58 protein-coding genes and 1 tRNA gene are annotated in these 55,147 nt (G+C 63.0%); 8 read left to right on the forward strand and 51 right to left on the reverse strand.

The features are described from left to right. The coding region (locus tag ACQRCJ_RS00595; RefSeq protein WP_427799171.1) for a hypothetical protein at nucleotides 1-264 on the forward strand (264 nt) is incomplete at its 5' end. Between the two features lie 275 nt (nucleotides 265-539). Here ACQRCJ_RS00595 and ACQRCJ_RS00600 read toward each other — a convergent pair. From ACQRCJ_RS00600 to moaA, 5 genes are all read right to left on the reverse strand, one after another. After that, complete coding sequence (locus ACQRCJ_RS00600; RefSeq protein ID WP_239463855.1) at nucleotides 540-1,256, reverse strand: YczE/YyaS/YitT family protein; 717 nt, start codon at nucleotides 1,254-1,256, stop codon at nucleotides 540-542. Between the two features lie 307 nt (nucleotides 1,257-1,563). Continuing rightward, nucleotides 1,564-2,640, reverse strand: a complete 1,077-nt coding sequence (gene ruvB / locus ACQRCJ_RS00605; protein ID WP_239463854.1) for a Holliday junction branch migration DNA helicase RuvB — start codon at nucleotides 2,638-2,640, stop codon at nucleotides 1,564-1,566. Between the two features lie 79 nt (nucleotides 2,641-2,719). Continuing rightward, the gene (gene ruvA / locus ACQRCJ_RS00610) at nucleotides 2,720-3,331 is read right to left on the reverse strand and encodes a Holliday junction branch migration protein RuvA (protein WP_006008508.1); all 612 of its coding nucleotides are present in this window, start codon (nucleotides 3,329-3,331) and stop codon (nucleotides 2,720-2,722) included. A gap of 48 nt (nucleotides 3,332-3,379) precedes the next feature. Continuing rightward, entirely contained in the window at nucleotides 3,380-3,793 is a 414-nt protein-coding gene (locus ACQRCJ_RS00615; protein WP_303956033.1) for an EamA family transporter, read from the reverse strand. Between the two features lie 352 nt (nucleotides 3,794-4,145). Beyond that, on the reverse strand, nucleotides 4,146-5,153 hold the full coding sequence (moaA, locus tag ACQRCJ_RS00620; protein ID WP_300646439.1) for a GTP 3',8-cyclase MoaA: 1,008 nt from the start codon (nucleotides 5,151-5,153) through the stop codon (nucleotides 4,146-4,148). Nucleotides 5,154-5,209: 56 nt separating this feature from the next. Here moaA and ACQRCJ_RS00625 point away from each other — a divergent pair, with 56 nt between their 5' ends. Continuing rightward, nucleotides 5,210-5,515: a DUF5334 domain-containing protein gene (locus ACQRCJ_RS00625; RefSeq protein WP_006008500.1), complete on the forward strand. Its 306-nt coding sequence runs from the start codon at nucleotides 5,210-5,212 to the stop codon at nucleotides 5,513-5,515. Between the two features lie 54 nt (nucleotides 5,516-5,569). On the opposite strand, the gene ACQRCJ_RS00630 is transcribed toward ACQRCJ_RS00625, so the two are convergent. After that, a complete protein-coding gene (locus ACQRCJ_RS00630; protein ID WP_204674304.1) occupies nucleotides 5,570-6,133 on the reverse strand; it encodes a hypothetical protein in 564 nt (187 codons plus the stop codon). A gap of 166 nt (nucleotides 6,134-6,299) precedes the next feature. Here ACQRCJ_RS00630 and ACQRCJ_RS00635 point away from each other — a divergent pair, with 166 nt between their 5' ends. The 3 genes from ACQRCJ_RS00635 to ACQRCJ_RS00645 are packed head-to-tail and all read left to right on the forward strand — an operon-like array spanning nucleotide 6,300 to nucleotide 8,640. Then, nucleotides 6,300-6,683, forward strand: coding sequence for a hypothetical protein (locus ACQRCJ_RS00635; RefSeq protein WP_006008497.1), 384 nt, complete (start codon nucleotides 6,300-6,302; stop codon nucleotides 6,681-6,683). 5 nt (nucleotides 6,684-6,688) lie between these two features. After that, nucleotides 6,689-8,035 carry a tRNA (N6-isopentenyl adenosine(37)-C2)-methylthiotransferase MiaB gene (gene miaB, locus ACQRCJ_RS00640; RefSeq protein WP_300706070.1) on the forward strand — a complete coding sequence of 449 codons (1,347 nt, stop codon included), beginning with the start codon at nucleotides 6,689-6,691 and terminating at the stop codon, nucleotides 8,033-8,035. Next, nucleotides 8,029-8,640 (forward strand): bifunctional nuclease family protein, encoded by a 612-nt coding sequence (locus ACQRCJ_RS00645; RefSeq protein ID WP_297137717.1) that lies wholly within the window; start codon nucleotides 8,029-8,031, stop codon nucleotides 8,638-8,640. The genes miaB and ACQRCJ_RS00645 overlap by 7 nt, the downstream gene beginning before the upstream one ends. A gap of 160 nt (nucleotides 8,641-8,800) precedes the next feature. Here ACQRCJ_RS00645 and ACQRCJ_RS00650 read toward each other — a convergent pair whose 3' ends face one another. The 5 genes from ACQRCJ_RS00650 to ACQRCJ_RS00670 form a co-directional block, all read right to left on the reverse strand. Continuing rightward, nucleotides 8,801-13,045 (reverse strand): acyl-CoA dehydratase activase-related protein, encoded by a 4,245-nt coding sequence (locus ACQRCJ_RS00650; RefSeq protein ID WP_427799172.1) that lies wholly within the window; start codon nucleotides 13,043-13,045, stop codon nucleotides 8,801-8,803. Between the two features lie 36 nt (nucleotides 13,046-13,081). Continuing rightward, complete coding sequence (locus ACQRCJ_RS00655) at nucleotides 13,082-13,786, reverse strand: TetR/AcrR family transcriptional regulator (protein WP_168935235.1); 705 nt, start codon at nucleotides 13,784-13,786, stop codon at nucleotides 13,082-13,084. Between the two features lie 184 nt (nucleotides 13,787-13,970). Next, nucleotides 13,971-15,449, reverse strand: a complete 1,479-nt coding sequence (locus ACQRCJ_RS00660; RefSeq protein ID WP_303955984.1) for an MATE family efflux transporter — start codon at nucleotides 15,447-15,449, stop codon at nucleotides 13,971-13,973. Between the two features lie 356 nt (nucleotides 15,450-15,805). Beyond that, entirely contained in the window at nucleotides 15,806-17,227 is a 1,422-nt protein-coding gene (locus ACQRCJ_RS00665; RefSeq protein ID WP_427799173.1) for an MATE family efflux transporter, read from the reverse strand. Nucleotides 17,228-17,348: 121 nt separating this feature from the next. Continuing rightward, nucleotides 17,349-18,179 (reverse strand): 1,4-dihydroxy-6-naphthoate synthase, encoded by an 831-nt coding sequence (locus ACQRCJ_RS00670; protein WP_204625408.1) that lies wholly within the window; start codon nucleotides 18,177-18,179, stop codon nucleotides 17,349-17,351. 110 nt (nucleotides 18,180-18,289) lie between these two features. On the opposite strand from ACQRCJ_RS00670, the gene mqnE reads away from it, so the two are divergent. Next, nucleotides 18,290-19,423, forward strand: coding sequence for an aminofutalosine synthase MqnE (mqnE, locus tag ACQRCJ_RS00675; protein WP_006008480.1), 1,134 nt, complete (start codon nucleotides 18,290-18,292; stop codon nucleotides 19,421-19,423). Beyond that, entirely contained in the window at nucleotides 19,420-20,547 is a 1,128-nt protein-coding gene (mqnC, locus tag ACQRCJ_RS00680) for a cyclic dehypoxanthinyl futalosine synthase (protein WP_168935238.1), read from the forward strand. Before mqnE ends, mqnC begins: the two co-directional genes overlap by 4 nt. Nucleotides 20,548-21,154: 607 nt before the next feature. Here the strand turns inward: mqnC and ACQRCJ_RS00685 are convergent. Then, nucleotides 21,155-22,612, reverse strand: a complete 1,458-nt coding sequence (locus ACQRCJ_RS00685; protein WP_168935239.1) for a catalase — start codon at nucleotides 22,610-22,612, stop codon at nucleotides 21,155-21,157. A 218-nt stretch (nucleotides 22,613-22,830) separates the two neighbouring features. Beyond that, the gene (locus tag ACQRCJ_RS00690) at nucleotides 22,831-23,280 is read right to left on the reverse strand and encodes a GlcG/HbpS family heme-binding protein (protein WP_239463851.1); all 450 of its coding nucleotides are present in this window, start codon (nucleotides 23,278-23,280) and stop codon (nucleotides 22,831-22,833) included. A gap of 248 nt (nucleotides 23,281-23,528) precedes the next feature. On the opposite strand from ACQRCJ_RS00690, the gene ACQRCJ_RS00695 reads away from it, so the two are divergent. Further along, nucleotides 23,529-24,383, forward strand: a complete 855-nt coding sequence (locus ACQRCJ_RS00695; protein WP_006008470.1) for a menaquinone biosynthetic enzyme MqnA/MqnD family protein — start codon at nucleotides 23,529-23,531, stop codon at nucleotides 24,381-24,383. 555 nt (nucleotides 24,384-24,938) lie between these two features. Here the strand turns inward: ACQRCJ_RS00695 and lon are convergent. The 38 genes from lon to murJ form a co-directional block, all read right to left on the reverse strand. Then, nucleotides 24,939-27,380, reverse strand: coding sequence for an endopeptidase La (gene lon, locus ACQRCJ_RS00700; protein WP_427799174.1), 2,442 nt, complete (start codon nucleotides 27,378-27,380; stop codon nucleotides 24,939-24,941). A gap of 234 nt (nucleotides 27,381-27,614) precedes the next feature. Continuing rightward, nucleotides 27,615-28,892 (reverse strand): ATP-dependent Clp protease ATP-binding subunit ClpX, encoded by a 1,278-nt coding sequence (gene clpX / locus ACQRCJ_RS00705; RefSeq protein WP_168935242.1) that lies wholly within the window; start codon nucleotides 28,890-28,892, stop codon nucleotides 27,615-27,617. Nucleotides 28,893-28,895: 3 nt separating this feature from the next. Continuing rightward, the gene (clpP, locus tag ACQRCJ_RS00710) at nucleotides 28,896-29,498 is read right to left on the reverse strand and encodes an ATP-dependent Clp endopeptidase proteolytic subunit ClpP (RefSeq protein ID WP_006008466.1); all 603 of its coding nucleotides are present in this window, start codon (nucleotides 29,496-29,498) and stop codon (nucleotides 28,896-28,898) included. Between the two features lie 143 nt (nucleotides 29,499-29,641). After that, nucleotides 29,642-30,964: a trigger factor gene (tig, locus tag ACQRCJ_RS00715; protein ID WP_168935243.1), complete on the reverse strand. Its 1,323-nt coding sequence runs from the start codon at nucleotides 30,962-30,964 to the stop codon at nucleotides 29,642-29,644. A gap of 601 nt (nucleotides 30,965-31,565) precedes the next feature. Next, nucleotides 31,566-31,649, reverse strand: a tRNA-Leu gene (locus ACQRCJ_RS00720). Nucleotides 31,650-31,913: 264 nt separating this feature from the next. Further along, nucleotides 31,914-32,972: a selenide, water dikinase SelD gene (selD, locus tag ACQRCJ_RS00725; RefSeq protein WP_300645450.1), complete on the reverse strand. Its 1,059-nt coding sequence runs from the start codon at nucleotides 32,970-32,972 to the stop codon at nucleotides 31,914-31,916. Nucleotides 32,973-33,662: 690 nt separating this feature from the next. Then, nucleotides 33,663-34,067, reverse strand: coding sequence for a 50S ribosomal protein L17 (rplQ, locus tag ACQRCJ_RS00730; protein WP_006008455.1), 405 nt, complete (start codon nucleotides 34,065-34,067; stop codon nucleotides 33,663-33,665). Continuing rightward, nucleotides 34,057-35,100, reverse strand: a complete 1,044-nt coding sequence (locus tag ACQRCJ_RS00735) for a DNA-directed RNA polymerase subunit alpha (protein ID WP_006008453.1) — start codon at nucleotides 35,098-35,100, stop codon at nucleotides 34,057-34,059. The genes rplQ and ACQRCJ_RS00735 overlap by 11 nt, the downstream gene beginning before the upstream one ends. 11 nt (nucleotides 35,101-35,111) lie before the next feature. After that, nucleotides 35,112-35,738, reverse strand: coding sequence for a 30S ribosomal protein S4 (gene rpsD / locus ACQRCJ_RS00740; RefSeq protein WP_006008451.1), 627 nt, complete (start codon nucleotides 35,736-35,738; stop codon nucleotides 35,112-35,114). A gap of 47 nt (nucleotides 35,739-35,785) precedes the next feature. Next, the gene (gene rpsK / locus ACQRCJ_RS00745; protein ID WP_006008449.1) at nucleotides 35,786-36,175 is read right to left on the reverse strand and encodes a 30S ribosomal protein S11; all 390 of its coding nucleotides are present in this window, start codon (nucleotides 36,173-36,175) and stop codon (nucleotides 35,786-35,788) included. A 45-nt stretch (nucleotides 36,176-36,220) separates the two neighbouring features. Then, complete coding sequence (gene rpsM / locus ACQRCJ_RS00750; protein WP_040369828.1) at nucleotides 36,221-36,589, reverse strand: 30S ribosomal protein S13; 369 nt, start codon at nucleotides 36,587-36,589, stop codon at nucleotides 36,221-36,223. 15 nt (nucleotides 36,590-36,604) lie between these two features. After that, the gene (rpmJ, locus tag ACQRCJ_RS00755; RefSeq protein WP_005027799.1) at nucleotides 36,605-36,718 is read right to left on the reverse strand and encodes a 50S ribosomal protein L36; all 114 of its coding nucleotides are present in this window, start codon (nucleotides 36,716-36,718) and stop codon (nucleotides 36,605-36,607) included. A 149-nt stretch (nucleotides 36,719-36,867) separates the two neighbouring features. Beyond that, a complete protein-coding gene (gene map / locus ACQRCJ_RS00760; RefSeq protein WP_006008446.1) occupies nucleotides 36,868-37,662 on the reverse strand; it encodes a type I methionyl aminopeptidase in 795 nt (264 codons plus the stop codon). A 25-nt stretch (nucleotides 37,663-37,687) separates the two neighbouring features. After that, nucleotides 37,688-39,001 carry a preprotein translocase subunit SecY gene (gene secY / locus ACQRCJ_RS00765; protein ID WP_168935246.1) on the reverse strand — a complete coding sequence of 438 codons (1,314 nt, stop codon included), beginning with the start codon at nucleotides 38,999-39,001 and terminating at the stop codon, nucleotides 37,688-37,690. Between the two features lie 119 nt (nucleotides 39,002-39,120). Further along, nucleotides 39,121-39,585, reverse strand: coding sequence for a 50S ribosomal protein L15 (rplO, locus tag ACQRCJ_RS00770; protein ID WP_006008442.1), 465 nt, complete (start codon nucleotides 39,583-39,585; stop codon nucleotides 39,121-39,123). A 27-nt stretch (nucleotides 39,586-39,612) separates the two neighbouring features. Further along, a complete protein-coding gene (gene rpmD / locus ACQRCJ_RS00775; protein WP_072337311.1) occupies nucleotides 39,613-39,789 on the reverse strand; it encodes a 50S ribosomal protein L30 in 177 nt (58 codons plus the stop codon). 3 nt (nucleotides 39,790-39,792) lie between these two features. Further along, nucleotides 39,793-40,305 (reverse strand): 30S ribosomal protein S5, encoded by a 513-nt coding sequence (gene rpsE / locus ACQRCJ_RS00780; RefSeq protein WP_072337310.1) that lies wholly within the window; start codon nucleotides 40,303-40,305, stop codon nucleotides 39,793-39,795. A 1-nt stretch (nucleotide 40,306) separates the two neighbouring features. Further along, on the reverse strand, nucleotides 40,307-40,666 hold the full coding sequence (gene rplR, locus ACQRCJ_RS00785; RefSeq protein WP_006008437.1) for a 50S ribosomal protein L18: 360 nt from the start codon (nucleotides 40,664-40,666) through the stop codon (nucleotides 40,307-40,309). A gap of 14 nt (nucleotides 40,667-40,680) precedes the next feature. Next, nucleotides 40,681-41,220 (reverse strand): 50S ribosomal protein L6, encoded by a 540-nt coding sequence (rplF, locus tag ACQRCJ_RS00790; RefSeq protein ID WP_168935247.1) that lies wholly within the window; start codon nucleotides 41,218-41,220, stop codon nucleotides 40,681-40,683. 9 nt (nucleotides 41,221-41,229) lie between these two features. Beyond that, complete coding sequence (gene rpsH, locus ACQRCJ_RS00795; protein ID WP_006008433.1) at nucleotides 41,230-41,610, reverse strand: 30S ribosomal protein S8; 381 nt, start codon at nucleotides 41,608-41,610, stop codon at nucleotides 41,230-41,232. Between the two features lie 622 nt (nucleotides 41,611-42,232). Beyond that, complete coding sequence (locus ACQRCJ_RS00800) at nucleotides 42,233-42,418, reverse strand: type Z 30S ribosomal protein S14 (protein ID WP_006008429.1); 186 nt, start codon at nucleotides 42,416-42,418, stop codon at nucleotides 42,233-42,235. Between the two features lie 10 nt (nucleotides 42,419-42,428). Then, entirely contained in the window at nucleotides 42,429-42,968 is a 540-nt protein-coding gene (gene rplE, locus ACQRCJ_RS00805) for a 50S ribosomal protein L5 (RefSeq protein WP_006008426.1), read from the reverse strand. 9 nt (nucleotides 42,969-42,977) lie between these two features. Next, nucleotides 42,978-43,310: a 50S ribosomal protein L24 gene (gene rplX / locus ACQRCJ_RS00810; RefSeq protein WP_040369827.1), complete on the reverse strand. Its 333-nt coding sequence runs from the start codon at nucleotides 43,308-43,310 to the stop codon at nucleotides 42,978-42,980. A gap of 9 nt (nucleotides 43,311-43,319) precedes the next feature. Next, nucleotides 43,320-43,688: a 50S ribosomal protein L14 gene (rplN, locus tag ACQRCJ_RS00815; RefSeq protein WP_006008423.1), complete on the reverse strand. Its 369-nt coding sequence runs from the start codon at nucleotides 43,686-43,688 to the stop codon at nucleotides 43,320-43,322. 9 nt (nucleotides 43,689-43,697) lie between these two features. Further along, nucleotides 43,698-43,961: a 30S ribosomal protein S17 gene (rpsQ, locus tag ACQRCJ_RS00820; RefSeq protein ID WP_006008421.1), complete on the reverse strand. Its 264-nt coding sequence runs from the start codon at nucleotides 43,959-43,961 to the stop codon at nucleotides 43,698-43,700. Between the two features lie 12 nt (nucleotides 43,962-43,973). Further along, nucleotides 43,974-44,162 carry a 50S ribosomal protein L29 gene (rpmC, locus tag ACQRCJ_RS00825; protein ID WP_040369967.1) on the reverse strand — a complete coding sequence of 63 codons (189 nt, stop codon included), beginning with the start codon at nucleotides 44,160-44,162 and terminating at the stop codon, nucleotides 43,974-43,976. 31 nt (nucleotides 44,163-44,193) lie between these two features. Then, nucleotides 44,194-44,607: a 50S ribosomal protein L16 gene (gene rplP / locus ACQRCJ_RS00830; RefSeq protein WP_006008417.1), complete on the reverse strand. Its 414-nt coding sequence runs from the start codon at nucleotides 44,605-44,607 to the stop codon at nucleotides 44,194-44,196. Continuing rightward, a complete protein-coding gene (gene rpsC, locus ACQRCJ_RS00835; protein ID WP_006008414.1) occupies nucleotides 44,607-45,248 on the reverse strand; it encodes a 30S ribosomal protein S3 in 642 nt (213 codons plus the stop codon). The genes rplP and rpsC overlap by 1 nt, the downstream gene beginning before the upstream one ends. 3 nt (nucleotides 45,249-45,251) lie before the next feature. Next, nucleotides 45,252-45,590: a 50S ribosomal protein L22 gene (gene rplV / locus ACQRCJ_RS00840; RefSeq protein WP_006008412.1), complete on the reverse strand. Its 339-nt coding sequence runs from the start codon at nucleotides 45,588-45,590 to the stop codon at nucleotides 45,252-45,254. Nucleotides 45,591-45,599: 9 nt separating this feature from the next. After that, a complete protein-coding gene (rpsS, locus tag ACQRCJ_RS00845) occupies nucleotides 45,600-45,884 on the reverse strand; it encodes a 30S ribosomal protein S19 (RefSeq protein WP_006008410.1) in 285 nt (94 codons plus the stop codon). A gap of 9 nt (nucleotides 45,885-45,893) precedes the next feature. Continuing rightward, nucleotides 45,894-46,724 (reverse strand): 50S ribosomal protein L2, encoded by an 831-nt coding sequence (rplB, locus tag ACQRCJ_RS00850; protein WP_006008408.1) that lies wholly within the window; start codon nucleotides 46,722-46,724, stop codon nucleotides 45,894-45,896. Nucleotide 46,725: 1 nt separating this feature from the next. Continuing rightward, nucleotides 46,726-47,016, reverse strand: coding sequence for a 50S ribosomal protein L23 (gene rplW / locus ACQRCJ_RS00855; protein ID WP_006008406.1), 291 nt, complete (start codon nucleotides 47,014-47,016; stop codon nucleotides 46,726-46,728). 12 nt (nucleotides 47,017-47,028) lie between these two features. Then, complete coding sequence (rplD, locus tag ACQRCJ_RS00860) at nucleotides 47,029-47,652, reverse strand: 50S ribosomal protein L4 (protein WP_006008404.1); 624 nt, start codon at nucleotides 47,650-47,652, stop codon at nucleotides 47,029-47,031. 13 nt (nucleotides 47,653-47,665) lie between these two features. Beyond that, on the reverse strand, nucleotides 47,666-48,295 hold the full coding sequence (gene rplC, locus ACQRCJ_RS00865) for a 50S ribosomal protein L3 (protein ID WP_168935248.1): 630 nt from the start codon (nucleotides 48,293-48,295) through the stop codon (nucleotides 47,666-47,668). 12 nt (nucleotides 48,296-48,307) lie between these two features. Next, nucleotides 48,308-48,625 (reverse strand): 30S ribosomal protein S10, encoded by a 318-nt coding sequence (gene rpsJ, locus ACQRCJ_RS00870; protein ID WP_006008400.1) that lies wholly within the window; start codon nucleotides 48,623-48,625, stop codon nucleotides 48,308-48,310. Nucleotides 48,626-49,626: 1,001 nt separating this feature from the next. Then, the gene (gene ftsY, locus ACQRCJ_RS00875) at nucleotides 49,627-51,189 is read right to left on the reverse strand and encodes a signal recognition particle-docking protein FtsY (RefSeq protein WP_427799183.1); all 1,563 of its coding nucleotides are present in this window, start codon (nucleotides 51,187-51,189) and stop codon (nucleotides 49,627-49,629) included. A 1,113-nt stretch (nucleotides 51,190-52,302) separates the two neighbouring features. After that, entirely contained in the window at nucleotides 52,303-53,307 is a 1,005-nt protein-coding gene (locus tag ACQRCJ_RS00880) for a hypothetical protein (RefSeq protein WP_427799175.1), read from the reverse strand. After that, entirely contained in the window at nucleotides 53,304-55,034 is a 1,731-nt protein-coding gene (gene murJ, locus ACQRCJ_RS00885; RefSeq protein WP_427799176.1) for a murein biosynthesis integral membrane protein MurJ, read from the reverse strand. Before murJ ends, ACQRCJ_RS00880 begins: the two co-directional genes overlap by 4 nt. Nucleotides 55,035-55,147: the final 113 nt, after the last annotated feature.

A 55,147-nucleotide genomic window follows, 5' to 3' on the forward strand; every position in this document is an offset into this window, starting at 1 on the left:
ACTTCGTTTTCGCTGTCAATAAGTTTTTTTATTTTCGCGAAAGTTTTTTTCGCGGCCCCGTCGGGGCAACTCGTTGGCGCGAGGGAGACTTATGTCTCATTTTCAAACCCGCGTCAAGAACTTTTTTGCCATCCGGGAAAATTTCTTTTTCCGTCGCCCTTTCGGACGTGGCCGGCTCGTTGGCGCGAACGGCTTTATGCGCCTTTTCAACTCCACCGTCAAGCATTTTTCCGCAAAAAAATTTATGGTTTTGCTCCCTGCTGACTGATTATTCAATCAACATACCGAAAAGACGCAGAAAATTCTTGATAAATTTCTTTGTCTTTTCCTTTTTGCCCTTCTCCTTTTTCCGCCAATCGAGGCCCTCCCCTCTCCCCTCCGGCCGGAAAGTGCGCCCATTTTCTTCAGAAGCACCGGATTCCTCCAGACCTTAAAGACCGTTCCGCAGCCATGATCTTTTGCTGTCCTCTTTTCGGCAGCGACACAAAACAAAAAAGGGAGCCCGAAGGCTCCCCTCTCATACATATCTATGGCAATACCTAGGCGGCATAGCTTTCCTGCAGCACCAGGCGACGACGGCGGGCTTTCTCCAGCTTTTCCTTTTCCCAGAAGAGCGGAGCCAGACGACGCGTCCAGCGGGAGAAGAAGCGGACGCTCATGCCCACCAGCACGGCCGAGATGATGGTGCCCTCGCGCAGGCCCACGATGGTATGCAGGACGGCCAGGCTGAGCAGCACCGCGGCCAGCACCATGGAGGAGTCCACCAGGACCTTGATGTTGCCGAAATTCTTGTGCGTGCGGAAGACGATGGCCACGACCATGCCCTCACCGGGCAGCACGGTGGCGTTGCTGATGATCTCCAGGCTCACGCCCAGGCCCAGGACCATGGAGCCCACCAGGCACATGAGCATCTGCTGCCAGTAGACATCAGTCACCAGATAGGAGGTGGCCCACATCCAGCCGTCGATGAACAGGCCGAACAGGAAGACCGCGGGGATCTGCATCAGATGCCCCACCGTAAAGTAACGACCCAGCAGGGCCTTTTGTACCACGAGAAAACAGATATTGGACAGAAAAGTCACGGTCCCCAGACTCAGGGGGAAGATGGCGCTCAGGGCGTACGGCAGGCTGGTGATGGGCGAGGTGCCCAGACAGGCATTGGTCACCAGCGCTACCCCCAGGGCACAGACCAGCAGTGCCACGGTGAAGCCCGCATAACGTTTGCACAACACAGATTTGTCAACAGTCACTTTCATTCTGAAAACTCCGACCACGTCCATACACAACGCGGTACTCCGGCGATGAAACCAAGGGGGGCGCCGTCTCCGCCCACGTGCCGCTCCTTCCGGCGCCGGTCGGGAAGGCAGGGCAAGGGGACGTTATCGAAACGACGTCCGCCGCGGGCAACGTCCCGCCGCCTTTTAGAAGAGAACAGAAAAGCGACGGCGCCGTTACCGGCGCGGCACAAATTGGAGCCGGGCTCCGGGAAGAACAGAAAAAAACGTTGCTGTCGCAACTATGCGGATGCGACAAAAAGCAGCGCAGCTGTTCTTCGTACGCCTCTCAGCGCAGTAAAAGGTTGAGGTGGCGGTAGGCTTTGGCGGTCACCATGCGACCACGGGGGGTACGCTTGAGCAGACCGCACTGGATGAGGTAGGGTTCGTAGATCTCTTCGATGGTACGCACTTCTTCGGAGCAGGCCACGGCCAGCGTCTTGAGCCCCACGGGTCCGCCGTCGTAGTGGGTGATCATGACTTCCAGCAGGCGTCTGTCCATGCGGTCCAGACCTATCTCGTCGACGTCCATGCGCCGCAGGGCCTCGGCAGCCTGTTCCGCGGTGATGACGTCGTGGCCGCCCATCATGGCAAAATCCCGCACGCGACGCAAGAGGCGGTTGGCGATGCGCGGTGTGCCGCGGGAGCGGCGGCCTATCTCTTCCGCACCGTCAGGAGTGACGGCGATGCCGAGGATGTGCGCCGTGCGCAGCACCACCCGGGCCAGTTCGGCGGGCGTGTAGAACTCCAGCTGCGAAAGGATGCCGAAGCGCCCGCGCAAGGGCGCGGAGATCAGGCCCATACGCGTGGTGGCCCCTACCAGGGTGAACGGCTCCAGGTCGATCTTGACCGTGCGGGCCGCCGGGCCCTGCCCGATGACCAGATCCAGCTTGAAGTCTTCCATGGCCGGATACAGCACTTCCTCCACAGCGATGGGCATGCGGTGGATCTCGTCCACGAAGAGGATGTCGTTGCGGGACAGGTTGGTCAGGATGGCGGCCAGATCACCGCTGCGCTCCAGCACCGGGCCCGAGGTGCAGACCAGGTTGACGCCCAGCTCGGCAGCCATGATCTGGGCCAGGGTCGTCTTGCCCAGACCGGGGTTGCCGTAAAAGAGCGTATGGTCCAGCGCGCAGCCGCGTTCACGGGCAGCGCCCAGATACACGCGCAGATTGGCACGCAGTTCTTCCTGACCGATGAAATCATCCAAGCTGCGGGGCCGCACGCTCTCTTCCAGCGCGGCGGTGCTCAGACCGGGGTCTTCCGTGCCGGCTGCGGGTGCGGGCGTGTGCTGTTCCGCAGGGGCATCCCAGTCATCATTGCCGAAAAAACGGGCTGCGGGGGAAGGGGAGGATTTCTGTGCCATGATGTCCAGTCGGTCAGGATTTGCCCCCTGCACAGGCCGGGCCTGCACGGGGAACACTCAAGAAAAAGAAAGCGCCGGTCTACAGACGACCGCGCGCCAGTGCCTTGAGCGCCGCCCGCAGAGCGCCGGTGACGTCAAGGTCGGGCTCCTGCAACAGGATGTTTTTGACCACAGGAGCGCATTCGTCTTCAGAATAGCCAAGATTGGACAAACCATCAAGCACGTCCCGGAACACGGAGCCCGGGCGGCCGTTGGGCGCCAGCACCGCCGCCTGCGGCACGTCCTCCACCTTGAGCTTGTATTTGAGCTCCAGAAAAACATGCTGGGCCGTCTTCTTGCCGATGCCGCTCACCCGGGTGAGGGCATCCACGTCCTCTTCCAGCACGATGCGGCGCAGGTCGTCGGGCCGGTACAGGGAAAGGATGGCCAGCGCCGTGCGCGCGCCCACCTTGGAGATGGTCAGCAGCACCTCGAAGACCTGCCGCTCCTCAAAGGTGGCAAAGCCGAACAGCTGCTGGGCATCCTCGCGCACCACCAGGCTGGTGTACAGGGCCACGCTTTCCCCGCGTCCGGGCAGGGATGCCATGGTGTGGGCGGGCAGATCCAGCTCGTAGCCCACGCCACCGCGCGTGACCACGATGCAGGAGGTGCCCCAGGTCTCGGCCAGCAGGCCTTCAAGATAGGCGATCATGGATGCTCCTTGATGTCATCGAAAAACAGGGATGCGGAGGCAGCGGCCTCACAACACCAGCAAAAGGGCCCCGGCCGTGATCAAGATGCCCCCGGCCACGGTCTTGGGATCACAGGGCTCGCCCAGGATGAGCACCCCCAGCAGCATGGCCAGAGGCACGCTGAGCTTGTCCAGCGGCGCGACCCTGGAGACGTCCCCCAGCTGCAGGGCCTTGAAGTAGCACAGCCACGACAGGCCCGTGGCCACGGCGGAAAGGAACAGGAAGAGCCAGGTATGCCCGCCGATCTGGCGCACCTCGCGCCAGGTGCCGGCATACAGGCTCATGCCCCAGGTGAGGAGCAGGATGAAGCCCACCCGGATGGCCGTGGCCAGCCCGGAATCCACGTCCCGGACGCCCAGTTTGGAAAAAATGGCTGTCAGGGCCGCAAACACGGCCGCCAGCAAGGCATAGACCTGCCACATGACGCTTTCCTCCCCTCTGTTGCCGGTCTCTCCCGCCGGGCCCTGGGGAACAGTCTCTGAGAGCTGTCATGCCGTGGAGACGCTGCCCGGGCCCCCTGCTCCCCTCGTGGGCAGGACGCCCCCCTGACCGGAGGATGCCGGCGGTGTCCGCGAGGCAGCGCTGCTCCGGGACGGTGCGGCGCGTCATTCGGAACCATGCAGGCAGGGACCGGGCTGCCTTTCCGGGGCATGGCAACAGACACGGCTGCCCCGAACAGGGAGGCAGCCCGTATCATTTTGTATCAATATATATGGCAAGGCCTGTTTTGCCTGCCCCCGCAAGGCCCTTGCCGTGCGGCAGGAGCGCCCTGCTCTAGCCGCCGATGGAGACCATCTTGCTGCTGGCCACAGCGCCCCCCTGCCGGGCCGCCAGCAGATCCGCGCCCACGGGCTTGCTCTTGCAGGCCTGGGCGATGACCCGGGCGATATGCTCATCCGTGACCTTGGGATGACGCAGCAGGGGCCGCAACGGATACTCCCTGTCGGCAAACAGACAGGTGCGCAGATGCCCGTCGCTGGTCAGACGCAGGCGGTTGCAGGACAGACAGAAATGGTTGGTCAGCGGCGTGATGAAGCCCATGCGCCCCTTGCCGCCTTCCAGGGCGAACATGCGGGCCGGGCCGCGCTGGCCCTCGTTGGCATCGCCCAGCGGCACCAGGCGGACGTGCTGCTCCACGGCGGCGCGGATGTCGCTGGCGGGCCAGAAATTCTCGGGGCTCCACAGGGTATCGCTGCCCATGGGCATGAATTCGATGAAGCGCACGTCCACGGGCAGGGTCATGGCCGCATGGACGAAGTCGGCCAGCTGGCCGTCATTGATGCCGCGCAGGCCCACGGCATTGATCTTGACCCGGATGCCCGCGGCCAGCATGGCGTCCAGGGCCCGCAGCACTTCGGGCAGCATGTCGCGCCCGGTCACACGGGCAAAGGTCTCGCGGTCGAAGCTGTCCAGCGACAGGTTCACGGCGCTGATGCGGATACGCTGCAGCAGGGGGATGTGCTCCTCCAGCAGCGTGCCGTTGGTGGTGATGCGGATGTCCAGATCGTCGAAGCGCTGCCGCAACCGCAGGAGGAAGTCGTCACAGCCCTTGCGCGCAAAGGGTTCCCCGCCGGTCAGACGCACCTTTCCCACGCCCATGCCGCGCACGATCTGCACCAGACGGATCATCTCCTCATAGCGCAGCACCTTTTCGTGCGGGATGCACTGGTGCCGGGCATTGCTGTGACAATACAGACAGCGCAGGTTGCAGCGGTCCGTCAATGACAGGCGCAGGTAACGTACCGTGCGGCCGTGGTCGTCGTGCAGGGCATGGATGCTCATCGTCCCTCCGGGGCCTCCTGTTGCCAAGAAGCAAAAATGGTTTTACACATGCAGCCATGAAGACACTCTTACGCAATCAGCGTGTCCGGCGTCTGCCGGCCGTCATCGCCCTGTGTGCCTCTCTGGCCCTGCCGCTGCCCGCGCTAGCCTGGGACGGCTTTGATGCGGATTCCGCCGACCTGGTGGAGATCATCCCCGATGCCCTGCCCAACAAGGGCGACACCGTGGACGTGCGCAACTACAGCAATGACGAGACGACCACCTGCCTGGTGGTCTCCGTCACCCGCAACAGCCGCACCGTGGAGATCGTGGTCCGCACGCCCGACGGCGAAGCGCACACCCTCGTGATGGAAGGCCGCTAGCCGTCGCGGACGGTCGCGCCGGAACCCTGGGGCCCCGGCGCGACCGGGTCATGCCTATTCGTCGGCGCCCTGCTCGTAGCCGGGCAGCACCACACTGGCAGCCTCGCTTTTGCCCTGTCCCTTGGGGCAGTTGGACTGCAGATGGCAGATCTCGCAGCCGCCCTTGAAGGGATAATGGGTCACCAGAGCAAAACGGCGGTTCAGGGTGGGGGCATCTTCACGATATTCCAGGCCCAGGCCGGACAGGGCCTCACGCAGGGCCTCGGTGGGACGCGGTGCGGGCGCACAGCCGGCATCTTCCACCTGGGGCAGCACTTCCTGCACGGCGGCCATGCACATGTACTGGGCCAGGTTGTTGTCCTGCCAGCCGTCCGAAGGGGATTTTTCCCAGGCGGCGTCCACCTGCTGCTCCACGCTCTCGGGCAGCCAGACGGCCAGATAGGAGATCTTGGCTGTCTTGATCTCGCAGACCTTGAGTTGCGGCATCCACTCTTCCCACAGCTTGCACAGCCGTTCCAGCGTCGCGCCGCCCAGGCGCGATTCCTGGCTCAGGGTCATGAAGCCTTCCATATCGAAATAGGGACGGATCTCGTGTTCCGTAACGGTAATCTCGCTCACAGTCTCTCCTTGCGGGCATCAGGATGAGCCCTTCTTTACCGTGCTATTGTAACCAAGGACAGGCGACCGTCAAGCCTGCACATCCTTTCACATGCGCCGGGCCCGCCGGGCTTTACTATTGCGGCCGTCTTCTTTACCATCCCCCATATTTTTTCAAGGAGCCTGCATGAGCAACCAACCCGAGCTTCCCAAGAAGATCCGCTACAAGTACGTCATGGACGACAGCGTGCGCATGAGCACCGCCCACGGCGTCTGGGGCGGCATCAATCCCCAGGGAGAGATCGAACTCAATTTCTATGAGGAAAGCGATTCCCTGCCCCAGTGGTCCGAATGCCTGGTGGCCCCGGACGGTTCGCTGGGCCCCGAGATGATGGACGAGGAGAACCTGGAAGTGCGCGAGGTGGTGCGCCGCATCAACACCCGCGTGCTGCTCAACTACAACACGGCCCGCGCCGTGCTGGAATGGCTGGAAGACCGCGTCGCCGCCCTGGAGATGGACGAAAGCGGCATGGCCGTCTACCCCCGCAACATCACCGGCCCCGAACAGTAGAAGACATGATCGACAACAGCTTCCACATCATCACCTTCGGCTGCCAGATGAACGTGCACGACTCGCAGTGGCTGGCCCGCGCCCTCGAAGCGCGCGGCTTTTGCGAGGCGCCCCTGGAAGAGGCCCGCGTGGTGGTGGTCAATACCTGTTCCGTGCGCGAAAAGCCCGAACAGAAAGTCATGAGCACCCTGGGCCGCATCCGCCAGGTCACCGGCAACTCGCCGCGTGTGCTGGTGGCCGTCACCGGCTGCGTGGCCCAGCAGCTGGGCGAAAAACTCTTCAGCCGCCAGGTGCGTCTGGTGGCGGGCAGCGACGGCATCAGCGGCGCGCCCCAGGCCATCGAACGCCTGCTGGACGAGCCCGCCCTGCGTCTTTCCCTGCTGGACTTCACCAGCCATTACGTGGAGCGCGAACCCGGCGCCGATACGCCGTCCGCGCCCGTGGGCTTCGTGAACATCATGCAGGGCTGCGACAATTTCTGCGCCTACTGCATCGTGCCCTATACCCGCGGCCGCCAGAAGTCCCGTCTGACCCCGGCCATCCTCGACGAATGCCGTCACCTGCTGGACCGCGGCGCCCGCGAGATCACCCTGCTGGGGCAGAACGTCAACGCCTTCGGCCGCGATACGCACGGCGACGGCGTCAGCTTTGCCGCCCTGCTGGAAAAAGTGGCCGCCCTGCCCGGCCTGAAGCGCCTGCGCTACGTGACGCCCCATCCCAAGGATATGGGCCCCGAAGACGTGGCGGCCTTCGCGAACATCCCGCAGCTCTGCCCGCGCCTGCACCTGCCCCTCCAGGCCGGTTCCGACGTCGTGCTCAAGCGCATGGGCCGCAAGTACGACAGCGCCCGCTATCTGGAGCTGGTGGCCAGCCTGCGTGACGCCCGCCCGGACATCGCCCTGTCCACGGACCTCATCGTGGGCTTCCCCGGCGAGACCGAGGAAGATTTCGCCGCCACGCTGGAGCTGATGCGCGCCAGCGACTTCATGTCCAGCTTCTCCTTCTGCTATTCGGACCGTCCCGGCACCCGGGCCAGCCGTTTCCTGGACAAGATCGCCCCCGACGTGCAGCAGGATCGTCTGCTGCGCCTGCAGGCCCTGCAGGAGGAGCTTTCCCAGCGCTGGCTCGACGCCCGCGTGGGCCAGGAATGCGAAGTGCTGCTGGAGAACGCCAGCCGCCGCGAGGCCACCGACGACGACAGCCTGCAAAGCTGGCAGGGCCGCGACATCTACGGAGCCCTGGTGCATGTGCCCCTGCCCGCCGGCGACCATACTGGCCGCCTGGTCAACGCCCGCATCGTGGAAGCCAAGAAGCACAGCCTGGTGGCCGAAGCCACGGGACAGCCATGGTAGAGATGCACGTGGAGGGCCTGAGCCTCGACCCGCAGACACGAAAACCCATCGTCATCCTGCGGCAGAACGACGGCAAGGGCCTGCTCCCGCTCTGGATCGGCGCCATGGAGGCCATGACCATCTCGCTGGTCCTCAACGGCGAGGAGCTGCCCCGCCCCCTGGCCCACGACCTGCTGCTCATGGTGGCCAAGGCCCTCAACGGCACGCTCACCGGCGTGGACATCGTGGACTACAGGGACGACATCTACTACGCGGTGCTCCTGCTGCGCGGCCCCTCGGGCCTCATCAGCGTGGACTGCCGCCCCTCGGACGGCATCGCCCTGGCCCTGCGCGCCTCGGTGCCCATCCGCGTCAAGACCGAAGTCTTTGAAAAGGCCGCCCGCGAGCAGGAGCCCGGCAGCATCCATCCCGCCACCCGGCACCAGGCCGGTTCCGATGCCGCCACCGACATGGCCCGCACCGCCGACGCCCGTAAGGAGGCCGACACCCTGGCCGCCCTGCTGGCCAAAGGCGCCGTGCCCGAAGATCTGGGCGAGGCCGCCGGGCCGGAACGGCTGCGCGACCTTTTGCGGGCCCTGGAGCCCGTATCGCGGAACAAGATGTAGAAAATATCGTTCCGGGAGGTCTCTGTTGCAATACATTCAGGGATCTCAACGAATCAAGATGACAACCGGTCATCATCCACTGAAATGCAAAACAGCCCGAAACCTTCCGGTTTCGGGCTGTTTTTTCAGACAGATCCAGTGATGCCTGTGCTCCCTGTCATCAGGCCTGCTGCAATTTGGCGTGGGCCATGGACATGAAGAGCTTGATGCGGTTGAGCTGGTTGGCCTCGCTGCTGCCGGGGTCATAGTCCACGGCCATGAGGTTGGCCGCAGGACGCAGGCGCTTGAGTTCCTTCATGACGCCCTTGCCGGTGATATGGTTGGGCAGGCAGCCGAAGGGTTGCAGGCAAAGCACGTTGGTGGCGCCGTTGTCGATGAGCTCCAGCATCTCGGCGGTCAGCAGCCAGCCTTCACCGGCCTGGTTGCCGCGCGAGATGATGCCCTTGACGCTGTGCGACAAGTGCCGGATGCGGGACACGGGCATGAAGATGCTGCCCTCCAGGGCCTTGCGCATGGAGGCGCGCAGCATCTCCACCCGCATGATGAACAGCCAGCTGCCCAGCGCGGGCAGGATGCGTCCGCCCAGCCGCTTCCAGCGGTACATGGGATCCATGAAGCAGTACAGGAAGAAGTCCATGATGTCGGTGAGCACGGGCTCGCCGCCTTCGTCCATGATGTGCCGGGCCACATGGTTGTTGGCATCGGGGTGGTACTTGAGCAGGATCTCGCCCACGATGCCCACCTTGGGCCGGACCACGCCGTCACGCGGGATCTTCGTGAAGTCTTCCACGATGCGGCGCATGTCCTTGCGGAAGGCACGGGTATCGCCCTTGCCCGCCACTTCGCGGGCGCGCTGCGTCCAGCGTTCCAGCAGGGCGTCGGTATCGCCCTTGTGCAGCTCGTTGGCCCGGCAGGACATGGAGACACGCTGCAGCATGTCGCCGTACAGGCAACTCAGGATCATGCGGTGCAGCAAGCAGCCCGACATCTTGAAGCCCGGCTGCTTGTTGAGGGAACCGCTGCTCAGGGTCAGGATGGGCACCTGCGGGAAGCCCGCTTCCTGCAGGGCCTTGCGCAGAAGGGCCGGATAATTGCTGGCGCGGCAGGGGCCGCAGGTCTGGGCCAGCATCAGGGCCGTGCGCTGCGGGTTGCACCGGCCGTTGAACAGGGCGTCCAGCATCTGGCCGATGACCACGATGGCCGGGTAGCAGGCGTCGTTATGGACGTAGTTCAGGCCCAGCTCGATGGCCCGGCGGCTGACCACGGGCAGCACCTGCAAGCGGTAGCCCGCGCTGTTGACCGCCGCCTCCATGATGGAGAAATGCAGCGGCGCCATCTGCGGGGCCACGATGGTGTGGGTCTCGCGCATGTCTTCGGTGAAGTACGGGCTTTCCGGACGCGGGGACTGCCGGAACTCCGGCGCCCTGCTCTCGCGGCGTTCCCGCACCGCGGCCAGCAGCGAACGGATGCGGATGCGGGCCGCCCCCAGCGACGCGCCTTCGTCGATCTTGATGAGCGTATGCAGGCGACCGTGATGGGTCAGCAGTTCCGCCACCTGGTCGCTGGTCACGGCATCGAGGCCGCAGCCGAAGGACGTGAGCTGCACCAGCTCCAGCAGGGGACGCTCGCAGACCAGGGCCGCGGCCCGGTACAGACGGGAGTGGTAGCTCCACTGGTCCACCACGCGCAAAGGATCGCGCAGCACGCCCAGATGGGCCACGCTGTCCTCGCTGAGCACGGCCGCGCCCAGCGACGCGATGTAATCCGGCAGGCCATGATGCACGGCAGGGTCCGCATGGTAGGGACGGCCGCACAGCACGATGCCCAGCCCCCGTTCACGTTCCACCTGGGCCAGGATGCGTTCGCCCTCGGCCCGCAGTTCGGCACGATAGGCCTCCTGCTCGGCACGGGCCGCATGGGCCGCCTCCCACAATTCCAGCTTGGGCAGGCCCAGCACTTCGTGCAGGCGGTCCACCAGGGTGTTCAGATGCTCCAGCGAGACGAAGGGCGTGTACAGATGCGCGCCCAGCTCCCGCACCTCGTCGGTGTTCAGGCGGATGACCTCGGGATAGCCGGAGACCACGGGGCAGTTGTAGCCCCGCACCGAGGTATCCTGCCCTTCACGCGGCAGACAGGGGAAGAAGATCTCCCGCACGCCCTGGCGCAGCAGGGCCGTCACATGGCCGTGGGCCAGCTTGGCGGGATAGCAGACCGTCTGGGACGGCATGGACGAAAGCCCCAGATCGTACAGCTCCTTGCCCGATGCCGGGGAAAGCTCCACCCTGTAGCCCAAGCGGGTGAAAAAGGTGAACCAGAAGGGATAGTGCTCGTAGATGTTGAGCACACGGGGGATGCCCATGCGGCCGCGGGGGGCCTGCTCCGGCTCCAGCGGCTGGTAGCGGAACAGGCGCCGGGCCTTCCAGGCGTAGATGTTGGGCATGACCGGGACATCGTCCTGCGAATCCCCCATGCCGCCGCGTTCGCAGCGGTTGCCGGACACGAAGCGGTGCCCGTTGGAGAAACGATGCACCTTGAGCAGACAATGGTTGCCGCAGCCACGGCAGCGCACGGACTTGGTCGTGATCTCCAGCGAGCGCAGCCCGGCGGAACTCAGGGGCGTGCGCTCCTCCTGTCCGGCACAGCGGCGCAGGGCCAGCAGGGCCGCGCCGTACGCGCCCATGAGCCCGGCGATGTCGGGACGGCTGACCTCGCGTTGCAGCAGGTTTTCCATGACGCGCAGCAGGGCGTCGTTCATGAAGGAACCGCCCTGCACCAGCACGCGTTCGCCCAGCTCGTCGGGCGTGCGCAGGCGCAGCACCTTGTACAGGGCATTGCGGATGACGGCATAACAGAGCCCGGCCGCGATGTCGCCAATGGAGGCGCCTTCCTTCTGGGCCTGCTTGACCTTGGAGTTCATGAACACCGTGCAGCGCGAGCCCAGATCCACGGGATGGCGGGCAAAGAGCGCGGCCTGCACGAATTCTTCCATGCTCAGGTTCAGGCTTTGGGCAAAGGTCTCCAGAAAGGCCCCGCAACCGGCGGAACAGGCTTCATTGAGGGTCACGCCCGCGATGCAGCCCTGCCGGACCTTGAGGCATTTCATGTCCTGGCCGCCGATGTCGATGACATAGGTGGCGTCCGGTACCAGACGGCAGGCCGCCTTGAGGTGGGCCACGGTCTCCACTTCGGAGATGACGGAGCCCAGGGCAGCCCGGGCGTAGTCGGCGCCGTAGCCCGTGGCCGCACTGGCCTGTATCCAGGCACCGGCGGGCAGACGGTCCACCAGATCGGCCGCATAGGGCAGCAGCCCGGCCAGCGGATCGCCCTGGTTGCGCTGGTACCAGGTGTCCAGCACGGCACCGTTGATGTCCACCAGCACGGCCTTGACCGTGGTGGAGCCCAGGTCAACGCCCAGATAGAGCGGGCCCGAGGCCTCGGCCAGCCGGCCGCGCGGCGCGGCGTCCTGACGGTGACGGTCGAGGAAATCGTGGTATTCGGCTTCGGAATCGAACAGGGGCGGCAGGCTGGCGCTGGTCTCGCCCTCAAACGTACGGGTGCGGGCGCGTTCGGCCAGTTCGGCCACGCTCACGGGCGCGGAAGCCACGGGCCGCCCCATGCCGGGGATGTCCACCAGGCTCAGGGCCGTACCGCGCGCCACCACGTACTGGGCGTCCGGCACATCCACCACGTCTTCGGGAGCCATGTGCAGGGTCTCCACAAAGCGGGCCTTGAGCTGGGGCAGGAAATGCAGGGGCCCGCCCAAAAAGGCGACCTTGCCGCGGATGGGGTGGCCGCAGGCCAGGCCGCCGATGGTCTGTTCCACCACGGCCTGGAAGATGGAGGCCGCCAGATCCTCGCGGGGCGCGCCTTCGTTGAGCAGGGGCACCACGTCGGTCTTGGCGAAGACGCCGCAGCGGGACGCGATGGGATAGATGGTGGTGTGGCGCGCGGCCAGGGCATCGAGACCGGCCGCATCGGTATCCAGCAGGCTGGCCATCTGGTCGATGAAGGCCCCGGTACCGCCGGCACAGGCCTCGTTCATGCGCAGATTGTCCGAACCGTCGGAAAAATAAAGGATCTTGGCGTCCTCGCCCCCCAGTTCCACAGCCACGTCGGTCTGCGGCGCCAGGACGGCGATGGCCCGCGACGTGGCCAGTACCTCCTGCACGAAAGGCAGCTCCAGGGCCTGCGCCAGCCGCAGGGCCGCAGAGCCCGTCATGGCCGGACGCACCACCAGACCGGGCCGCCGTTCGGCCAGATCCTCCAGCAATATGCGCAAGGTCGCGCGCACCGCCGCGCCATGACGTTCATAACGGGCTTCCAGCAGCGTGCCCCGCGCATCCACCAGGGCCAGCTTGACCGTGGTGGAGCCTGCATCGAGCCCGAGATACAAAGCTTCTTCCATTACCTGATTCCCCCGCTTCTGCCGGATAAATCTCGTCTATCGTCTTTCGTCGTATCCGGTCCCGCACCCGGCCCCTGCCGAGCGGGCGCGCCACTTGGCCGCGGCATCGTCCAGCCCGGCAAAGATGAAGTCCTTGACCATCTGGTCAAGGGACGCGCTTTTTTCTGCCAGGTTCGGGAACAGACTGTTGGCAAAGGCCGGATCCAGCATGATGAGCATCATGCAGGTCCCCATGGAACTGGCGATGCAGCAGTCCAGCTGGGAGGCCTCCTGCGGGATGCCGGTGATCTCGCTCAGCAGGCCGCGCAACAACCGGGCTTTGGGATGCACCTTTTCCTGCAGGAAAGGATCCACAAAGCCCGCCGGCGAAAAAAACTCCCGTGCCAGCACCCGCACATGCCAGCTGCGCGGCCCGTGCAGATGGGCCAGCAGCTCGTCCAGCGTACGCGAAAGCTTTTCGCGCGCCGTGCCCTCCGCCAGGATCTGGCGCAGGCGCTCCAGCGTGAAGAGACGGTCATGGGCCTCGGCCAGCACGGCCGCATACAGCCCTTCGCGGCTGCCGAAATGATAATTGACCGCCGCCATATTCACATGGGCCCGTTCACAGACCTGTTTGCTGGTCATGTTGGCATAGCCGCACTCGGCCGCCAGCTGCCCTGCCGATTCCAGTATCCGGGCCCGGGTCAGATCCCCGTCACCGCGCTTGCCGCGCTCGTGCCCCCCGTGGGAAATACTGCCCATTACCGCCTCATAGTGCTAAAGTTCCATTATCCAATCAAGAATATTTCCTGCCATGTTCAAAAAACGTTAACGAATTAAAATTCAAATTTCAATTATTTTTCTTGCCGCCGGGATCAGCATCGCGGCGTGGCAAACGGATAAAAAGAAGGCCCCGCGGCATGGTGCCGCAGGGCCTTCCAGAACGTCAGCGCTGGATGCGCCGCCGTACGGCTTCGGCATCCAGACCATGCAGATGGTGCACGCGTATCAGGTAACACAGGGCCCCGAAGCCCAGGGCCACGATATAGGAGATCCAGAAGCCCGCAGGCCCCATGGCCGGGACGATCCAGTCCGTACGGGCCAGCGTGAAGCCCAGGGGCAGGCCGATGATCCAGTAGGAGGTGAAGCAGACCAGCGAGATGATGCGGGTATCGTTGTAGGCACGCAGGATGCCGATACTGATGGTCTGCAGGGCGTCCACCAGCTGGTAGCAGGAACCGAGCAGCAGCAGGCTCATGGCCAGGGCCGTCACGGCGGGATCGTCGTTATAGATGTGCACGATCTGCTCGCGGAACAGGGCCGTGCAGGCCGCGATGATCAGCGAGGAGACCGCGCCCATGCACAGGGCCGTGCGGGCCGAAAGACGGGCCCGGCCCAGACGCCCGGCCCCCACGCTCTGCCCCACCCGGATGGCCGCCGTGATGTTCAGCGACAGGGGCAGCATGAAGACCATCCCGGCAAAGTTCATGGCGATCTGGTGCCCGGCCACGATGACCTTGCCCAGCGGTGCCAGCAGCAGTGCGGAAAGTGCGAACAGCGAGACCTCGAAGAACACGGCCAGCGCACCGGGCAGGCCGATGCGCAGGATGCGCCAGATCAGGGGAAAGTCGAAACGGCACGGCACCGGCTCGGGCGTATAGGGAGCGGCCAGGGGGCTGGCGTCATCACGGGCGCGGGCCTCGCAGCCGCAGGCAGGGGCCGTGCGCGGCAGCAGCAGGGGCAGGAACAGGGGATGCAGATCCCGGTACTGGGCATCCCGGCGCACGTAGTAGATCATGCAGGCGGCCATGAACCAGTAGCACAGGGCGGTGGCCACGCCGCAGCCCACGGCCCCCAGCTGGGGCAGGCCCAGCTTGCCGTAGATGAGCACATAGTTGCAGGGCACGTTGAGCGCCAGCCCCAGGATGCCGATGATCATGGCCGGGCGCGTGCGGGCATAGCCTTCCAGAAAGCTGCGCACATTGACGAACAGCATGAAGCCCGGCAGGCCCCAGAGCATGGCGCGCAAGTAACCGCCGCCCAGGCGGGAAAGCTCCTCATCCAGCCCGAAGGACTGCAAATGCCAGGAGATGACGTAAAAGGCGGTCATCAGGATGGCGCTGATGACCAGCGTGAGCCAGATGCCCTGCCGCAGCAGGTGCGGGGTGCGCGAACGCTGCCCGCCGCCCACCAGATGGGCGCTCATGGCCGGCAGGGAAAGCAGGCAGCCGATGCCCAGCAGGGAAAGAGGGTTCCAGATGGAACCGGCCACCGCCACGGCAGCCATGTCCGCCGTGCTGGCCTGACCGGTCATGGCCGTGTCTACGAAGTTCATGCCCATCTGTGACATCTGGGCCACAAATACAGGGAGGCCCAGAGCAACAAAGCGCCGGGCCTCGGACAACGAAAAGAACTGGTTCTGCATGGTCTCCCATCCGCAGCCGGAAATATCCGGTTACAAGACAAGCCCTTATGCCGGGCCGGAGGCAGGCGGGGCATCCTGCCGGCACAGCCGTGGCAGGGTACGGTCCGCGCCCCTCCTATACCTGCTCCCCCCTTGAATGACAAGCCCGCGCCATACCGGGAAATACCTTCCCGAAAAGCCGACCGCTTTTTCTTTGCCGGCACGGCCCGCAATGCCCCTGTCCTGCCGTGGCGGCACATGTTCCGTCATGGCAGGCACGTCCGTGAAGATGGGCCTTCAGCCACGCAAAAAAGGAGAGGCCTTGCCATGCCTCCCCTTCCCCGCGTGCGTATCCGGCTAAAATCCATCGCTCCCGCTCAGCGGCGGATGCGCTGGCGCACGGCCTCCGCATCCAGCCGGTGCAAGCGGCCCATGCGCAAACGGTACAGGCTGAAGCTCACCCACAGGGCCAGGCCGTAACCTATCCAGAAGCCGGTGGCGCCCATGGCGGGCACCAGCCAGTCCGTCCGGGCCAGGGTCCAGCCCGTGCCCAGCCCCACGATCCAGTAGGAGAACAGGCAGACGCCCAGGATGTAGCGGGTATCGTTGTAGGCGCGCAGCACACCGATGCTCACCGTCTGCAACGATTCCGGGATCTGGTTGACGGCGGCGAAGACCAGCAGGCCCACGGCCAGCCCCAGCACGGCGGGGTCCGAGTTGTAGATCTGGGCGATCTGCGGCCGCAGGCACAGGGTGGCCGTCATGGTCAGCAGGGCCAGGCCCAGCCCCAGGCACAGGGCCGTGCGGGCCGAAAGGCGGGCCCGTTCCAGACGCCCGGCCCCCAGGTTCTGCCCCACCCGGATGGCCACGGTGATGTTCAGCGACAGGGGCAGCATGTAGACGATGCTGGAAAAGTTCATGGCGATCTGGTGCCCGGCCACCACCACCTTGCCCAGCGGTGCCAGCAGCAGGGCCGTGACCGCGAACAGCGATGCCTCGAAACAGGCGGCCAGCGCACCGGGCAGGCCGATGCGGAAGATGCGCCAGACCAGCGGCCAGTCCACCCGCCGGACCTCGCCGCCCTCCCCTGCCGTACGCGGCAGCAGCAGGGGCAGGAACAGCGGCCCCAGCTTGCGGCAGCGTGCCTCGCGCCGGGCATACAGGGCCAGGGTCAGGCCCATGAACCAGTAGCACAGGGCGGTGGCAACGCCGCAGCCCACAGCCCCCAGCTGGGGCAGGCCCAGCTTGCCGTAGATGAGCACATAGTTGCAGGGCACGTTGAGCGCCAGCCCCAGCAGGCCCACGAGCATGGCCGGACGCGTGCGGGCATAGCCTTCCAGAAAGCCGCGTACGTTCACGAACAGCATCATGCCCGGCAGGCCGAAGAGCATGGCCCGCAGATACCCGGCCGCCAGCGGCGCCAGCTCGGCATCCAGGCCGAACAGCTCCAGATGGAGGGAAAGGAAGGCGAACACGCCCATAAGCACCAGCGACAGCAGGCTCGAAAGCCAGAGGCCCTGCCGCAGCAGATGCGGGGTGCGCTGCTGTTCGCCGCCGCCCACCAGATGGGCCATCATGGCGGGCAGGGACAAAAGGCAGCCCATGCCCAGCAGGGAAACCGGCACCCAGATGGAGCCCGAGACGGCCACGGCGGCTATGTCCGCCGTACTGGCCTGGCCGGTCATGGCCGTGTCCACGAAATTCATGCCCATCTGGGCGATCTGCGTCACCAGCACGGGCAGGCCCAGCGCCAGGAAGCGGCGGGCCTCATTGAGGGAAAAGAATCTGTTCTTGGTCATCATGTTCTGTGTTGGAGGCAAAAACAGGGCCGTTCCCTGCGGAACGGCCCTGAAAAGGCCCCGGCGGCATGACCGCACGAGGCCCCCGGATACGTACGAACAGGCCTGATGCGGCCCTGCTTTACAGGAAGAGCCCCGCCTCGGGCAGGCGCAGGCCCTGCATCTTCGCCGCGGTCTCCACCAGACGGGCGATGGCCTGACGGCCCGTTTCGCCCAGGTCACGGCTGTACTCGGTGACGAAGGTCTTGATGTGGGCCGAGGTCACGCTCTCGGCCAGCTCCTGCGCGTGTTCGCGGATGAATTCCGCCGAGGCGCGCGGGTTGGCATTGGCATAGTCCACGCTGGCCGTGATGGCCGCTTCGATGGCGCGGGCCAGCTCCACGGGCACGTCGCGGCGCACGGCGATGGCGCCCAGCGGCAGGGGCGCATGATAGGTGGCTTCCCACCACTGCCCCAGGTCCAGCAGCTTCACCAGGCCGCGGTCGGCATAGGTGAAACGGCCTTCATGGATGATGACGCCCATGTCCGCCTCGCCGGTGAGCACCGCATCCATGACATCGCTGAAGAGCATCTCTTCGCGCGGGCCCTGGAAGCCGCCGTGCAGGGTCAGCAGCAGGTTGGCCGTGGTCATGAGGCCCGGCACGGCCACGCGGGCCGTTTTCCATTTTTCTTCGGGCAGGTCCTCGCGGGCCACCACCAGCGGGCCGCAGCCCCAGCCCAGGGCGGCGCCCGAGGCCATGATGGCATAATCGTCCATGATGTAGGGCACCACGCCCAGCGAAAGTTTGGTCACCGGCAGCTTCTTCTGCCGGGCAAGGGCATTGAGCTCCTCCACGTCGGCCATGTGCGGCGTGAAGTGCGCCGGGGACGGCACCAGATGGTGCAGCAGGGCATGGAAGATATAGGTATCATTGGGACAGGGCGAAAGGCCCAGCGTCATGTTCTCCGCCACGGGACACCTCTCTTTGTTTGATCCGGCGTAACAGTTTGACAGGCAGCGAGACTGGAACATATACTGCGCTGTTCCGGCCTTCGGCCAATCATCATTTGAGGATAACCATTATGCTGGATGCTTCCTATTACGCAAGCCTCGGGCTTGCCGACGTTCTGGACAAGGTCCTTGCCGGCCAGCGCCTGAGCGCCGAAGACGGCATGGCGCTTTTCGCCTGCCCCGATATCACCGCCGTGGGCGCTCTGGCCCACCACGCGCGTTGCCGCATGCACGGGGACAAGACCTCGTATGTGGTCAACCGCCAAATAAATTATACCAATGTCTGCGTCAACGGCTGCGTGTTCTGCGCCTTCCGCCGCGACCGCGAAGAAGACCAGGGGGCCTTCTGCCTGAGCACCGAGGAAGTGCTGGAGCGTCTGCGCGCCGCTGACGCCACGCCCCTGCATCTGGACGAGCTGCACATCGTGGGCGGCTGCCATCCCACCCGTCCTTTCCAGTGGTTCCTGGACACCCTGCGCGCCGCGCGCGAGCTCAATCCCGACCTGCTCATCAAGGCCTTCACCCCGGTGGAGATCGCCCACTTCGCCAAGATGGAAGGCTGCTCCACCCTCGAAGTGCTGCAGCGCCTCAAGGAAGCCGGCCTGGTCATGATGCCCGGCGGCGGCGCCGAGATCTTCGACGAGGGCCTGCGCGCCCAGATCTGCCCCCACAAGGCCGGTTCCGCCGAGTGGCTGCGCATCTCCGGCGAGGCCCACAGCCTGGGCATCAAGACCAACTGCACCATGCTCTACGGTCATCTGGAGACCTACGCCATGCGCGTGGACCATCTCTGCCGCCTGCGCGAACAGCAGGACAAGAGCGGCGGTTTCACCTGCTTCATCCCCCTGCCCTTCCTGACCGAGAACAGCAAGCTCAAGCTGCCTGAAGAAAAGCTCGGCCCCGTGCGCGGTCTCGACCAGCTGCGCACCGTGGCCGTCTCGCGCCTGATGCTGGACAACATCCCCCACATCAAGGCCTACTGGATCATGATGGGCACCAAGCTGGCCCAGACGGCCCTCTGGTACGGCGCCGACGACCTGGACGGCACCGTGGTGGAAGAGCATATCGGCCATATGGCCGGTGCCGGTTCCGCCCAGGGCCTGACCCTCAAGGAACTGGAATTCATGATCCGTGAAGCGGGCTTCACGCCCGTGCGGCGCAACGCCATCTTCAATACCGTCCAGACCGAGGAGGCCCGCGCATGAGCGACCAGCAGTTCCGTCCGGCGCACAGCGCCTTTGACGAAAGCCCCGAAGTGAAGGAGGCCGCGGCCCTTTCCCTAGCCGGGAAGCGCCTGGACCGCGCCGCCGCCGAAGCCCTGTATTACGGCGCCTCTCTGCACACGCTGGCCCAGCTGGCCCACGCCATGCGCCTGCGCCTGCATCCCGAGCCCATCGTCACCTATGTGGGCGACCGCAACATCAACTATTCCAACGTCTGCGTCTGCGCCTGCCGCTTCTGCGCCTTCTTCCGCGCGCCCGAATCCGGCGAAGGCTACGTCATCACCCGCGAGGAGATGGCCCGGAAGATCGACGAGACCCTGCGCCTGGGCGGCACCCAGATCCTGCTGCAGGGCGGGCACCATCCCGACCTGCCCCTGGAATGGTACGAAGACCTGCTGCGCTGGATGCGTGCCACCTGGCCCAGCCTGCACATCCATGCCTTCTCCCCGCCGGAGATCTTCTTCTGGTCGCAGAAGTTCGGTCTGAGCGTGGACGAGGTCATCTCCCGCCTCAAGGCCGCCGGTCTGGACTCCATCCCCGGCGGCGGCGCCGAGATCCTCCAGAACGATGTCCGCGCCCAGGTCTCGCCCAACAAGTGCAGCGCGGACCAGTGGCTCTACGTCATGGAACGCGCCCACAACCTGGGCATGCGCACCACCGCCACCATGATGTTCGGCCATGAGGAAGAGCCCCGCCACCGTCTGGACCACCTCTTCGCCGTGCGCGAGGTACAGGACAGGACCCACGGCTTCACCGCCTTCATCCCCTGGACCTTCCAGCCCGCCCATACCCGCATCAACGTGACGGCCCCCCTGCCCGCGCCCGCCTATCTGCGCCTGCTGGCCGTGTCGCGCCTGGTGCTGGACAATATCCCCAACATCCAGTCCTCCTGGGTGACCATGGGGCCCGAAGTGGCCCAGCTGGCCCTCTTCTACGGTGCCAACGACTTCGGCTCGCTCATGATCGAGGAGAACGTGGTGGCCGCCGCCGGCGTGTCCTACCACCTGACCCGTCATGAGATCCACAAGATCATCCGTGCCGCCGGCTTCACCCCCGTGCAGCGCACCATGAACTACACCCCTGTGGATCCTCAGCTCGAAGACTAGCTGACCATAAAAAGATGATGCGAGGGGGAGGCCCCCCTTTTGTGAACAAAAGGTGCGGCCTCCCCCTCGCGCTCCCCCTCCACGCCAAAAAACTTTGCCCGGATCTGTCCTTTTCCCGCAGGCTCGGACATCGTGTATTGGTGTGAAAAACGGGAAAAAAGCCCAGCAGGTTCTGCCGGTCCACCAGTGCGGCGGGCGTAGGATATGCCCTCAGGTACCGGGAGATCCCCGCAGACAAAAAGATACGGAAAAGCGGACATGGCCGTGATGGTCATGTCCGCTTTTTTTGCCGGCAGCATTCCGTCAGCGGAAGCTCTGCCGCGACACGGCGTGTCTTCCGCGCCTGCAACGACGAAGCGCTGCCGGGGCACTGGGAAGGACTCCTTTTCCGGACCGGCTGAAAGGACATGCTGCCGCTTTCAGCCGGAACCCAGCCTTGCGTGGGCCTTTTGGGGAAAAGGAGACCAGGGAGAGCCATCGGCCCGCAGGGTGCCACCGGATACCGGCCCTCAGGACGTATGCCGCGACGGGGAGGAGGATCCGTCGCTGCGCAGGAGACTCCGGTACCGGCAGCAGGGACAATGGCCCCCTGTCTCACATTGTTTCTTTAGATCTCGCTTTCCGGGATACCGCAGGCCCGGGCCACGCCCGCACCGTAGGCGGGGTCGGCCTTGGCGCAATGACGGATATGGCGCAGCTTGATCTCGCGGGGCGCGTCGCCCAGGGCGCGGGCCGTATTGCCGAACAGCTCTTCCTGCTGTTCCGGCGTCATCACGCGGAACAGCTTGCCGGGCTGCTCGAAGTAGTCGGCATCATCGCAGGGATAGTCCCAGCGGTCCGCATCGCCGCTGATCTTCAGGGGCGGCTCGCTGAAGTCGGGCTGTTCCTGCCAGGCACCCGTGCTGTTGGGCTCATAGCTGGTATAACTGCCGTAGTTGCCGTCCACCCGCATGGCGCCGTCCCGGTGGAAGCTGTGGTAGGGACAGCGGGGACGGTTCACCGGGATCATGTTGTGGTTGACCCCCAGGCGGTAACGCTGGGCATCTCCATAGGAGAACAGACGGCCCTGCAGCATCTTGTCGGGCGAGACGCCGATGCCGGGCACCAGATTGGCGGGATTGAAAGCCGCCTGCTCCACCTCGGCAAAGTAGTTCTCGGGATTGCGGTTCAGTTCCAGCACGCCCACTTCGATGAGGGGATAATCCTTGTGGTACCAGACCTTGGTCAGGTCAAAGGGATGATAGGGCAGCTTTTCGGCGTCCTCCTCGGGCATGATCTGGAAATACAGGGTCCAGCGGGGGAAGTCGCCCTTTTCGATATGCTCGTACAGATCGCGCTGGTGGCTGTCCCGGTCACGGCCGATGAGTTCCTGCGCCTCGGCATCGGTGAGGTTCTTGATGCCCTGCTGGGTCTTGAAATGGAACTTGACCCAGAAGCGCTTGTTCTCCGCATTGATGAGGCTGTAGGTGTGGCTGCCGAAACCGTGCATGTGGCGGTACGACGCCGGGATGCCGCGATCGCTCATGACCACGGTGATCTGGTGCAGGGCTTCGGGCAGCAGGGTCCAGAAGTCCCAGTTGTCCGTGGCGCTGTGCATGTTGGTGCGCGGGTTGCGCTTGACCACATGGTTCAGGTCGGGGAACTTGAGCGGGTCACGCAGGAAAAAGACCGGCGTGTTGTTGCCCACCATGTCCCAGTTGCCCTGGTCCGTGTAGAATTTGACGGCAAAGCCGCGGATGTCGCGTTCCGCGTCCGCTGCGCCGCGCTCGCCGGCCACAGTGGAGAAACGGACGAAGACTTCGGTCTGCTTGCCGACCTCGGCAAAGAGCGAGGCCTTGGTATACTGAGTGACGTCATGCGTCACCGTGAACGTCCCGTAAGCACCGGAGCCCTTGGCGTGCATGCGCCGCTCCGGGATGACCTCACGGTCGAAATGGGCCAGTTTTTCCTGGAACCAGACATCCTGCATCAGCATGGGGCCGCGCGGACCGGCAGTCAGGGCATGATTGTTATTGGCTACCGGCGCACCGGCACTGGTGGTCAGGCGGTCATTTTTATCAGTCATATGCTTTCTCCTTGGTTTGCGCACCTGGTTGGTGCAGTGACAGCCTCCCCCCAGGAGGTATCGTAAGGAAAGAAATGCCATGACCGGCAACTTTTGTAAATAGGAATTATTACTATTTAGTTATTTTCTTACTTTTTCCGCCGGATCTCCCTCGGGCAGCGGGCAGCCGCCCGCATGTCACGCCGCACGCCACGCGGGCCAGTGCCCCGCACGCAGGACTAGTGCTGCAACACCAGCAGGCCGATGCGGGCCAGACGTCCGTCTTCACTGCCGTGGGCACCGCCGACCCCGATACCGCCCACCACCACATTTTCCAGGATGACGGGGATACCGCCTTCCATAAGGGAGAAATTGGGGTCGAGATAACGGATGTCCGAGGGGATGGAGCCGTCCCGTATGCCACGGGCTATGGCGACCGTCTCGCGCTTCTGGGAGGCCGCCGTGTAGGCTTTTTTGTAACTGGCGTTGAGCGTATGCACACCGGCGTGATGGTCGCGCAGCACCGCCAGTATCTGGCCGGAGCGGTCCACCACGGTCACGGTGACGGCATGCCCGCTCTCGCGGGCCTCATGCATGACCACCTCGACCATGGCCTGGGCCTGTTCACCCGTCAGGACAGGCTCACGCACGATGGCGCCCGCGGTCTCGTTTTCCAGTGCTGCAGCCATGACCGGAATCCCCCCAAGCAGCGTACCTGCCAGCAATACGAGAAAAAAACGTTTGAACATGACTCACCTGCTTTTTTCCATCATATACAGGAAGGCCAAGGGACGTCAAAACGCCTGCCCCCGCCCTTTCCTTTTTGGCGGCGGCCTGTTATGCAGCATTCCGGGATGCGTCCGCACGGGTGCCTCCCTTCCCACTGCCCCCGGACAGCCCACCAAGAAACGGCCGCTCTGCGGCCAGGAGGAATGCCATGTCCAGTGAACCCGGTCTGCCCGCTGATGCCCTGCGCATGGGCCGTATCGGCTACCTCAACGTCCTGCCCATCTATCATCCCCTGGAAGCGGGCATCATCCCCCACGATTTCGAGATCATCTCCGGGCCGCCCGCCGTCCTCAACAACATGATGGCCCGGGGCGAGCTGCACATCTCCTCCAATTCCTGTTTCGAATACGCCATGCGCCCCGAGCGCTACCATTTGGTGGAGGATCTTTCCATCGGCTCCCACGGCAATGTCATGAGCGTGCTGCTCATGTCCCGCCGCCCTGTGGAACAGCTGGGCGGCCAGACCATCCTCATCAGCGGCGAGACCCACACCTCCGTGGCCCTGCTGCGCCTGCTCATGAAGGACCACTACCACTGCGACGTGAACTACGTCACCGGCGCCGTCACGCCCACCCTGGGCACGGACAGGGCCCCCGAAGCCTTCCTGGCCATCGGGGACGAAGCCCTGCGCCTGCGCAACCATCCTGACTATCCCTACCGTCTCGACCTGGCCGATGCCTGGGTGGAATGGACCGGCCTGCCCTTCATCTTCGGGGTCTGGGTGGTCAGCCACGACGCCGTGCAGAAAAAGCTTTTCCACAGCGACCCCGGCGCGCTCATGCGTCAGGGCCGTGACTGGGGCCTCTCCCATATGGATGTCATCCTCGACCTCACCGGCCACGGTTGCCCCCTGTCCCGCGAGGAACTGACCGTCTATTACAACGAAGGCCTGACCTTCAGCCTGGGAGAACGCGAACTGCAGGGCCTCAGCCTCTTCTACCGCAAGCTGGCCGACGCCCGCATGATCCCCGGCGTGCCTCCCCTGCGCTTCTTCCACATGTAAGCAAGTTTTTTGGGGGAAGGAGGGACCTTGCCCTGCTGTCGATGCCCGTAGCTCCCTTCGTCGCAACGGGCACGGCCTGCGGCCGCCTTCGGTCGCCGGCTTGCGCGCAAAGGTCCCTCCTTCCCCCAAGCCCCCATCCTCCTCCCAACGCGCTTTATGCAGGAGGATGGACTCCCCGGTACGACGCCGGACAGCCCCCATTGCCGGTCCCCCGGCAAAAATGGCCAAGACAAGCACGGCTCTCTGACAAAGAGGCCTGCGCCCAAAACAAAAACGCGGAAGGCACTCTGCCCTCCGCGTTTTTGTTTTATACCGGACATCCGTTCAAAGGTACGCTGCGCACGCACGGCACGCCATACGCACCAAAAACAGGAAGAGGAAGGCACAATGCCTTCCTCTTCCTGTTTTCCCGGTCCACGGGCCGTTGTCCGCTCCCCACCGTCCAGCGGCGGGGACCAGCGGCCCCACCTAAAAAAAGTTTTTTGGAAGGGGGTGCGGGGGAGAACCTTTTGTCCACAAAAGGTTTCCCCCGCTCAAATCCCCCCTACTATCAGCTTATTGCGGTGCAGCGGCACTGCTGTCCTTGTCGCTCTTGCCGGCGCGCAGGCTGAGATACAGCGGCTGGGCTGTGGCGCGACCGGAAAAGATCTCTTCCACGGAAGCGGCCAGGGCATGGGGCAGGACTTCGTCCACATGGTCCATGAAGACGATCTCCAGATCTTCCAGCACCTCGGCGGGCACTTCCTTGAGATCCTTTTCGTTGTCATGCGGCATGAGGACCTTCTTGATGCCGCTGCGGCGGGCAGCCAGCAGCTTTTCCCGCAGGCCGCCGATGGGCAGCACGCGGCCGCGCAGGGAGATCTCGCCGGTCATGGCCACATCGTTGCGCACCGGGATGCCCAGCAGGGCCGAGGTGATGGACGTGGCCAGGGTGATGCCGGCCGAGGGGCCGTCCTTGGGCGTGGCGCCGTCGGGCACATGCACATGGATGTCCACCTTGCGGTGGAAACGCGGGTCAAGGCCCAGGATCTCGGCGCGGGAACGCACATAGGTCAGGGCCGCACGGGCGGACTCGGTCATCACGTCGCCCAGCTGGCCGGTGATGACCACCTGCCCAGAACCGGACATGAGGCTGGTCTCCACCATCAGAATCTCGCCACCGCGCTGGTTGTAGGCCAGACCGGCGCAGACGCCCACCTGGGACTCGCTCTCGCGCTCCTCGTGGCGATACTTCTTGACGCCGAGGAAGGAAGCCAGGTTCTGGCGGGAGATGCTCACGCACTTGTCCAGATCGTTGTCCTCCACCAGACGGATGGCGGTCTTGCGGCACAGGGCGGCGATCTCGCGCTCCAGATTGCGCACGCCCGCTTCACGGGTGTAGGAACGGATGATCTCCAGGATGGCGCCGTCGGACAGCGCGATGTTCTCCGGCTTCAGGCCGTGTTCCTTCACCTGTCGCGGCAGCAGGAAGTTGCGGGCGATCTGGCGCTTTTCCGTCTCCAGATAGCTGTTGAGCTCGATGATCTCCATGCGGTCCAGCAGCGGTGCCGGGATGGTATCCAGCGAGTTGGCCGTGGTGATGAAGAATACCTTGGAGAGGTCGTACTCCAGATCCAGATAGTGGTCCATGAAGGTGTTGTTCTGTTCCGGGTCCAGCACTTCCAGCAGGGCCGAGGCCGGGTCGCCCCGGAAGTCCGAGGTCATCTTGTCGATCTCGTCCAGGCAGAACAGGGGGTTGCTGCTCTTTACCCGTTTCAGGGACTGGATGATCTTGCCGGGCAGGGCGCCCACATAGGTACGGCGATGCCCGCGGATCTCGGCCTCGTCACGCACGCCGCCCAGGGAAAGGCGCACGTATTCGCGTCCCGTGGCCCGGGCCACGCTCTTGGCCAGCGAGGTCTTGCCCACGCCTGGCGGGCCCACGAAGCAGAGGATGGGACCGCGCAGGCCGTTGGATAGCTTCTGCACGGCCAGATATTCCAGGATGCGGTCCTTGGGCTTTTCCAGACCGAAGTGGTCGCCTTCAAGGATGGCACGGGCCTTTTCGATGTCGATATCGATCTCTTTGAGGTCGTTCCAGGGCAGATCCAGCAGCCAGTCCACATAATTGCGCACCACGGTGTATTCCGCGGCCGAGGGCGGCATGCTGCGCAGCTTGCGCAGTTCGGACTGGCAGCGCTCGCGGGCTTCCTGCGGCATGTTGCGGCCTTCGAGCTTCTTTTCCAGCTCGTCCACTTCCGCCTGGGGATCGTCCTCGCGGCCCATCTCCTTGTTGATGGCCTTGAGCTGCTCGCTAAGGTAGTACTCGCGCTGGTTGCGCTCCATCTGCACCTTGACGCGGTTCTTGATGCGCTTTTCCACCGAGGCCAGGGCCACTTCGCCCTGCAAAAGCTCGTACACGCGCTCCAGGCGCTCGGTGACGTCGGCGATCTCCAGCACTTCCTGCTTCTTGCGGTAATCCACCTTGAGGTGGGGCACCACGGCGTCGGCCAGCGGCCCCGCATCGCGCAGGGCCATGATGGACATGAGCGCTTCCTGGGTCAGCTTCTTGTTGTTCTTGGCGTACTCTTCCAGCGCTTCCTGCACGGTACGCACCAGGGCCTCGCGCTCTTCGGGGCGGCTCTCGCTTTCCGGCACGGTGCAGAGCATGGCCATCAGGCAGTTGTCCTCTTCGCGCAGCTCCGTCCAGCGGGCACGGTGCAGGCCTTCGAACAGCACCTTGATGGTGCCGTCGGGCAGGCGCAGCATCTGCAGGACCTTGCAGACGACCCCCACGGGGCTCAGATCATCGGCGCCGGGCTTCTCCACATCGGGCTCGCGCTGGGCCACCAGGAACATCTGCTTGTTGTAGCCGGACTGGGCCAGTTCGATGGCCTTGATGGAGGCTTCGCGCCCCACGAAAAGCGGCATGATGGTACGCGGCAGCATGACCACTTCGCGCAGGGGCATGACCGGCAGCTCGGCAAAAAAGCGCGCTTCGCGCTGGAATTCGGACATAGTGTACCTCGTAAAAGGGCCGCGCGGGCGGCCCGCTCAGCCGTCGGGACGGCCGGGCCGGATGGCCCCGTATATCGTTGAAAGGGGAAGGATCCCTTCTGCCTGCGGCAAAAGCGGATGCTTCCCCCCTTTCAGATCTTGTGACAGCCTGCCCGGGGGCAGGCCCCGGCAAGGTGCGACCGGCAGCAGCAGGCGGGAGCGTCTCCACGCCGTGCGACCATGCCGGAAGCCGGGCTAGTTCAGGCTGGTATCGGCAGCAGCGCCTTCGGCGCTTTCGTCATACAGCAGCACCGGCTCCTTGCCCTTTTCGATGACGGCCCGGTTGATGAGGCATTCCTTGACACCGGGCATGGAGGGCAGGCGGAACATGATGTCCAGCATGGTGCGCTCCATGACGTTGCGCAGGCCGCGCGCGCCGGTCTTGCGCTCGATGGCCCGGGCCGCGATGGCCTTGAGGGCATTGGGCGTGAAGCGCAGCTGCACGTGGTCCAGTTCGAACAGCTTCTGGTACTGGCGCACCAGGGCGTTCTTGGGCTCGGTCAGGATACGCACCAGATCGGCCTCGTCCAGATCGTCCACATGGGTGATGATCGGGATACGGCCCACGAATTCGGGGATCAGACCGAACTTGACCAGGTCCTGGGGCTGGATCTTTTCCAGCAGCTCGCCCAGGGGCATCTCCTTCTTGGAGCAGACCTGGGCGCCGAAGCCCATGGAGCTGCCGCTCATGCGGGAGCCCACGATCTTGTCCAGGCCCACGAAGGCACCGCCCACGATGAACAGGATATTGCTGGTATCCATGCGGATGAATTCCTGCTGGGGATGCTTGCGGCCGCCCTTGGGCGGGATGTTGGCCTCGGTACCTTCGATGATCTTGAGCAGGGCCTGCTGCACGCCTTCACCGGACACGTCACGGGTGATGGAGGGGCCGTCGCTCTTGCGGGAGATCTTGTCGATCTCGTCGATGTAGATGATGCCCTTGCTGGCGGCTTCGATGTCGTAGTCGGCATTCTGCAGCAGCTGCACCAGGATGTTCTCCACATCCTCGCCCACGTAACCGGCTTCGGTCAGGGTCGTGGCGTCGGCGATGGCAAAGGGCACGCGCAGCACCTTGGCCAGGGTCTTGGCCAGCAGGGTCTTGCCGCTGCCGGAGGGACCCACCAGCAGGATGTTGCTCTTTTCCAGTTCCACGTCATCGCCCAGGGCATCGGCGAAGAAGACGCGCTTGTAGTGGTTGTGCACGGCCACGGAGAGGATCTTCTTGGCCTCGGTCTGGCCGATGACGTATTCATCCAGGCGGGCCTTGATCTCCTGCGGCGAGAGCAGGCGCTCGTCGGCCTCCTCCACCTGCTGCTGGACCTTGTCGCGGGCGATGATGTCACCGCAGGCGCGCACGCAGTTGTCGCAGATGCAGGCGTTGTCCTGCACGATAAGGTTGTTCACCTCCAGCTCGCTGCGTCCGCAGAAGGAGCAGCGCAGCGGTTCCTGTCCGGAATTCTTGCTGTTGGACATAGACTAGTTTTTCTCCGTCATATCGCTGCGCGATACCAGTACCCGGTCGATGATGCCGAATTCGAGGGCCTGTTCGGGGGTGAGGAAATTGTCGCGTTCCGTGGCCCGGACCACCTCGTCGTAGCTCTTACCGGTGTTCTCGGCCAGCATGGTGTTCAGGCGTTCCTTGATGCGCAGCATCTCGCGGGCGTGGATGTCCACATCCGTGGCCTGGCCCTGGAAGCCGCCCAGCGGCTGGTGGATCATGATCTGGCTGTTGGGCAGTGCGTAGCGCATGCCCTTCTGCCCGGCAGCCAGCAAAAATGCCCCCATGCTGGCGGCCCGGCCCATGCACACCGTGCTGACGGGCGCGGTGATGTAACGCATGGTGTCGTAGATGGCCAGACCGGCGGTCACGGAGCCGCCGGGAGAATTGATGTACAGGTTGATCTCCTTCTCCGGATCCTGGGATTCCAGGAACAGGAGCTGGGCGCAGACAAGGGAGGCCACAGTGTCGTTCACTTCGCTGCTCAGCAGGATGATGCGATCCTTGAGCAGGCGGGAATAAATATCGTAGGCACGTTCGGAACGGCCCGTGGTTTCGATGACCATGGGGACGAGGGACATGAAAACCTCTCTGTGAGTTAAACCGTATAAATTCGACGCCGCCGCGACGGGAGAACCGCCGCGGCGTACGTCAAAAGCGGACGACGAAGCGTCGCCGGAAAGGTGCGGGAAACATCTGCACCATGGTGCAGACATCGCTCGCTTTAGTTGTTTTCTTCAGTCTTTTCAGCAGCCTTAGGCTCCACTTCCTTCACCTGGGCCTTGGCGTAGATGGCGTCCATGGCCTTGTCGGCCAGGATGCGGTCACGCAGGGTGAAGATCATGCCGCTCTTTTCATAGGCTTCGCGAACCTGCTTGAAGTCTTCGCCGCTGCGCATGCACAGCTGGTAGAGCTGGGCATTGACTTCCTGCTCGTTCACATCCAGGCCTTCCTTCTTGGCGATGGCCAGCAGCAGCACCTGCATGCGGGTGATCTCTTCGGCCTGGGGCTGGACTTCCTTCAGCAGTTCTTCTTCGGTCTTGCCCAGGGAATCCAGGCTCTTGCCCTGGCGTTCCATGCGGGCGCGCATGTCGGCCAGCAGGGTGCGGGCCTGCACGTCCACCATGCTGGGCGGCAGTTCGAATTCCACCATCTTCACCAGCTTGTCCAGCATGGACTTCTGGGCGGAACCCTTGTTCAGGTTGTAGCGGCTGGAGCGGTAGCTTTCGCGGATGCCGGCCTTGAGCTTTTCCACGTTTTCCACGCCCACGGCCTTGGCCAGTTCGTCATCCACGGCGGGCAGCTGACGTTCCTTAATGGCATGCACCTTGACCTTCATGGTCACGGTCTTGCCGGCCAGGTCCTTGGCCAGGAAATCTTCGGGGAAGGTGATGTCGCCTTCGGCTTCGCAACCCAGCTTGATGGTCTTGACCAGGTTTTCGAAATCTTCCAGGGCCTGCTTTTCGCCCAGGGCCAGATCGAAGCCGTCAGCCTTGATGCCTTCCAGGGGCTGGCCGTTTTCGTAGGCGCAGAAGTCGATGTTGGCCACCTGGCCGTCCACGGCCGGGCCGTCGCCGTCCACGGGCACCAGCTTGGCGCGGTCGCGGCGGATGCGTTCCACCACTTCTTCCACTTCAGCGTCGTCCACGATGGTCTTTTCCTGCTCCACTTCCATGCCTTCGTAGGGGGGCAGATCGAAGGTGGGCAGCACTTCGAACTCGATGCTGTAGTTCATGCCCTTGCCGCGTTCCATGACAGGCTCGCCGTCCACCATGTTGATACCGGAGACGGGGGTCACGTCCAGCTTGGACATCACTTCATTGATGTGCACGTTGACGAGGTCCTGACGGGCCTCTTCATAGATGCGGTCGCGGAAACGCTGTTCGATGACGGAAGCGGGCACCTTGCCCTTGCGGAAACCGTCAATCTGCACAGACGTCTTGTACAGGGCGACAGCGCCCATGATGGCGGCTTCCACTTCCTTGGGATCAGTGGTGATGGCAACCTTTTTCTTGACCGGGGACAAATCTTCAACAGTATATTCCACGAGGCGCTCCTTTAACGAAAAGTCTCTTTTTTCCGCCGCGCCCCGGGGATGCCCCGAAGACGACCGCGACCTGGGCCGCACGGCAGTTCTCTGAATGATGATGCGGTGCAGAACACGCATCATCCGGCATGGCGAGCGACTCGCCAGCCACGACAATCGCTTCTCATAGCCCAAAGAAGGGCGGATTTCAAGCGGCTGGACGCCGGTCTCCCGGCAGCTCTCTGCCGTCAAAGATAAGCACGGAAGCGTGCCGGTCAAGATGAAAAGCCGTCCTTTGGCGAAACGGTGAAGAAGGCAGCAGGAGGCGCTCAGGTACAGGCAGAAAGAGGTGAAGGAACAGGGCCGCGGTCTGATGCGGTATGGCCCGTGATGCCACGGCAAGAAGGGATGGACGGAGGATACCCCTTGGCCGGCTCGCCGCAGGCCGGACGGGGAAGGAATATGCAGCAGCATGGCCAGGGAGGACTGCTGCCTGCGCGCTGCTGTGGAGGAATGGAGCTGCTCTGGCTTCCTCTCTGCGCCGGACAAGGAAGGCTTCCTGCACAACAGCCCTCAAAACAAAGACGTCCCACAGCCATGCCGGGGACGTCCTTGCAAATTCTGGTGCGAGAGACGGGACTTGAACCCGTATGGATAAACCGCTGGATTCTAAGTCCAGTGCGTCTACCAATTCCGCCACTCTCGCAAAGATAACTTTTATACCACAGACACCACTTTCCCGCAAGCCTCGGCCAGCCCTCCCCTCAGTACCGGACAGCAGGAAAAAAGGGAAATGGCAACAGTCCCAGAGGGGCCCGATCTTGCCGCCTGGCGAACTGCCGGGAGGCCTCTCTTCCGGGATGCTTTCCTCCCACTGCAATACATGCGGAGAGGATGGGAGGCGTGGAGGAAAGAGAGAGCTTGGGAAATGAGAAAGGGAGAGTCTTCTCCCCGGATCTCCCCTCCCCCGCTAGCGCAGCAGCAGCCGCTTGCCGTCGGGACGCGCCTCCAGCACTTCACCGATCTCCACGGCCATCTCGCCCCTGGCCTCCAGCCAGTCACGCACCGTGGCCAACTCTTCACCCGGCACGGCCAGCACGATACCGCCCGAGGTCTGGGCATCGAATACGATGCTTTCCACTGCCTCATCCACCGAAGGAGCCACGTCCACGGCAGGAGCGCAGTGGGTGCGGTTGAGATGGCTGCCCGCCGGGATGAGGCCCATGCGGGCATACTCCAGAGCGTGGGGCAGCAGCGGCAGGGCTTCCGTCTGCAATGATACGCAGACGCCCGAGGCCTGCGCCATCTCCAGCAGATGCCCGCCCAGCCCAAAACCGGTGATGTCCGTGGCGGCCGGGATGCGGAAGTGGGCGATGGCCTCCCCGGGGATACGGTTGAGACGTCCGCACCAGCGCTGCAGCAGCGCTTCGCTTTCCTCATGATCGTCCCAGCGTGCCTTGACGCCTGTAGCCAGGATGCCCGTGCCCAGCGGCTTGGTCAGCAGCAGACGCAGGCCCGGCCGCAGCTTGTCATTGGCGGCCACATGATCGGGATCGATGATGCCGGTCACGGCCATGCCGTACTTGAGTTCGTCATCCTGCACCGTATGCCCGCCGGCCAGCACGGCCCCGGCTTCTTCCAGGGCATCCATGCCGCCGCGCAGGATATTGGCCAGGATGTTCTCCGGGTCGTTCTCGGTCAGGCAGGTGGGGAAAAAAGCCACGTTCATGGCACACCAGGGCTGCCCGCCCAGTGCGTAGACATCCGACAGGGCATTGCAGGCCGCGATGCGGCCGAACCAGAAGGCATCGTTGACGATGGGCGCCAGGATGTCCACGGTCTGCACGATGGCCTTGCCCGCCGGCATGCGCACGACCACGGCATCCTCGTTGCGGGCACGCCCGGCGATGACGCGCTGCTCCAGATCCGACGATCCACGGGGCGCGAGGCCCCGCAAAAGCTGCTCCAGGGCCCCTGGAGCCATTTTTGCCGCTCAGCCGGCGGCCCGGGCCTTTTCCAGCAACTTCATGATGAACCTCGCTTTGTTGAAAAATGAAAGGATGCCGCACAGGCACAGGCCGTCCATGCCATGAAAGCCCCCCTGCTGGCAAGTCATGACAGAGAAGGGACGACAAAGGTCAGTGGATGGCTGCTTGATAGTATTGAGGGGGCGAGGGGAACTTTTCCTTGCGCCCAAAAGCTTCCCCTCGCCCCCTCAAACTCCTCCCCCACTCCCCTCAAAACGCGCTCATAAAAAAACCAGAAAGACGTGAGGGAGAGATATTCCACCAGGCTGTCCTGCTCTATGGATCTGCCGGCTGCCTCCGGCGTGAGAACCAGGAAGGACAAGGGAACGGGAACGCCTGCAGCGTATGTAAAAAAGGGATAGGGGCTGTCGGTCAGTACAGGCATGTGAGTGCAGAGGCTGCGTTGTCGTGGAGCGCCAAACTTTCCGGACAGCGTGTAGGAATGCAGGCTCCGGGCTGATGCACGGCCGTACGGAGGCGCCGAAAGGGATGGGGATTCCCTCGTCTTGCCGCATATCGGCCGGGCTCCCGGCATGCATACGGAAAGGGGGCCCCCGAAGGGCAGCAAGCCCCCTGCAGGAGGACGTCTTCCTCCCCTGCCAGGCTATTCCCCAAAACGCAAAAAGGCCCCCTTGCGGGGGCCCTTGTATCCTTTTCCCTCGTCCGGCCGGAACCGGACACGGTCATCGGAACTACTCGGCGCTTTCAGCCTTGGCGGGAGCTTCCGTCTTGGCTTCGGGCAGGCGGGTCAGTTCGATGATGGCCATGGGAGCGTTATCGCCCTTGCGGGGCATGGCCAGCTTCATCACGCGGGTGTAACCACCAGGCACACCGGCGAACTGGGGACCAATTTCGTCAAACAGGCGCTTAACCAGAGCGTAGTCGCACAGCACGCGGTAAGCCAGACGGCGGGCGTGCAGGTCGTTGCGCTTGGCCAGGGAGATCAGCGGCTCGACAACGCCGCGGAGTTCCTTGGCTTTCACTTCGGTGGTGCGGATGCGGCCGTGGATAAGCAGCGCCTTGGCGAGATTGTGCAACAGGGCCTTACGGTGCGCAGGCGTCCGCGAAAGTTTTTTGCCGGAATTGCTATGCCTCATTTTGCTGCTTCCTTTTCCAGTCCTGATATTTCTTTTCGAAACCGTCAACCTTCATGCCGAAATCAAGGCCCATGTCGTGCAGGACTTCCTTGATCTCGTCCAGAGATTTACGGCCGAAGTTCTTGGTTTTGAGCATTTCAGCCTCGGAACGCTGCACCAGTTCGCCCACCAGCGCGATGTTGGCACTGCGCAGGCAGTTGGTGGCGCGCACCGAAAGCTCGAGATCGTCGATGCTCTTGAAGAGATGCTCGTTGGTCTCGCCGCTGTCGCTGCTGCCGTGACGCATGTCACCGGACACACGTTCATCGAAGTTGATGAACACCGAGATCTGATCCTTGATGATCTTGGCGCTGTACGCGATGGCATCTTCAGGGGTCAGCGAGCCGTCGGTCCACACTTCGAGAATCAGGCGGTCGTAGTTGGTCATCTGACCCACACGAGCCTGTTCCACAGCGTAGGCGACCTTGCGAACCGGCGAGAAGGAGGAGTCCAGCTTAATCAAACCGATTTCATCGGCCAGACCTTCGTGCATGTCGGCAGGCACATAGCCCTTGCCCATGCGCACTTCAAATTCCATCTCCAGCACCACGTCCTCGGTGAGAGTGGCGATGTGCTGTTCAGGATTGAGCACGGTCACATGCTGATTGGCCTGAATCTGGGCGGCCGTAACAGGCCCTTTGCTGTCAACGCGAAGCGTCAGGCGCTGCGGTTCGTCCGTGTCCATGCGCAGACGCACCTGCTTGATGTTCAGCACCACGTCGGTCACGTCTTCGAGGACGCCGTGGATGGTGGTGAACTCATGCTGCACGCCGGTAATCTTCACAGACACAAAGGCAGCACCCTGCAGGGAGGCAAGCAGCACACGACGCATGGCATTGCCGATGGTGGTGCCGTAACCTCTCTCCAGCGGTTCGCAAACAAACTTGCCGTGCGTGCTGCTGGCCGTGTCTTCGTCGCGCAGGATCTGGTCGGGCTTGACGAGCTCGTTCCAGTTGCGCGCATTGATAAGGCGTTCGCCCTGTTTGATAAGCATGAAGCCCCCGCTTATTTCGAGTAAAGTTCAACGATCAGCTGTTCATTGACCGGGAACTGGATGTCGTCACGCTGCGGCAGAGCCTTCACGGTGCCCTTGAAAGCGGCGCCGTCGGCTTCCAGCCAGGCGGGGCAGCCGCGGCGGGCGATGACTTCCTGGGCTTCGGCCAGAACGGGGATCTTGCGGTTCTTTTCGGGCACTTCGATGGTATCGCCCACGCGCACCTGCAGCGAGGGGATGGTCACCTTGTGGCCATTGAGGGTGAAGATGCCGTGACGCACCAGCTGACGGGCCTGGTTACGGGAGTTGGCGAAACCGAGACGGTACACCACGTTGTCCAGGCGGCGTTCCAGGATCACCAGCAGGTTGGTACCGGTGACGCCCTTCTGCATTTCAGCCTTTTCGAAGTATCCGCGGAACTGCTTTTCCAGGATACCGTAGCTGCGGCGGGTCTTCTGCTTCTCGCGCAGCTGGACAGCGTATTCGCTGACTTTCTTACGCGCACGGCCGTGCTGGCCAGGAGCGTAGGGACGGCGATCATAAGCGCACTTGTCGGTAAAGCAGCGGTCGCCCTTCAGGAAGAGCTTGCAGCCCTCGCGACGGCAAATGCGGCATTTGGCTTCAGTATATTTGGCCATTTGAAGAATCCTCTTGCGTTGATTACCACTGCCTCTCGGGCAGCCAACTACACGCGACGGCGCTTAGGCGGCCGGCAACCATTGTGGGGGATGGGCGTAACGTCGCGGATGAAAGCAACCCGGAAGCCAACAGCGGCAATGGCGCGCATGGCGGCTTCACGACCGGAGCCGGGGCCCTTCACATACACACCCACGGTGCGCATGCCGTTGTCCTGAGCCTTGCGGGCGGCAGTTTCGGCAGCAACCTGGGCAGCGAAGGGGGTGGACTTGCGGGAACCCTTGAAACCGCTCTGGCCGGAAGAGGCCCAGCTGATGGCGTTGCCGCGAGTGTCCGTAAAGGTGATGATGGTATTGTTGAACGAAGCCTGGATGTGGGCAATGCCCACGGGCACGTTCTTCTTTTCTCTTTTCTTGACCACTTTCTTGGGTCTGGCCATGATATTACCTCAATCTGGCTAAATTCGCGTGAAAAGGAATGCGCCCTACTTCTTCTTGCCCACCACACCGCGACGGGGACCCTTGCGGGTACGCGCATTGGTGTGGGTGCGCTGACCGTGCACGGGCAGGCCGCGACGGTGACGCAGGCCACGGAAGCAGCCGATGTCCATGAGGCGCTTGATATTGGTAGAGATCTCGCGACGGAGGTCGCCTTCCACCTTGTAGTTCTGCTCGAGTTCCTTACGGATCTCGTTCACTTCGTCGGCGGAAAGATCATCAATGTTGCGCTCCCAGTTCACACCGGTGGTGCTCAGGATCTGCAGGGCCGTAGCACGGCCGATGCCATAGATATAGGTGAGCGCAATGTCCACACGTTTGCCACGAGGCAAATCAACACCTGCAATTCTCGCCACAGTACGTCTCCTGCCCTAGCCCTGGCGCTGCTTGTGCCGGGGGTTTTCGCAGATAACTCGAAGAACACCCTTGCGCCGGATCACCTTGCACTTGGGGCATATTTTTTTGACGGAAGGTCTGACTTTCATGATTCGTCTCCAATGAGTGGCAAAGCCATCCGGCTTTGCGTGACCAAGGTTTGCCGCTGCCGGAAGCACAACACAAACCCGGTCAATACGGCTGCTCACCGCTCATTAGCAGCGGGAACAGAAACCTTTATCCATCTTTACCTGCTCTGTCAACAACCAATTGTCGTCCGGTTCAGGCCGCGGTCCGAAATGCTCAGGATCCGGGGCCCGTCCGGCGTAATGGCTACACTGTGTTCAAAATGCGCAGCCAGGCGGCGGTCGCGTGTCACAGCAGTCCATTTGTCTTCCAGAACGTCCACCTCGTAGCTGCCGGCGGTGACCATGGGCTCAATGGCGATGACCATGCCGTTACGCAGGGTCAGCCCGCGGCCACCGGGGTGATAGTTGGGGACTTCCGGCTTTTCGTGCATCTTGGCGCCAACTCCGTGGCCCACATACTGACGCACGACATTGAAACCGGCGGCTTCCACATAGTTCTGCACGGCCATACCGATGGCATAGACATCGTTACCGGCACGCGCCTGCTCGATGCCGACATAGAGGCTCTCCTCCGTGACGCGCATGAGCTTGCAGGCTTCCTCGCTCACCTTGCCCACAGGGAAGGTACGCGCAGCGTCGCCCACAAAACCTTCAAAGACCACGCCCATGTCGACGCTGACGATGTCCCCTTCCTCAAGCAGCCGCGGGGAGGGGAAACCGTGGACCACCTGCTCGTTGACCGAGCAGCATGTGGCGTAGGGGTAGCCGTAATAGCCCAAAAAGGCCGGTTTCACTTTATAATCGGCGCACATGTCGCGCGCCAGTTCTTCAAAGCGCATGGTCGTTTCGCCCGGCTTCACGATGTCGCCGATGGCATCCAGGATGTTGGCCACCATACGGTTGGCCTCGCGCAGGCAAGCGATCTCCCGCTCATTTTTGATGAATGCGCCTTGATACTTCTTCATGACTTTCCAGCTCTCTTTGCCAGAATTACATGCGGCCGCCCTTGCGGGCCGCCTTGTTCATCAACCCCTGGTACTGGGTTGAGATCATGTGGGACTCGACCTGATTCATGAAGTCCATGGCCACGCCGACAAGGATCAGCAGGCTGGTACCACCGAAGTAGAACGGCACGTTGAACTTGGCGATCATGAGCATGGGCAGCAGGGAAATGGCCGAGATGTACACCGCGCCGCTCAGGGTCAGACGCGAGAGTACGGTGTCGATGTATTCCTGGGTGCGTTCGCCGGGACGGATGCCGGGGACGAAGCCGCCGTTCTTCTTCAGGTTCTCGGCCATATCCTTCGGGTCGATGATGATGGCCGTGTAGAAGTAGCAGAAGAAGAAGATCAGGACAACATAGAGCACATTGTACAGGACGCCGTGCGGAGCAAAGAAGTCCGTGACCATCCTGACGTATTCATTGGTGGAGAACTGGCCCACCGTGGCCGGGAACAGCAGCAGCGACGAGGCGAAAATGGGCGGGATGACGCCCGCCGTATTAACGCGCAGGGGCAGGTGCGTGTTCTGGCCGCCAAACATCTTGCGTCCGATCTGGCGCTTGGCATAGCTGATGGGGATACGGCGCTGGGCACGCTCCACGAACACGATGGCCGTCAGCACGGCGGCCATGAGCAGCACGATGATGACCGCGAGGAAGATGCTCATGCTGCCGGACTTGATGAGGTCCATGGACTGCATGATGCCGCGCGGGATGCCCACCACGATACCGCAGAAGATGATCAGGGAGATGCCGTTGCCGATACCGCGTTCAGTGATCTGCTCACCCAGCCACATGACGAGCATGGAACCGGCCGTGAAGGTGGCCATGGTCACCATGCGGAAATGCCAGCCCGCATTGAGCACGATGGGCGTGCCGTCGGGGCTGGTCATGGATTCGAGCCCGATGGAGATGAACAGGCCCTGCACCAGGGTGATCAGCACGGTCAGGTAACGGGTGTACTGGGTTATCTTGCGGCGTCCGGCCTGGCCTTCTTCCTTGGCCATGCGCTTGATGTCGGGGCTCACCACCTGCAAAAGCTGCATGATGATGGACGCCGAGATGTAGGGCATGACACCCAGAGCGAAGACGGACACGTTGGACAGGCCGCCACCGGAGAACATGTCGAACATGTCGAACAACGTTCCCGACAGGCTTTTGAAGTACGCGGCCAGGGCCGCGGCATCCACACCGGGGATGGGCACATGCACACCGATTCTGTAGCAGCACAGAAGGAGGAAGGTCCAGCCCAGGCGCTTGGCCAGAGAAGATTGTCCGAGGGGATTAACCGATGCTGATGCCATGAATCACTCGTTACCTTTTACGCTGTAAGGGACGCATATGCGCGGGAGCGTCTTTACCCCGCGCCCATTCCGGCGCGGGGTCAAAGACATCCGCCTGCCGTTACCGGCATGGCGCATAATTACTCAGCCGCTTGCGCAGCTTCAAGTTCGGTGGCTTCGCCGCCGGCGTTGCGGATCTTTTCCGCAGCGGCCTGGCTGAACTTGTGAGCTTCCACCTTGATGGCCGACTTCACTTCGCCGCGGGAAAGCACTTTCACGGGCGCGCCCAGACGGGCCAGGCCGCGGGCGTAGATGTCGTCCAGGGTGATCTCGCTCTTGCCTTCAAAGGCTTCCTGCAGACGGTCCAGATTGATCACGTCGTAGGTCACCTTGAAGGGGAAGTTCTTGAAGCCGTGCTTGGGAAGACGACGCTGCAGGGGCATCTGGCCGCCTTCGAAACCGGGACGCACACCGCCGCCGGCGCGGGCGTTCTGACCCTTGTTACCCTTGCCAGCGGTGCAGCCCAGGCCGGAACCGGAACCACGGCCCACACGACGGCGGGTTTTGCGCTCTTCCGGGAAGGGAAAGAGATTGTGCAGTTGCATGATATATACTCCTCCTGCGGCCGTGGACTAGTCCACCAGGGCCACAAGGTGCGAAACTTTGGCGATGATGCCCCGGATGGCCGGGGTGTCCTTGAACGACTTGACCTGTTCGCGACGCTTGAGGCCAAGGGAGTCCAGCAGCTTGCGCTGGGCCGGCGTGGTGCCGATGCGAGAACGCACGAGTTTGACCGTAATTTCAGCCATGACTTACTTCCTCGGGGCTTCGAGCTTCTTGCCACGCAGCTCGGACACTTCGTCAGCGCTGCGCAGGGAGATCAGGCCCTGCATGGTGGCACGCAGCACGTTATGGGGGTTGTTGGTGCCGATGGCCTTGGCCAGGACGTCACGCACGCCCACGGCTTCCATGACGGCACGCACGGCACCACCGGCGATGATACCGGTACCTTCGGAGGCGGGCTTCAGCATGACGCGACCAGCGCCGAAGCGGCCCAGCACTTCGTAAGGCAGGGTGCCTTCCACCAGAGGAATCTGCACGCGGTTCTTGCGAGCGCGTTCAGTGGCCTTGCGCAGGGCTTCGGGCACTTCCTGGGCCTTGCCCAGGCCGTAGCCCACGCCACCCTTGCCGTCGCCCACCACCACAAGGGCGCTGAAGCTGAAACGGCGACCGCCCTTGACCACCTTGGCCACGCGGTTCAGGGAGACGATCTTTTCGATTTCGCCCAATTCGTTCTGTTTGGTTTCGGTATTTTCCTGACGCATATTAGAACTCCAGGCCGCCTTCGCGGGCGCCGTCGGCCACGGCTTTCACGCGACCGTGATAAAGGTACCCGTTGCGATCGAACACCACCTGGGTGATGTTCTTTTCCTTGGCAAGACGGGCGATTTCCATGCCCACCTTCTCGGCGCCGGCCAGGTTGCAATGCATACCGGCTTCGGTCTTGGCCAGGCTGAGGGTGGAGGCGGCGACCAGGGTGGCGCCTTCCTGATCGTTCACGATCTGGGCGTAGATGTGCATGTTGGAGCGGTACACCACCAGACGGGGACGTTCGGCGGTACCCTGCACCTTTTTACGAATGCGAACCTTGCGGCGCTGACGGGATTCATTCTTGGTAAGCTTCATGACGCAATCCCTACCTACTTCTTGCCGCCGGACTTACCGACCTTGCGGCGGATGGTCTCGGTGGTATACTTAATGCCCTTGCCCTTGTAGGGTTCGGGCTTGCGGATGCGACGGATCTTGGCGGCCATTTCGCCCACCAGTTCCTTGTCGGCGCCGCTGATGGTCAGGATCTGACCTTCGGCCTTGGCCTGGATGCCTTCGGGCAGTTCCACCAGCACGGGGTGGGAGAAGCCCACGGACAGTTCCACCAGGTTGCCCTTGACGGCAACGCGGTAGCCCACGCCGATCACTTCCAGGGACTTGGAGAAGCCCTTGGTCACGCCTTCGATGCAGTTGGCGAGCAGGGTGCGGCGCAGACCGTGCTGAGCACGGCTGTGACGGTCGTCTTCCACGCGGGTCAGGGTCAGCACACCGTCGGTGAGGTCATAATTCAGCAGGCTGCACACAGGGGTATGCAGCGTACCCTTGGGGCCCTTCACTTCCACAACATCCGTTCCGATCTTGACTTCAACGCCAGCGGGAACGGTAATGGGCTGTTTGCCGATACGAGACATGGTGCACCCCTACCAGATTTCACACAGAAGTTCGCCGCCCACCTTCTTTTCATGGGCGGTCATGCCGTCCAGCACACCGCTGGACGTGGACAGAATGCAAATGCCGAGGCCGTTCTGCACCTTGGGGATCTGGTGAGCGCCCACATACACGCGGCGACCGGGGGTGCTGACGCGCTTCAGGCCGGAGATGACGGCCTTGCCCTTCTGATACTTCAGCGTGATGGTAATGTTGCGGTCGTCGATAGCCACGTCTTCGACGTAACCTTCCTGCTTGAGGATGGCGGCTAAGGCTTCTTTCATCTTCGAGCGCGGCACATTCACTTCCTTGTGCAGGGCCAAATGTGCGTTGCGGATACGGGTCAGCATATCCGCAATAGGATCTGTCAACATCGATAGCTCCTAAGGTTGGTTTCGTGAGGGGTTAGCGGCCCCATGCCGCCACTTCCCGCACACAATCGAAAGTCCATATCCCAAGCCGGAGCAAAAGGCAATGTTTTTTTTGCTCACGGCCTGAAAATCCGCTCTTTCCAGGGCGTTCCCGAGTCATGCCGGCGCCGGTCCTGCCGGGCATCCCGGCCTGCATGCGAGGGACCAGGCACCGGATCGCCGCACCATGAATGAAAACGGGGCTGCTCCACTGCAGGAGTCCCGCCCGTCTCCGGTGCGACCCGCGCCGCATGGCCAGCTCCACCGGACTTTCCGGCAGGGTACGGCGTACGGCGCGCAGGGGCAGATAGCCCATCTGTCATCGGGAAGCAAGCAAAATTTGCAAAAGGAAGGAGACCGGCCGGGTGAAGAACGTATCCCGAAAGAGGATACGTCCCTCCCCGGAAGCCGGAAACCATGTAAGACTGCGCCCCCGGATGCGCACAAGGGACCTTCCTGCCCGGGGCCGCCCGCCGGATGCAGGAAGCGCCGGGGCACAGTCCCCTCTCCCCTGCCCTTCTCCGGAAACGGAAAGAGGGACCCCTTTCGGAGTCCCTCCATCTTTCAGATCAGTCCGGGATGCGGATTACCAGCTGGATTTACGCACACCGGGCAGTTCGCCGCGCAGGGCCATGTTGCGGAAGCAGATACGGCAGATGCCGAACTGGCGCATGAAGGCCCGGGGACGCCCGCAAATGGGGCAACGATTGTAGGCGCGGGAGCTGAACTTGGGCTTACGGGAAGCCTTCACTTCAAGAGCGGTACGGGACATAGCTCTACTCCTACTTGCGGAACGGCATGCCCAGCTGGTCCAGAAGGAACTTGCCTTCCTTGTCCGTGGTCGCCGAGGTGACAATGGTGATGTTCATGCCCTTGGGGTTTTCCACACGGTCAGCTTCCATTTCGGGGAAGATGGTGTGTTCCTTGATGCCCAGGGTAAAGTTGCCGCGACCATCAAAACCACGGTCCGGGATACCGCGGAAGTCACGCACGCGGGGCAGGGCAAAGTTCATCAGCTTGTCCAGGAAGTCCCACATACGATCCTTGCGCAGGGTGACGCGAGCCCCGATGGGCATGCCTTCACGCAGCTTGAAGGAAGCGATGGACTTCTTGGCGCGGGTAACCACGGCCTTCTGTCCGGCGATGGCGGTCAGTTCCGCCACGGCTTCTTCCATCAGCTTGTTGTTCTGGCTGGCGGCGCCGAGACCGATGTTCAGAGAGATCTTCTCGATGCCGGGCAGTTGCATGGAGGAGGAGTAGTTGAACTCCTTCTGCAGTACCGGAACCACTTTCTCTCTATAAATCTTTTCAAGGCGTGTCATCGTATCACCTTATTCCATAACTTCGTTGCACTTCTTGCAGAAGCGCACTTTTTTCTGCTTGCCTTCGGACTCAATGTACTTGTAGCCCACCTTGGTCGGCTTGGCGCAAGCGGAGCACACCACCATCACGTTGGACACGTGGATGGGCATTTCCTTTTCCACGATGCCACCGGGCTGCTGGGCATAGGGGTTGGGGCGCATGTGGCGCTTGGCCACGTTGACCTTTTCCACCAGCACGCGGTCCTTCTTGGGAAGAACCTTGAGCACCTTGCCGATCTTGCCCGCGTCCTTGCCGGTGATGACCATCACCTTGTCGTCCTTGCGGATGCGATACGTTTTCATAGTCATCTCCTACAGCACTTCGGGGGCAAGAGAAATGATCTTCATGAAGTTGGCGGCGCGCAGCTCACGAGCGACGGGTCCGAAGATACGGGTACCCACGGGTTCGCCCTGGTTGGAGAGCAGGACAGCGGCGTTGCCGTCGAACTTGATGTAGGAGCCGTCCATGCGACGCACTTCCTTGGCAGTGCGCACGATAACGGCCTTCATGACGTCGCCTTTCTTGACCTTGCTGTGGGGCATGGCTTCCTTGACGGACACGACGATGATGTCGCCCACGGAAGCGTAACGGCGGTGGGAACCACCGAGCACCTTGATGCAGGCCACCTTTTTGGCGCCGCTGTTGTCGGCCACCTGAAGAGTCGATTCTACCTGGATCATGGTTCTACCCTACACAGCCTTTTCGATGATGGAGACCAGATGCCAGCGCTTGTTGCGCGACATGGGGCGGAACTCCACGATTTTAACCTTATCGCCCATGCCGCATTCGTTCATGGGATCATGAGCCGTGAACTTTTTGCGGCGCCTCACATACTTCTTGAGCAGAGGATGCTTCACCAGCGTTTCAACGCGCACGACGATGGTCTTGTCGTTCTTGTCGCTGACAACGATACCGGTGAGGGTTCTGCCCTTGCGATTTTCCAGAGCTTGCATGGTTCAGCCCCTCTATTCCTTTTCAGTCAAAACGGTGGAAATGCGAGCCACCTGACGGCGCATGGCCTTGAGCTCGGAAGTCTTTTCAAGCTGCGCGGTGGCATGCTTGAAACGGGCCGTCATGAGTTCTTCGCGCTGTTCGGCCAGCTTGGCACGCAGCTCTTCGACGCTCATGTCGCGCAGCTCGGCGGCAGTGGCCATGGCGGCTTTTTCGTTCTTCTTGGCAGCCATACTACAGGCCCTCCCTCACCACGATGATGGTCTTCACGGGCAGCTTGTGGGCGGCGCGGGTCAGAGCCTCGCGAGCCAGGTCAAGGCTGACGCCCTTGATTTCGTACAGCACGCGGCCGGGCTTGACCGGAGCGCACCAGCCCACCGGAGCCCCCTTACCGGAACCCTGACGGGTTTCAAGAGGCTTGGCGGTCACGGGGCGGTCGGGGAACACGCGGATCCAGACCTTACCGCCACGCTTGATGTGACGCATCATGGCGATACGGGCGGCTTCAATCTGCTGGCTGGACAACTGACCGTGCTGCACGGCCTTCAGGCCAATATCGCCAAAGGCGATGGAGGCGCCGCGGCTAGCCAGGCCACGCAGGCGGCCCTTCTGCCATTTACGGAATTTAACTTTCTTAGGCGCGAGCATTACTGATCAACCTCTTTGTCAAGGATTTCACCCTTGTAGATCCACACCTTGACACCGATGATGCCGTAGGTGGTGTGCGCTTCGGCAAAACCGTAGTCGATGTCGGCGCGCAGGGTCTGCAACGGCACGCGACCGTCACGGTACCATTCGGTACGGGCGATTTCAGCGCCCGCCAGACGACCGGAGCAGGTCACCTTGATGCCTTCGCCACCGAACTTGCGGGCCATGGACACCGTGCGCTTCATGGCGCGACGGAAGGCCACGCGGCGTTCCAGCTGCTGGGCGATGTTTTCGGCCACGAGCTGGGCTTCCACTTCGGGACGACGGATTTCATTCACTTCCAGCGAGAACTCACGGCCAAACTTCTGGCGGAGGTCGCCGCGCAGCTTTTCGATTTCCACGCCCTTGCGGCCGATGACGATACCGGGACGGGCAGTGGACAGGATCAGACGGATCTTGCCACCGGCGCGTTCGATTTCGATCTTGGCCAGCCCCGCATGATACAGGAGCTTCTTCACATAGGCGCGAATCTTGCTGTCTTCAAACACAAAGGCAGGGTAGTCCTTCTTGCTGAACCAGCGGGACTGCCAGTTCTTGTTGTACCCCAGCCGGAAGCCAAACGGATGAACTTTCTGACCCATAGCCTATTCCTGCCCTTCTGCGAGTATAACGGTAACGTGGCTGGTACGCTTGTGAATCTTGGTGGCACGGCCCTGGGCGCGGGGCATGAAGCGCTTCCAGGTGGGGCCTTCGTTCACGATGACTTCCTTGATGACCATGGCGTCCACGTTCACGCCACCCAGCTGGGAGGCATTGGCCACGGCGCTCTTGAGCACATTCAGCAGCACGCCGGCGGGCTTGTTGGGGGTGAAGCGCAGAATGTTCATGGCTTCTTCCACACCCTTGCCCTGCACGTTCTTGGCCACAAGGCGGGTCTTGCGGGGCGACACGCGCTGGAATTTCGCGATAGCTTTGGATTCCATATCTCTACCCTACTTCTTGCCGGCCTTGGCCTTCTTGTCAGCGGCGTGGCCGTGGAAGGTACGAGTGGGCGAGAATTCGCCCAGCTTGTGACCCACCATGTTTTCGGTCACGAACACCGGCACAAACTTTTTGCCATTGTGCACCGCAAAGGTCAGACCCACCATTTCGGGCAGGATGGTCGAGCGGCGCGACCAGGTCTTCACCACGCGATGGTCATTGGAGGCCACCGCAGCGTCAACCTTCTTCATCAGGTGGCCGTCGATGAACGGCCCTTTCTTCAAAGATCTGGGCATCTGCTACTCCTACTTCTGGCCGCGGCGCTTAATGATAAGGCGCGAAGAAGCCTTGTTCTTGTCGCGGGTCTTGAAGCCCTTGGCAGGCATACCCCAGGGCGACACGGGATGACGACCACCGGAGCTGCGGCCTTCGCCACCGCCCAGGGGATGGTCGATGGGGTTCATGGCCACACCGCGGACCTGAGGACGGCGACCCAGCCAGCGGTTGCGGCCGGCCTTGCCCAAGGAGATGTTTTCGTGCTGGATGTTGCCCACCTGGCCCACAGTGGCCACGCAGGAAGCCAGCACCTTGCGCACTTCGCCGGAGGGCAGACGCAGCAGGGCGTACTTGCCTTCCTTGGCCACGAGCTGGGCGTAGGTGCCAGCGGCGCGGCAGAGCTGGCCACCCTTGCCGGGGTACAGCTCGACGTTGTGGATCACGGTACCCACCGGGATGCGGGACATCTGCATGGCGTTGCCGGGCTTGATGTCGGCACCTTCACCGGCCAGCACCACGTCGCCCTGCTTCAGACCCACAGGAGCGATGATGTAGCGCTTTTCGCCGTCCACGTAGTGGAGCAGGGCGATACGGGCGGTACGGTTGGGGTCGTATTCGATGTGCGCAACCTTGGCGGCGATGCCGAACTTGTTACGCTTGAAGTCGATGATGCGGTACAGGCGCTTCACACCGCCGCCACGACGACGGCTGGTCACGCGGCCACGGTTGTTGCGGCCGGCCTTCTTGGTCAGGCCCACGGTGAGCGACTTCTCAGGGGTCGTCCGGGTGATTTCCGCAAAGTCGGAAACCGTCTGGAAACGACGCCCGGCGGAGGTCGGTTTCAGCTTACGGACAGCCATTTTACACTCCCTCGAAGAACTCGATTTTATCGCCCTGGCGCAAGGTCACATAGGCCTTCTTCCAGCCGGGCTTACGGCCCACCACGCGACCCTGGCGTTCCCGATTGGAGGGAGCCTTGCGAACCACGTTGACCGCTTCAACTTTCACATCAAAAGCCTTTTCCACGGCCTGCTTGATTTCAAGCTTGTTGGCGCCGGGATGAACATAGAAAGCCACCTGACGGGACTCATCCTTCAGCAGGGTAGTCTTTTCCGTCAGCAGGGGCTTGATAAGAACCTGGGTGAATTCCATGAGTTGCCCCTCTTATTTTTCAAAGCGGGCCTGCACGGGCGCCACGGCGCCTTCCAGCAGGACCAGCTGCTTGTGGCGGAGGATCTCCAGCACGCTCAGACGATCAGGCGTGGTCAGCGTGATGCCGGGGATGTTGCGGGCGGAGCGGGTCAGGGCTTCGCTTTCCTCGGCGGTCACGATGAGAGCCTTGTTCAGGCCCAGAGTACCGGCCACTTTGGCAAAATGCTTGGTCTTGGCTTCGGGCAGTTCGATGCCCTTGACCACCAGCAGGTTTTCGGCGGCCAGACGGCTCGACAGAGCCATCTTCATGGCCAGGGCGCGCACCTTGCTGTTGACCTTGAAGCTGTAATCGCGGGGCTGGGGGCCAAACACGATGGCGCCGCCACGCCACACGGGCGAACGATTGGAGCCGGAACGGGCGCGACCGGTGCCCTTCTGCTTCCAGGGCTTCACGCCGCCGCCGGAAACGAAGGCGCGGGTCTTGGCCATGTGGGTACCGGCGCGCTTGGCGGCCATCTGGGCACGCACCACGAGGTTGAGGATCTCGGGACGAGCCTCAACTTCAAACACGTCGGCGGAAAGCGTCAGTTCGCCGCATTCCTGCTTGTTCTGGTCATAAACTTTCACGGTAGCCATTGTTGTGCTTCCTCTACTGCTTGCGGATCAGCACCAGCCCGTTCTTGGGGCCGGGCACGGAACCCTTGACCAGGATGACGTTGTCGGCAGGACGAACGTCAACGATCACAAGGCCCATTTCCGTCACGGTTTCGTTGCCCCAATGGCCAGCCATCTTACGGCCCTTGAACACATGGCCGGGGAAGGTGTTGTTACCGATGGAGCCGTTGTTACGGTGCACTTTTTCGCAACCGTGCGTATCCTTGGAACCGGCGAAGTTCCAACGGCGCATACGGCCCTGGTAGCCCTTACCGATGCTCTTGGCGGTCACTTTGACCTTGTCGCCGGTAGCAAACATTTCCACGGTCAGTTCCTGACCGGGTTCCATTTCAGGGGCGTTTTCCAGGCGGATTTCACGCAGTTCGCGGTACAGGCCGGTGCCGGCCTTGGCGAAGTGGCCCTTCATGGCCTTGCTGACGTGCTTTTCCTTGTCTTCGGTCAGCGCGATCTGCAGAGCGTTGTAACCGTCGGTTTCAACGGTCTTCACCTGGGTGACGGGGCAGGGCCCGGCCTGAATCACCGTGACGGGCACAGCGGCGCCGTCACCGGCAAAAATGCGGGTCATACCAAGTTTACGACCCAAAATTCCCATTTTCTCAGCCATGACTGCCTCTCACTAGAGCTTGATTTCAACGTCCACGCCAGCGGGCAGGGAAAGCTTGCCGAGGGCGTCAACGGTCTGCTGCGTGGGTTCAAGGATGTCCATAAGCCGCTTGTGGATGCGCATTTCGAACTGCTCACGGGACTTCTTGTCCACATGCACGGAACGCTGAATGGTGTACTTATGAATATTGGTGGGCAGCGGGATGGGCCCGGCCACACCGGCACCGGTATTGCGCGCCGTATCCACGATTTCCGCAACAGCCTTGTCCAGGATGCGGTAATCGTAGGCTTTGAGCTTGATCCGAATGCGATCACTGCTAACTGTCGTCATTGTTGCCTACTCCGTTTGAAAAATCCTGGCCGGTTGGGTTCGGCGCAGGTTTCTTAACAGCTTTGCGCGGGCCAAAAACCACGGGCCCGAAGGTCGGCCTCACCCGTTGGGGAGACTGGGCAACAACTTGGGGAAGAGAAGCGCTTGAAGCAGCGCACATCACAGAATCTGAAGGAATCAGATATATCGGAAGGTACGGACGCCTGAGCGTGCCTGCATCATCCGTGTGATGCTTCCCGGCGTAGCCCAGGCCTGTCACTGACTGAAGCAGTGACGAGGGTGGTCCCGCAGGGTCACCAAATGGGGGAACATCCCCCCTTACCTTTACAGCCCGGGGTCACCTGATCGCCAGGTGGGATCCGCTGTGTGGGCTGGAACGGCTCGACATTGTCTCGGCATCTGGTAACGCCTGCACATGTCAAAACCCGCCGCGGAGCGACCGCTTTGGGTGCATCAGGACAGACTCAATCTGCCCTTCCCTGCCGTCCAGGGAACAGCCTTGTTGCTCAAGGCGAGGTTCCTTCTATCGGGAATGGGGCGATGCGTCAAGTTTTTTTCACTGCGAGAGGGATTTTTTTTCGCGCTATTGCTGATTTTCCCGTTCCGGCAAGAAAAAAACGGAGCTCAGACGCGGATAAAGGAGGCATGTCATAAAATATATCTTGCCATCCGCCGGAGTGGGGAATTTCTCACAGGCCGAAGCGAAAAAAACACGACCTGTGGCTCCATGAAGCAAAAAAGAAAAAATCCCCAGCGGCATCACTGATCGGGGGCTGCCCCCCAAGCGCCCCTGCCGAAGAGGCAAACGGCCTGACGAAAAATTGTTGCTTCGATTGTTGGAGGCCTTCCTCCCGCAAGATCCGGGAGCGGGATGTGACGGCTGCCCAGGATAGCGGGCGAGATCCACAGCTCGGCACAGCGTTTTTTTCCCCAAAAAAGCGGGAGGGGGCTTTTCCAGCAGGAAAAGCCCCCCTCTCGTCTACATCATACTAAAATCAGCGCTACTTGCCCTGATCCAGGTCGCCCAACAGGGCGCGGGCATAGTCGGCACCGTTGAAGGGCCGCAGGTCTTCGAGCTTTTCGCCCAGGCCCACATAGGTGATGGGCAGCTTTTCCTGCATGGCCACGGCGATGGCCACGCCACCCTTGGCCGTACCGTCCAGCTTGGTGAGGATGAGCTCGTCCACACCGGCGGCTTCCTTGAAGAGCTTGGCCTGCGAAAGAGCGTTCTGGCCGGTGGTGGCGTCGATGACCAGGATGCAGCGGTGCGGCGCGCCTTCATGCTTCTTGCCCAGCACCTGACGGATCTTGGTCAGCTCTTCCATAAGGTTGACCTTGGTCTGCAGGCGGCCGGCGGTATCCACAAAGAGGATGTCCACCTTTTCGGCCAGGGCGCGGTCCATGGCTTCGTAGGCCACGGAGGCCGGATCGGAACCGGCGGGGCGGGCATGGAAGAGCGCGCCCACGCGTTCGGCCCAGACCTGCAGCTGCTCGATGGCCGCCGCACGGAAGGTGTCGGCCGCGGCGATCATGACCTTTTTGCCCTGCATGCGGGCGCGGTGGGCCAGCTTGGCGATGGTGGTGGTCTTGCCCACGCCGTTGACGCCGATGAAGAGCACCACTTCGGGCGGGTTCACGGCGCTGATACGACGCGGCAGACGGAAGATCTCGTCCACTTCGGCCATGAGCAGGCCGCGCACGTCTTCCACGCGGGTCACGTTCTCCTTGCGGGCCCGTTCACGCAGACGCTCCACCAGCTCCAGCGAAGATTCGTAGCCCAGGTCGGCCATGATGAAGAGCTCTTCCAGCTCTTCCCAGAAACTTTCGTTGAGTTCGCCGTGGCTGCTGAACAGGCTGTCCAGACGGCGGGAGAACTGCTCGCGGGTACGGCTCAGGCCTTCGCTGATCTTGAGGAACAGACGGCTGCGCTCGTCTTCCTCGTCCTCCATGTCCAGGGCCAGGGTCAGGCGATACTGCAACTCGGAGCGGAATTCGTCCAGCTGCACATATTCCATACGCTCCAGCCAGCCACGGAAATCATCCACGAAGGCGTCCACTTCGGCGGCGGGCGCATCCAGCGAACGCAGCAGGAAGCGCAGACGCTTCCAAAGTTCGTCCCCGGCTTCTTCCACACCTTCCAGCACGATGCCCAGCCAGACGGAGAGGCGCGGTTCGGCCTCGCGCAGACGCAGGATCATGGACTGGGCCAGAGCGGGATCAAGACCGCAGGTCTCCAGCGCGGGCGCGGTGGGACGCTCGGCCGTGGCAGCCGCCGCAGCAACGGCAGTGGCGGCAAGGGCCGCATCGGCCACGACCTCAGCGACGGGCTCGTCCTGGTCCGGCGTAGCAGCGCTCTCCGTGTCTTTTTCCACCTCGGCCGGAGGTTCCTGTTCCGTGCTTTCAGCGGCAGCCGCGACACGTTCATCCGTACCTGCTTCCGCTACGGCAGTTTCAGAATGGACGTCTTCGCCCGCCTCCTGCTCCACCGCAACAGGCGTTTCTTCAGCCTCGCCAGCAGGGGCAGCCGCTTCCGGCCGGGCCGTATCTTCGTCACTGCCGAAGATGCGCTGCCACCAGCTGCGACGGGGCGCAGACGCTTCGGGCTTTTCTTCCGCTTCTTCGCGGACCTCGTCGCGGGCAGCTTCCTCTTCCGCGACATCCGTCCCGGCGTCGTCAGCTTCTTCAGCGGCAGCTTCGTCGGCTTCAACAGGGGTCACAGTGGTCGTATCGTCACCGGCCGCATCAGCCATCACGACGGCATCGGCCCCGGTCACGGCCTCAGGCAGCGGTTCTTCTTCCTCTTCCTGGGCAGTCTCCACAACGGTCTCAGCCTCGACAGCCACAGCTTCCGCTTCGGCAGGGGCCTCTTCCTCTTCTGCAGGGGATTCTTCCACAACATCCACGGGAGCGGCATCAACGCCAGCAGGCTCCTCGCACATCTCGACAACTTCGGCTTCCGCAGCCTCAGCTTCCGAAGCAATCGCTTCCGAACTGACGCCATCCTGTTCGGGAGCACCCGTTTCTGCAGCGGCATCACCGGAAGCTTCTTCCGGCGCCGCAGCCTCGGCAGCCGCTTCCGTCACAGGCTCCTCGACCGAAGGGAGTTCATCTTCCATCACAGCAGCCGGGGCTTCTTCCGCTTCGGCGACCGGTTCGCTTTCGGCCTCCACGGAGGGCTCATCCAGAAGCGTCGGCACCTCAGCTTCCGCCACGGTGCTCTCGGCTTCTGCCGGAGCTTCGGACGCCGCAGGCTGGTCGGCAGGCGCCACCGTCACGGCAGCCTCGACGCTCCCGCCCTCCTCTGCGGCTCCGGCGGCAGGGCCATCGCTTTCAGCGGCGGGCACTTCCACCACGGGCTCATCCGCGACCACGGCTTCAGCCTCCGGCGCCACCTGTTCGACATCCCCGGCAACGGGGGCGGCCTCGTCTTCCGGGGCCTCGTCCGCAGATGCGTCTTCAGCAGGGGCAACGACTTCTTCAGCCGCCGGGACGCTCTCCGGTTCCGGCGTGCTTTCCGGCTCCGCTACGGCGCTCCCGGTATCAGCGGCAGGCTCCTCCGGGGCAACAGACGTTGCGGCCGCTTCCTTCTCGACTGCCGCGGCCTGCGTTTCTTTCGTTTCCTCGGTGCCCCCACCAAAAAACTTTTTTACTGCGGAAAAAAAGCCCATAGTCTCTCCTTATTTCACTGCGGCCCCGCTCAGGGCCTGCAAAACTTCTTCAAGATCAGTCGCACAGGTCTCCACGGCCAGCGCACGCGCCTCACAGCCGGGATCCTCCAGCGCATCGAGCATCTCGCGGGCGCTGTCCTCAAGGCGCACAGCCCCCAGGCAGGGCGCTGCGGCAAGCAGCATCCGCCCCAGATGGCACAGCCCTTCCAGCTCATCTTCCGCATACAGGCGCATCATGAGCATGGGCGCATGGGCAAAGGTCTGGCGGAACAGGGCCGCGGTCATATGCCAGCTTGCGGGGTTCCCCTGCTGGAAATGCCTGCCGCGGATGGCATCCACCGGCAGTGCGTCCTCGGGGGCGGCGACATCCTCACCGGAGACGGGCCGCCACTTCCGGTCGTCGGATTTTTCCGGCTCCGGATCTCCCTGCTTGCGCAAAAGCTGCAGCCCCAAAGAATGCAGGCGCCTCAGATCGCCCCAGTGCCAGTACAGCGCCGCCAGAAAGACGCTGAGCAGCAGCGTATTGATGATGAAGCGCCAGGTCTCGCGCTGCATGACCTTGTCCGAACCTTCCTGCACCAGGCGGCGGGCAAGATAGACCTCCACCGTGCCCACGGGCTGCCCTTCCCGGCGCAGCGGGCTCATGCCCTGCACGGTATTCTCCGTGATCTCGCCGTCCCAGGGCACGGCCTCCCAGTGCTCATTGCGGCGCTGGCCGGAAAAAAGACTGTCCCCCACCTGCACCGTCACGGCGTACAGGCGCTGATCCTCCATGAGCCCCGTCACCAGGGCGTCCGTGGAAACGGCGGTGAGTTCCCCGTGCAGTCCCAGCAGATGGGTGAAACGGCTGGCCACCCGGCCTGCCTCGTTCTGCAGACGGTTCTGTGCGGCATCGCGTTCAGCCATGATGTTCCACGCTGCCTGCGCCAGAAAGAGCAATATGACCAAAAGCCAGCAGGCCAGGGCCACCCAGCGGCGGTATCTGGTCAGGAAAATAAGAACTGACCGCTTCACGAGCGGGAATCTCCTTGCAATTTTGTGCGCAGCTTATGTGCCAGCATACGCGTATCGGCGTCCCCAAGCAGAACGAGGGCGCTCCCCCAGGCACAACATCCGGCCCCGATGGACAGAGCCAGGCCCGCCATGGCGGGCAGCCCGGGCAACAGGACCGGCATTACGGACAGCAGCTCCTGCAACGGGCAGACCATGCCGCACAGGCGCAGGACGATCAGGGCACCTGCGGCTGCCGCGCCCGCGGCCAGCACATGCCGCAGACAGGCCATGCCGTCCAGAAGCGCCGGCGCGGGCAGCAAAGGCCGCAAACGTCGACGCAGCCCCCGCCACAGCCAGACGGTCTGTCCCCACAGGGCCGCACTGGCCGCCGCAGCCGGCAAACAAAAATATATGTCCCTTGCCATACTATGTAACAGCCACGCCCCGCCTGCAAGCGTAAAAACAACGGCAAGCAGCGAGGACAAGGCCGTCAGGCGCACGTCGCCCAGGGCGTTGCAGCCCGCCAGCAGGCAGCGGCTCACCGCGCAGGCGGGCAGGCAGGGCAGGTACGCCCAAAGGGCCAGGGTCACCTGCCGCACCCCCGTGGCATCGAATTCCCCGTGATGCAGCAAAACGTCCACAAGGCAGGGGCCCACGGCCCACAGCCCCGCCGCCGCAGGCAGGGACAAGAGCGTGGCCCAGCGCAAGGCCAGGGCCATGTCCCGCCGGAAGGCGGCAAAATCTTTTTCTCCGGCCAGACGGCTCAAACGCGGCAAACTGGCCATGCCGAGGCAGGCACCGATCAGGCCCAGCGGCAGCTCCAGCAGGCGCTCGGCATAGTACAGGCCCGCGATCTGACTGCCCACCGCCAGCCCCATGGCCGCCAGCATCACCAGCTGCGGCGCGGCGGCCCCCAGCAGGCCCAGGGGCAAGCGCCCCAGACAGCCCCACAGCTCACGGCCGGAGGGCGCGGCGGCCCCCAGCAGGCCCAGGGGCAAGCGCCCCAGACAGCCCCACAGCTCACGGCCGGAGGGCGCGGCGGCCGGACGCTCCATGGCGGTCGCCGGGAATACATGACGGGCATAGCCCCATTGGGCCAGCCACTGGGCCAGGCCCCCGGCGCTCATGCCCGCGGCCAGTGCCGCCGGGACAGCCTCTGTGCCTCCCGCCAGCCAGCCCGCCAGCATGGCACTGATGACCACCACATTGAAGATGACGGGCGAAAGCGCGGGCAGCCAGAAGACTTCGCGGCAGTGCAACACCGCCATGACCAGGGCCGCCATCCCCGCCAGCAAAACATAGGGCAGGCAAAGGCGGAGCAGGCTGCTGCCCTCCGCCAAGGCTTCAGGAGAAAGCGCGGGCGCCAGAAAGGCCAGCAATTGCGGTGCTGCCAGCATGCCCAGCAGGACAAGGCCGCCCAGCACCAGCACGAGGCGCCGGAACAGGCCGGAGGCCAGAGCGGGCAGCGGATCCCCCTGGCCTTGCGCCACATCGTGCCGCACCAGCCAGGCCGTGAGCGTCATGGACAAAGAGCCTTCGCCCAGCAGGCGGCGCAGCAGATGCGGCAGGCGCAGGGCCGCCACCAGGGCATCGGCCACCGGCCCGCAGCCCACCATCCAGGCCATGCCCATGTCGCGCACCAGTCCCAGCAGGCGGGAAAGCAGGGTGAACAACGCCAGCATCCCGGCCGTGCGGGCCATACGGGCACCGCCTGAAGGACGGGGAGCATTGCCGTGCGAAAGGCTCATGGGCATATCCTTAATAAAAAGACGTCCCGGTGCCGGCTGGGACCGGGACCGGGCACGCGGCACATCGAAAAAAGCCTCCGGCAGGAAAAGGCGCCCTGCCGGAGGGAGCTGCG

It is taken from the genome of Desulfovibrio sp. SGI.102 (genome assembly GCF_050314315.1).
In the GTDB taxonomy this organism is placed as follows: domain Bacteria; phylum Desulfobacterota; class Desulfovibrionia; order Desulfovibrionales; family Desulfovibrionaceae; genus Desulfovibrio.

Bases quoted from the DNA above. Each gene is read 5' to 3' on its own strand.
- rpmD (WP_072337311.1), bottom strand. From the start codon at position 39,789: ATGGCTGAAATTACGGTCAAACTCGTGCGTTCTCGCATCGGCACCACG.
- ruvB (WP_239463854.1), bottom strand. From the start codon at position 2,640: ATGGCACAGAAATCCTCCCCTTCCCCCGCAGCCCGTTTTTTCGGCAAT.
- rpsH (WP_006008433.1), bottom strand. From the start codon at position 41,610: ATGTTGACAGATCCTATTGCGGATATGCTGACCCGTATCCGCAACGCA.
- rpsK (WP_006008449.1), bottom strand. From the start codon at position 36,175: ATGGCCAGACCCAAGAAAGTGGTCAAGAAAAGAGAAAAGAAGAACGTG.
- rplF (WP_168935247.1), bottom strand. From the start codon at position 41,220: ATGTCTCGTATCGGCAAACAGCCCATTACCGTTCCCGCTGGCGTTGAA.
- ACQRCJ_RS00735 (WP_006008453.1), bottom strand. From the start codon at position 35,100: ATGCTTATCAAACAGGGCGAACGCCTTATCAATGCGCGCAACTGGAAC.
- murJ (WP_427799176.1), bottom strand. From the start codon at position 55,034: ATGAGCCTTTCGCACGGCAATGCTCCCCGTCCTTCAGGCGGTGCCCGT.
- rplW (WP_006008406.1), bottom strand. From the start codon at position 47,016: ATGGAATTCACCCAGGTTCTTATCAAGCCCCTGCTGACGGAAAAGACT.
- rplE (WP_006008426.1), bottom strand. From the start codon at position 42,968: ATGACACGCCTTGAAAAGATTTATAGAGAGAAAGTGGTTCCGGTACTG.
- rplP (WP_006008417.1), bottom strand. From the start codon at position 44,607: ATGCTCGCGCCTAAGAAAGTTAAATTCCGTAAATGGCAGAAGGGCCGC.
- rplD (WP_006008404.1), bottom strand. From the start codon at position 47,652: ATGGCTACCGTGAAAGTTTATGACCAGAACAAGCAGGAATGCGGCGAA.
- ACQRCJ_RS00665 (WP_427799173.1), bottom strand. From the start codon at position 17,227: ATGACCAAGAACAGATTCTTTTCCCTCAATGAGGCCCGCCGCTTCCTG.
- clpX (WP_168935242.1), bottom strand. From the start codon at position 28,892: ATGTCCAACAGCAAGAATTCCGGACAGGAACCGCTGCGCTGCTCCTTC.
- ACQRCJ_RS00655 (WP_168935235.1), bottom strand. From the start codon at position 13,786: ATGGGCAGTATTTCCCACGGGGGGCACGAGCGCGGCAAGCGCGGTGAC.
- rpsC (WP_006008414.1), bottom strand. From the start codon at position 45,248: ATGGGTCAGAAAGTTCATCCGTTTGGCTTCCGGCTGGGGTACAACAAG.
- ACQRCJ_RS00685 (WP_168935239.1), bottom strand. From the start codon at position 22,612: ATGACTGATAAAAATGACCGCCTGACCACCAGTGCCGGTGCGCCGGTA.
- rplX (WP_040369827.1), bottom strand. From the start codon at position 43,310: ATGAAAACGTATCGCATCCGCAAGGACGACAAGGTGATGGTCATCACC.
- clpP (WP_006008466.1), bottom strand. From the start codon at position 29,498: ATGTCCCTCGTCCCCATGGTCATCGAAACCACGGGCCGTTCCGAACGT.
- rpmJ (WP_005027799.1), bottom strand. From the start codon at position 36,718: ATGAAAGTCAGACCTTCCGTCAAAAAAATATGCCCCAAGTGCAAGGTG.
- rpsJ (WP_006008400.1), bottom strand. From the start codon at position 48,625: ATGACGACAGTTAGCAGTGATCGCATTCGGATCAAGCTCAAAGCCTAC.
- rplB (WP_006008408.1), bottom strand. From the start codon at position 46,724: ATGGCTGTCCGTAAGCTGAAACCGACCTCCGCCGGGCGTCGTTTCCAG.
- rpsQ (WP_006008421.1), bottom strand. From the start codon at position 43,961: ATGCAAGCTCTGGAAAATCGCAAGGGCAGAACCCTCACCGGTATCGTT.
- mqnE (WP_006008480.1), top strand. From the start codon at position 18,290: ATGCTGGATGCTTCCTATTACGCAAGCCTCGGGCTTGCCGACGTTCTG.
- rpsD (WP_006008451.1), bottom strand. From the start codon at position 35,738: ATGGCCAAATATACTGAAGCCAAATGCCGCATTTGCCGTCGCGAGGGC.
- rplQ (WP_006008455.1), bottom strand. From the start codon at position 34,067: ATGAGGCATAGCAATTCCGGCAAAAAACTTTCGCGGACGCCTGCGCAC.
- moaA (WP_300646439.1), bottom strand. From the start codon at position 5,153: ATGAGCATCCATGCCCTGCACGACGACCACGGCCGCACGGTACGTTAC.
- rpsE (WP_072337310.1), bottom strand. From the start codon at position 40,305: ATGCGTCAGGAAAATACCGAAACCAAACAGAACGAATTGGGCGAAATC.
- ruvA (WP_006008508.1), bottom strand. From the start codon at position 3,331: ATGATCGCCTATCTTGAAGGCCTGCTGGCCGAGACCTGGGGCACCTCC.
- miaB (WP_300706070.1), top strand. From the start codon at position 6,689: ATGATCGACAACAGCTTCCACATCATCACCTTCGGCTGCCAGATGAAC.
- mqnC (WP_168935238.1), top strand. From the start codon at position 19,420: ATGAGCGACCAGCAGTTCCGTCCGGCGCACAGCGCCTTTGACGAAAGC.
- ACQRCJ_RS00690 (WP_239463851.1), bottom strand. From the start codon at position 23,280: ATGGCTGCAGCACTGGAAAACGAGACCGCGGGCGCCATCGTGCGTGAG.
- ACQRCJ_RS00800 (WP_006008429.1), bottom strand. From the start codon at position 42,418: ATGTCCCGTACCGCTCTTGAAGTGAAGGCTTCCCGTAAGCCCAAGTTC.
- ACQRCJ_RS00660 (WP_303955984.1), bottom strand. From the start codon at position 15,449: ATGCAGAACCAGTTCTTTTCGTTGTCCGAGGCCCGGCGCTTTGTTGCT.
- ACQRCJ_RS00695 (WP_006008470.1), top strand. From the start codon at position 23,529: ATGTCCAGTGAACCCGGTCTGCCCGCTGATGCCCTGCGCATGGGCCGT.
- rplO (WP_006008442.1), bottom strand. From the start codon at position 39,585: ATGCAACTGCACAATCTCTTTCCCTTCCCGGAAGAGCGCAAAACCCGC.
- ACQRCJ_RS00635 (WP_006008497.1), top strand. From the start codon at position 6,300: ATGAGCAACCAACCCGAGCTTCCCAAGAAGATCCGCTACAAGTACGTC.
- map (WP_006008446.1), bottom strand. From the start codon at position 37,662: ATGAAGAAGTATCAAGGCGCATTCATCAAAAATGAGCGGGAGATCGCT.
- rplN (WP_006008423.1), bottom strand. From the start codon at position 43,688: ATGATCCAGGTAGAATCGACTCTTCAGGTGGCCGACAACAGCGGCGCC.
- rpsS (WP_006008410.1), bottom strand. From the start codon at position 45,884: ATGCCCAGATCTTTGAAGAAAGGGCCGTTCATCGACGGCCACCTGATG.
- rpmC (WP_040369967.1), bottom strand. From the start codon at position 44,162: ATGGCCACTGCCGCCGAGCTGCGCGACATGAGCGTCGAAGAGCTGCGT.
- ACQRCJ_RS00600 (WP_239463855.1), bottom strand. From the start codon at position 1,256: ATGAAAGTGACTGTTGACAAATCTGTGTTGTGCAAACGTTATGCGGGC.
- ACQRCJ_RS00650 (WP_427799172.1), bottom strand. From the start codon at position 13,045: ATGGAAGAAGCTTTGTATCTCGGGCTCGATGCAGGCTCCACCACGGTC.
- ACQRCJ_RS00615 (WP_303956033.1), bottom strand. From the start codon at position 3,793: ATGTGGCAGGTCTATGCCTTGCTGGCGGCCGTGTTTGCGGCCCTGACA.
- ACQRCJ_RS00645 (WP_297137717.1), top strand. From the start codon at position 8,029: ATGGTAGAGATGCACGTGGAGGGCCTGAGCCTCGACCCGCAGACACGA.
- secY (WP_168935246.1), bottom strand. From the start codon at position 39,001: ATGGCATCAGCATCGGTTAATCCCCTCGGACAATCTTCTCTGGCCAAG.
- rplV (WP_006008412.1), bottom strand. From the start codon at position 45,590: ATGGAATCCAAAGCTATCGCGAAATTCCAGCGCGTGTCGCCCCGCAAG.
- rplC (WP_168935248.1), bottom strand. From the start codon at position 48,295: ATGGCTGAGAAAATGGGAATTTTGGGTCGTAAACTTGGTATGACCCGC.
- rplR (WP_006008437.1), bottom strand. From the start codon at position 40,666: ATGAAGCTTACCAAGAATGAATCCCGTCAGCGCCGCAAGGTTCGCATT.
- ACQRCJ_RS00625 (WP_006008500.1), top strand. From the start codon at position 5,210: ATGAAGACACTCTTACGCAATCAGCGTGTCCGGCGTCTGCCGGCCGTC.
- lon (WP_427799174.1), bottom strand. From the start codon at position 27,380: ATGTCCGAATTCCAGCGCGAAGCGCGCTTTTTTGCCGAGCTGCCGGTC.